The 56,752-nt window shown below is 61.5% G+C and carries 50 protein-coding genes, 1 tRNA gene, 2 rRNA genes and 3 pseudogenes (2 of these 56 running past the window's edge); 24 read left to right on the top strand and 32 right to left on the bottom strand.

From position 1 onward, the window contains the following. The 5 genes in view from PSH87_RS03775 to PSH87_RS03755 are tightly spaced (at most 14 nt apart) and all read left to right on the top strand, a layout consistent with a single transcriptional unit that may run on beyond the window. Positions 1-138: the 3' portion of a type III secretion protein gene (locus tag PSH87_RS03775; protein WP_305432617.1), read on the top strand. Its footprint begins 78 nt before the window's first position; the window shows 138 of its 216 coding nt (coding positions 79-216); its start codon lies beyond the left edge, outside the window; its stop codon occupies positions 136-138. After that, complete coding sequence (locus PSH87_RS03770; protein ID WP_305432615.1) at positions 139-531, top strand: type III secretion protein; 393 nt, start codon at positions 139-141, stop codon at positions 529-531. It begins immediately after the preceding gene. Between the two features lie 14 nt (positions 532-545). Beyond that, the gene (gene sctC, locus PSH87_RS03765; protein WP_305432614.1) at positions 546-2,687 is read left to right on the top strand and encodes a type III secretion system outer membrane ring subunit SctC; all 2,142 of its coding nucleotides are present in this window, start codon (positions 546-548) and stop codon (positions 2,685-2,687) included. Further along, complete coding sequence (gene hrpT, locus PSH87_RS03760) at positions 2,684-2,887, top strand: HrpT family type III secretion system protein (protein ID WP_305432612.1); 204 nt, start codon at positions 2,684-2,686, stop codon at positions 2,885-2,887. The genes sctC and hrpT overlap by 4 nt, the downstream gene beginning before the upstream one ends. A gap of 11 nt (positions 2,888-2,898) precedes the next feature. Beyond that, positions 2,899-3,237: a transcriptional regulator gene (locus tag PSH87_RS03755; protein WP_305432611.1), complete on the top strand. Its 339-nt coding sequence runs from the start codon at positions 2,899-2,901 to the stop codon at positions 3,235-3,237. Here PSH87_RS03755 and sctU read toward each other — a convergent pair whose 3' ends face one another. The 11 genes and pseudogenes from sctU to PSH87_RS03700 form a co-directional block, all read right to left on the bottom strand. Continuing rightward, complete coding sequence (gene sctU, locus PSH87_RS03750; RefSeq protein ID WP_305432609.1) at positions 3,238-4,335, bottom strand: type III secretion system export apparatus subunit SctU; 1,098 nt, start codon at positions 4,333-4,335, stop codon at positions 3,238-3,240. It abuts the gene before it with no gap. Beyond that, on the bottom strand, positions 4,332-5,120 hold the full coding sequence (gene sctT, locus PSH87_RS03745; RefSeq protein WP_305432608.1) for a type III secretion system export apparatus subunit SctT: 789 nt from the start codon (positions 5,118-5,120) through the stop codon (positions 4,332-4,334). The genes sctU and sctT overlap by 4 nt, the downstream gene beginning before the upstream one ends. A 10-nt stretch (positions 5,121-5,130) precedes the next feature. Next, complete coding sequence (gene sctS, locus PSH87_RS03740) at positions 5,131-5,394, bottom strand: type III secretion system export apparatus subunit SctS (RefSeq protein ID WP_014716816.1); 264 nt, start codon at positions 5,392-5,394, stop codon at positions 5,131-5,133. 7 nt (positions 5,395-5,401) lie between these two features. Continuing rightward, the gene (sctR, locus tag PSH87_RS03735) at positions 5,402-6,055 is read right to left on the bottom strand and encodes a type III secretion system export apparatus subunit SctR (RefSeq protein WP_257780757.1); all 654 of its coding nucleotides are present in this window, start codon (positions 6,053-6,055) and stop codon (positions 5,402-5,404) included. Then, a complete protein-coding gene (locus PSH87_RS03730; protein WP_305432605.1) occupies positions 6,052-7,065 on the bottom strand; it encodes a FliM/FliN family flagellar motor switch protein in 1,014 nt (337 codons plus the stop codon). Before PSH87_RS03730 ends, sctR begins: the two co-directional genes overlap by 4 nt. Continuing rightward, positions 7,062-7,520: a type III secretion system HrpP C-terminal domain-containing protein gene (locus tag PSH87_RS03725; RefSeq protein ID WP_305432604.1), complete on the bottom strand. Its 459-nt coding sequence runs from the start codon at positions 7,518-7,520 to the stop codon at positions 7,062-7,064. The genes PSH87_RS03730 and PSH87_RS03725 overlap by 4 nt, the downstream gene beginning before the upstream one ends. Continuing rightward, the gene (locus tag PSH87_RS03720) at positions 7,517-7,945 is read right to left on the bottom strand and encodes a YscO family type III secretion system apparatus protein (RefSeq protein WP_305432603.1); all 429 of its coding nucleotides are present in this window, start codon (positions 7,943-7,945) and stop codon (positions 7,517-7,519) included. Before PSH87_RS03720 ends, PSH87_RS03725 begins: the two co-directional genes overlap by 4 nt. Next, positions 7,932-9,290, bottom strand: a complete 1,359-nt coding sequence (locus PSH87_RS03715) for a FliI/YscN family ATPase (protein ID WP_305432601.1) — start codon at positions 9,288-9,290, stop codon at positions 7,932-7,934. The genes PSH87_RS03720 and PSH87_RS03715 overlap by 14 nt, the downstream gene beginning before the upstream one ends. Further along, entirely contained in the window at positions 9,287-10,189 is a 903-nt protein-coding gene (locus PSH87_RS03710; RefSeq protein WP_305434248.1) for an FHA domain-containing protein, read from the bottom strand. Before PSH87_RS03710 ends, PSH87_RS03715 begins: the two co-directional genes overlap by 4 nt. 37 nt (positions 10,190-10,226) lie before the next feature. Beyond that, complete coding sequence (gene sctV, locus PSH87_RS03705; protein WP_305432600.1) at positions 10,227-12,320, bottom strand: type III secretion system export apparatus subunit SctV; 2,094 nt, start codon at positions 12,318-12,320, stop codon at positions 10,227-10,229. Between the two features lies 1 nt (position 12,321). After that, positions 12,322-13,383, bottom strand: a pseudogene (locus tag PSH87_RS03700) (HrpJ domain-containing protein). Between the two features lie 263 nt (positions 13,384-13,646). Here PSH87_RS03700 and PSH87_RS03695 point away from each other — a divergent pair. The 5 genes from PSH87_RS03695 to pgeF all read left to right on the top strand — a co-directional run bounded on the left by PSH87_RS03695 (position 13,647) and on the right by pgeF (position 18,078). Next, on the top strand, positions 13,647-14,198 hold the full coding sequence (locus PSH87_RS03695) for an RNA polymerase sigma factor (protein ID WP_305432599.1): 552 nt from the start codon (positions 13,647-13,649) through the stop codon (positions 14,196-14,198). A 268-nt stretch (positions 14,199-14,466) separates the two neighbouring features. After that, positions 14,467-14,543 (top strand) — tRNA-Met (locus tag PSH87_RS03690). Positions 14,544-14,696: 153 nt separating this feature from the next. Continuing rightward, on the top strand, positions 14,697-15,476 hold the full coding sequence (locus PSH87_RS03685; RefSeq protein ID WP_305432598.1) for a PhzF family phenazine biosynthesis protein: 780 nt from the start codon (positions 14,697-14,699) through the stop codon (positions 15,474-15,476). 36 nt (positions 15,477-15,512) lie between these two features. Beyond that, positions 15,513-17,342 (top strand): gamma-glutamyltransferase, encoded by a 1,830-nt coding sequence (gene ggt / locus PSH87_RS03680; RefSeq protein WP_305432597.1) that lies wholly within the window; start codon positions 15,513-15,515, stop codon positions 17,340-17,342. Between the two features lie 25 nt (positions 17,343-17,367). Beyond that, positions 17,368-18,078, top strand: a complete 711-nt coding sequence (gene pgeF / locus PSH87_RS03675; RefSeq protein ID WP_305432596.1) for a peptidoglycan editing factor PgeF — start codon at positions 17,368-17,370, stop codon at positions 18,076-18,078. On the opposite strand, the gene ddlA is transcribed toward pgeF, so the two are convergent. Beyond that, a complete protein-coding gene (ddlA, locus tag PSH87_RS03670) occupies positions 18,068-19,162 on the bottom strand; it encodes a D-alanine--D-alanine ligase (RefSeq protein WP_305432594.1) in 1,095 nt (364 codons plus the stop codon). The two genes, pgeF and ddlA, sit on opposite strands and share 11 nt — an antisense overlap. A gap of 44 nt (positions 19,163-19,206) precedes the next feature. Next, on the bottom strand, positions 19,207-19,845 hold the full coding sequence (locus PSH87_RS03665) for a LysE family transporter (RefSeq protein ID WP_305432593.1): 639 nt from the start codon (positions 19,843-19,845) through the stop codon (positions 19,207-19,209). A 138-nt stretch (positions 19,846-19,983) separates the two neighbouring features. Here PSH87_RS03665 and PSH87_RS03660 point away from each other — a divergent pair, with 138 nt between their 5' ends. Continuing rightward, positions 19,984-20,793 carry an AraC family transcriptional regulator gene (locus tag PSH87_RS03660; RefSeq protein ID WP_017738100.1) on the top strand — a complete coding sequence of 270 codons (810 nt, stop codon included), beginning with the start codon at positions 19,984-19,986 and terminating at the stop codon, positions 20,791-20,793. 153 nt (positions 20,794-20,946) lie between these two features. Here the strand turns inward: PSH87_RS03660 and PSH87_RS03655 are convergent, their stop codons facing one another. After that, positions 20,947-22,290, bottom strand: a complete 1,344-nt coding sequence (locus PSH87_RS03655) for an MFS transporter (protein WP_370695311.1) — start codon at positions 22,288-22,290, stop codon at positions 20,947-20,949. 121 nt (positions 22,291-22,411) lie between these two features. Here PSH87_RS03655 and PSH87_RS03650 point away from each other — a divergent pair, with 121 nt between their 5' ends. After that, complete coding sequence (locus PSH87_RS03650) at positions 22,412-23,296, top strand: LysR family transcriptional regulator (protein ID WP_305432591.1); 885 nt, start codon at positions 22,412-22,414, stop codon at positions 23,294-23,296. Between the two features lie 3 nt (positions 23,297-23,299). Here PSH87_RS03650 and PSH87_RS03645 read toward each other — a convergent pair whose 3' ends face one another. The 4 genes and pseudogenes from PSH87_RS03645 to PSH87_RS03635 form a co-directional block, all read right to left on the bottom strand. Next, positions 23,300-23,875: a flavin reductase family protein gene (locus PSH87_RS03645; RefSeq protein WP_305432590.1), complete on the bottom strand. Its 576-nt coding sequence runs from the start codon at positions 23,873-23,875 to the stop codon at positions 23,300-23,302. A gap of 52 nt (positions 23,876-23,927) precedes the next feature. Beyond that, positions 23,928-24,359 (bottom strand): annotated as a pseudogene (locus tag PSH87_RS28760) (methyl-accepting chemotaxis protein); the annotation flags it as partial. Positions 24,360-24,515: 156 nt separating this feature from the next. Continuing rightward, a pseudogene (locus tag PSH87_RS28755) lies at positions 24,516-25,154 on the bottom strand (PAS domain-containing protein); the annotation flags it as partial. A gap of 195 nt (positions 25,155-25,349) precedes the next feature. After that, entirely contained in the window at positions 25,350-25,682 is a 333-nt protein-coding gene (locus PSH87_RS03635; RefSeq protein ID WP_017738103.1) for a DUF2790 domain-containing protein, read from the bottom strand. Positions 25,683-25,908: 226 nt separating this feature from the next. Here PSH87_RS03635 and PSH87_RS03630 point away from each other — a divergent pair, with 226 nt between their 5' ends. From PSH87_RS03630 to PSH87_RS03620, 3 genes are all read left to right on the top strand, one after another. Continuing rightward, entirely contained in the window at positions 25,909-27,228 is a 1,320-nt protein-coding gene (locus PSH87_RS03630; protein ID WP_305432586.1) for an OprD family porin, read from the top strand. A gap of 343 nt (positions 27,229-27,571) precedes the next feature. Next, positions 27,572-28,246 carry a heavy metal response regulator transcription factor gene (locus PSH87_RS03625; protein WP_305432585.1) on the top strand — a complete coding sequence of 225 codons (675 nt, stop codon included), beginning with the start codon at positions 27,572-27,574 and terminating at the stop codon, positions 28,244-28,246. Continuing rightward, positions 28,243-29,637 carry a heavy metal sensor histidine kinase gene (locus PSH87_RS03620; RefSeq protein ID WP_305432584.1) on the top strand — a complete coding sequence of 465 codons (1,395 nt, stop codon included), beginning with the start codon at positions 28,243-28,245 and terminating at the stop codon, positions 29,635-29,637. The genes PSH87_RS03625 and PSH87_RS03620 overlap by 4 nt, the downstream gene beginning before the upstream one ends. Positions 29,638-30,207: 570 nt before the next feature. Here the strand turns inward: PSH87_RS03620 and PSH87_RS03615 are convergent. From PSH87_RS03615 to PSH87_RS03605, 3 genes are read right to left on the bottom strand one after another with little or no spacing between them, the layout of a single operon-like run. Continuing rightward, entirely contained in the window at positions 30,208-33,339 is a 3,132-nt protein-coding gene (locus tag PSH87_RS03615; RefSeq protein WP_305432582.1) for a CusA/CzcA family heavy metal efflux RND transporter, read from the bottom strand. Between the two features lie 18 nt (positions 33,340-33,357). Continuing rightward, entirely contained in the window at positions 33,358-34,461 is a 1,104-nt protein-coding gene (locus tag PSH87_RS03610; RefSeq protein WP_305432580.1) for an efflux RND transporter periplasmic adaptor subunit, read from the bottom strand. Between the two features lie 18 nt (positions 34,462-34,479). Beyond that, the gene (locus tag PSH87_RS03605) at positions 34,480-35,691 is read right to left on the bottom strand and encodes a TolC family protein (protein ID WP_305432579.1); all 1,212 of its coding nucleotides are present in this window, start codon (positions 35,689-35,691) and stop codon (positions 34,480-34,482) included. Between the two features lie 242 nt (positions 35,692-35,933). Here PSH87_RS03605 and PSH87_RS03600 point away from each other — a divergent pair, with 242 nt between their 5' ends. Next, positions 35,934-37,304, top strand: coding sequence for a gluconate:H+ symporter (locus PSH87_RS03600; RefSeq protein ID WP_305432578.1), 1,371 nt, complete (start codon positions 35,934-35,936; stop codon positions 37,302-37,304). A 3-nt stretch (positions 37,305-37,307) separates the two neighbouring features. Here PSH87_RS03600 and PSH87_RS03595 read toward each other — a convergent pair whose 3' ends face one another. Beyond that, entirely contained in the window at positions 37,308-38,597 is a 1,290-nt protein-coding gene (locus PSH87_RS03595) for an MFS transporter (RefSeq protein WP_305432577.1), read from the bottom strand. Between the two features lie 185 nt (positions 38,598-38,782). Here PSH87_RS03595 and PSH87_RS03590 point away from each other — a divergent pair, with 185 nt between their 5' ends. Beyond that, positions 38,783-40,201, top strand: a complete 1,419-nt coding sequence (locus tag PSH87_RS03590; protein WP_305432576.1) for a short-chain fatty acid transporter — start codon at positions 38,783-38,785, stop codon at positions 40,199-40,201. A gap of 37 nt (positions 40,202-40,238) precedes the next feature. On the opposite strand, the gene PSH87_RS03585 is transcribed toward PSH87_RS03590, so the two are convergent. Both PSH87_RS03585 and PSH87_RS03580 read right to left on the bottom strand, forming a co-directional pair. Further along, on the bottom strand, positions 40,239-40,583 hold the full coding sequence (locus PSH87_RS03585) for a DUF86 domain-containing protein (RefSeq protein WP_017737124.1): 345 nt from the start codon (positions 40,581-40,583) through the stop codon (positions 40,239-40,241). Next, positions 40,580-40,870, bottom strand: coding sequence for a nucleotidyltransferase family protein (locus PSH87_RS03580; protein ID WP_081609250.1), 291 nt, complete (start codon positions 40,868-40,870; stop codon positions 40,580-40,582). Before PSH87_RS03580 ends, PSH87_RS03585 begins: the two co-directional genes overlap by 4 nt. 154 nt (positions 40,871-41,024) lie before the next feature. On the opposite strand from PSH87_RS03580, the gene acpA reads away from it, so the two are divergent. The 3 genes from acpA to PSH87_RS03565 all read left to right on the top strand — a co-directional run bounded on the left by acpA (position 41,025) and on the right by PSH87_RS03565 (position 44,666). After that, positions 41,025-42,728 carry an acid phosphatase gene (gene acpA, locus PSH87_RS03575; protein WP_305432571.1) on the top strand — a complete coding sequence of 568 codons (1,704 nt, stop codon included), beginning with the start codon at positions 41,025-41,027 and terminating at the stop codon, positions 42,726-42,728. Between the two features lie 101 nt (positions 42,729-42,829). Beyond that, positions 42,830-43,999 (top strand): hypothetical protein, encoded by a 1,170-nt coding sequence (locus PSH87_RS03570; RefSeq protein WP_017737121.1) that lies wholly within the window; start codon positions 42,830-42,832, stop codon positions 43,997-43,999. 145 nt (positions 44,000-44,144) lie between these two features. Beyond that, positions 44,145-44,666 carry an SET domain-containing protein-lysine N-methyltransferase gene (locus PSH87_RS03565; RefSeq protein ID WP_305432569.1) on the top strand — a complete coding sequence of 174 codons (522 nt, stop codon included), beginning with the start codon at positions 44,145-44,147 and terminating at the stop codon, positions 44,664-44,666. Here the strand turns inward: PSH87_RS03565 and can are convergent. Next, positions 44,663-45,307, bottom strand: coding sequence for a carbonate dehydratase (gene can, locus PSH87_RS03560; protein ID WP_003188288.1), 645 nt, complete (start codon positions 45,305-45,307; stop codon positions 44,663-44,665). The two genes, PSH87_RS03565 and can, sit on opposite strands and share 4 nt — an antisense overlap. A 139-nt stretch (positions 45,308-45,446) precedes the next feature. Between can and PSH87_RS03555 the strand changes: the two genes are divergently transcribed. Further along, positions 45,447-45,749 carry a hypothetical protein gene (locus PSH87_RS03555; protein ID WP_026136823.1) on the top strand — a complete coding sequence of 101 codons (303 nt, stop codon included), beginning with the start codon at positions 45,447-45,449 and terminating at the stop codon, positions 45,747-45,749. A 130-nt stretch (positions 45,750-45,879) separates the two neighbouring features. Here PSH87_RS03555 and rimI read toward each other — a convergent pair whose 3' ends face one another. Next, a complete protein-coding gene (gene rimI / locus PSH87_RS03550) occupies positions 45,880-46,332 on the bottom strand; it encodes a ribosomal protein S18-alanine N-acetyltransferase (RefSeq protein ID WP_017737118.1) in 453 nt (150 codons plus the stop codon). Beyond that, positions 46,325-47,071: an energy transducer TonB gene (locus PSH87_RS03545; protein WP_305434245.1), complete on the bottom strand. Its 747-nt coding sequence runs from the start codon at positions 47,069-47,071 to the stop codon at positions 46,325-46,327. Before PSH87_RS03545 ends, rimI begins: the two co-directional genes overlap by 8 nt. A gap of 187 nt (positions 47,072-47,258) precedes the next feature. On the opposite strand from PSH87_RS03545, the gene mksB reads away from it, so the two are divergent. The 3 genes from mksB to mksF are packed head-to-tail and all read left to right on the top strand — an operon-like array spanning position 47,259 to position 52,070. Continuing rightward, a complete protein-coding gene (gene mksB / locus PSH87_RS03540) occupies positions 47,259-48,536 on the top strand; it encodes an Mks condensin complex protein MksB (protein WP_017737116.1) in 1,278 nt (425 codons plus the stop codon). Further along, complete coding sequence (gene mksE, locus PSH87_RS03535) at positions 48,526-49,233, top strand: Mks condensin complex protein MksE (protein ID WP_017529960.1); 708 nt, start codon at positions 48,526-48,528, stop codon at positions 49,231-49,233. The genes mksB and mksE overlap by 11 nt, the downstream gene beginning before the upstream one ends. After that, a complete protein-coding gene (mksF, locus tag PSH87_RS03530; RefSeq protein ID WP_305432568.1) occupies positions 49,230-52,070 on the top strand; it encodes an Mks condensin complex protein MksF in 2,841 nt (946 codons plus the stop codon). The genes mksE and mksF overlap by 4 nt, the downstream gene beginning before the upstream one ends. Before the next feature lie 168 nt (positions 52,071-52,238). On the opposite strand, the gene PSH87_RS03525 is transcribed toward mksF, so the two are convergent. The 5 genes from PSH87_RS03525 to PSH87_RS03505 form a co-directional block, all read right to left on the bottom strand. Then, positions 52,239-54,542, bottom strand: coding sequence for a PqiB family protein (locus PSH87_RS03525; protein WP_017737114.1), 2,304 nt, complete (start codon positions 54,540-54,542; stop codon positions 52,239-52,241). After that, positions 54,535-55,158 (bottom strand): paraquat-inducible protein A, encoded by a 624-nt coding sequence (locus PSH87_RS03520; RefSeq protein ID WP_305432567.1) that lies wholly within the window; start codon positions 55,156-55,158, stop codon positions 54,535-54,537. The genes PSH87_RS03525 and PSH87_RS03520 overlap by 8 nt, the downstream gene beginning before the upstream one ends. Continuing rightward, a complete protein-coding gene (locus tag PSH87_RS03515; RefSeq protein ID WP_305432565.1) occupies positions 55,145-55,804 on the bottom strand; it encodes a paraquat-inducible protein A in 660 nt (219 codons plus the stop codon). Before PSH87_RS03515 ends, PSH87_RS03520 begins: the two co-directional genes overlap by 14 nt. A 163-nt stretch (positions 55,805-55,967) precedes the next feature. After that, positions 55,968-56,083, bottom strand: a 5S ribosomal RNA gene (gene rrf / locus PSH87_RS03510). Positions 56,084-56,239: 156 nt separating this feature from the next. Further along, positions 56,240-56,752: ribosomal RNA gene (locus tag PSH87_RS03505) — 23S ribosomal RNA — on the bottom strand (it continues 2,378 nt past the right edge of the window).

Raw genomic sequence — 56,752 nt, 5'->3', positions numbered from 1 at the left:
GAAGAAAGCCTGGCAGCCGGAGATACTGAGTTATTCCACAATCTATTAATGCGCAAAGACGTGACGTTCGCGATTTATAATGAGCACGGCAAAACGGTCAACCAAATGCTCAAAACAACTATTGAAAGCTTCCAGTAAATGAAAGCGTTCGTGGGTAACTGGTTGAGCGGCGGCGAGAAGGAAATCACCCTCTTTGAAGGCGACGACGAAGTCACCCTGCAACATCTGGGTGACAGCGTTTTACTCGGCGCCCAACTGACCTGCGCGTCACCCGATAACCCCGCCTTGCAAGGCTGGCTGCGCCTGGGCGCAGCCAGCTTGAACCATTTCCAGGGTGCACTGGCGCAAAAAGCTGACACGGGGGCGCTATGGCTGATTCAAAGCCTGCGTTCTGACCGCGGAGAAGCCTACGTACTCGACTGCCTCGAGGCATTACTCAACCAACGCGACACATGGCGCGCAATCGTCGCACGCCTTGCTCGCCCAGCCCCCAACCTCAAACCAACCCCGCTACGTTCACGCTCGTACTAATCAGAGAACTGTCTATGCCTAACAAGACCCATAAGGGTAATTGCTTGTGCCTTGGCTCGCCCAGGGTTTCAGCCAAACGAGCCCATTGGCGCAATGTGTTCCTGTTTTTCTGGCTGCTGGGTTCAGCAGAAAGCGCGTTGGCCGCCATCCCTCCCGCGTGGAAAAACACCGCCTACGCTTATGAAGCCGAGCATAAGCCAGTGCGGGATGTGCTCGAAGACTTTGCCCAGACCTTCGGTACGCAACTGCAAATCGAGGGCCTGCTGGAGGGCATCGTCAATGGCAAGATACGCGCCAATACCCCGCAGTCACTGCTCGACCGCCTGGGAGTGGAGCACCGCTTCCAATGGTACATGTACAACAACACGCTCTTCATCAGCACGCTGGACCAACAAGAGTCCGCACGCCTGGAGGTCTCCTCAGAGACCATTGCCGACCTCAAGCAGGCCCTCACCGACATTGGCCTGCTCGATAGTCGCTTCGGTTGGGGTGAGTTGCCCGAGGATGGTGTCGTACTGGTCTCCGGCCCTCGGCGCTACATCGAACAAATCAAGCAGTTCAGCAGCCAACGCCGCTCAGCGGACGAAAAACAGGCGGTGCTGAGCTTCCCACTGAAGTTCGCCAATGCCGCGGATCGCCCCTTGGAATATCGCGGTACGACGCTGATTATCCCGGGCGTTTCCAGCATTTTGCGCGGGTTGCTGGAGCCACGCCCCAATGCCATGTCCTCGGCGATGGGCCAGCGCTCCCCCTCACTCCCCACCCCTCTGATGCCGAACGGTCCGCGCTTGAGCAATCCCTTGTTGGGGCAGATGCTCGGGGCAAACAGCAATATCATGCCGTTGGACAGTGGCGCGACCCTCACCCCACGCGCGCCGACGCCCACCAACCGGGTTCGCGTCGAAGCCGATATTCGTAATAATTCGGTGTTGATCTATGACATGCCAGAACGCCAGGCCATGTACCGCGAGTTGATCGCCCAACTCGATGTGGCACGCAAACTGGTGGAAATCGATACGATCATTCTTGATATCGAGCGCACGCAATTGCGTGAATTCGGCGTGAACTGGGGGTTTCAGAACAGCCGGTTCCGTGGCGGCGCAAATGTGGCACCGGGCACATCACAGCAGTTGTCGATTGAAAATCGCGACCGTTTCTATGCCGATATACGAGCGCTGGAAGCCAAGGGGCTGGCAACCATGGTGTCCAACCCTTCCGTGCTCACCCTGGAAAACCAGCCGGCGGTAATCGACTTCAATCGAACTCAATACCTGACCCCCGGACGTGAGAACGCAACCATCCAGGCGGTCACCGTGGGTACCAGCGTCCAGGTCGTGCCCCGCGTCATTACCAGCCGTGGAAGCCATCAGATCCACTTGGCCGTGGATATCGAGGACGGCACGTTCGACGAATCCAACCCCGAACGCAGCCTCAAAGACCTTGATGTTCGCCGCGGCAACGTCAGCACCCAGGCCGTCATGGCGGAGAAGCGCTCGATGGTGGTGGGTGGCTTCCACGTCACGGAAAGTACCGACAAGCAAAACAAGGTGCCGCTGCTGGGCGATATCCCGCTGCTGGGCAAGGCATTGTTCTCCTCGAGCGAAAGGCAGAACAATCGGCGTGAACGCCTGTTCATCATCACCCCACGCGTTATCGGCGACCAAGCCGACCCATCCCGCTACCTGCCCCAGGCAGACCAGGTCGAATTGCAGGCCGCCCTGGCACCGCTGGCCCGGCGATACGCCCCTCACCAGCCCGTAATCAAGCGTAGCGACATCATCAGCACCCTGGCGCACCTGGTGACGGGGCAAGTGCCCAAGGCTTTCAAGTTGGCGCCCATGCCCCTGGGGTTGAACACACTGTGCAGTACCCGCGACTTGCTGGCGTTGAGCGCCGAGCGCAGCCAGTGGTACGCAGGCCCTGAATACAACGTCGCGGTCGTGGTGCTGCGCAACACGTTCAACCGCAATGTGCGCATCGACGAAAAAGAATGCAGCAACTCGCAGACCCTGGCCGTCACCGTCTGGCCGCGCGCCTGGCTGAAGCCTGGAGAGGAAGCCGAAGTATTTATCGCCATGCGGCCAGTGGTGAAGGATGAACACCTGAGCGTCCCCCGCCCCACCTTGATTACTCCTCTTCAGAAGGTCCGACCATGAAACACCCATTGCTATGCGTCACCCTGACCGGCCTGGTGCTGCTCATCACTGGCTGTACCCCAACGTGCAAAGGTGACTCCTGCTCACGCCCCCAGTCGACCCCAGATAAGATGGTGATCTGGTGGCCATCGCAGATGCGCGTAGAGCCCGGCCCGGCCGGAGAGCGTGCGGATTACCAGACCATATCGCTGGAACGATGAGTACCGCGTAAATGCCCTCCGATCAACGTCAGGTATTTCTGGAGAACGTGGTGAGCGGCACTGCCGCTCACCTGCCGCTCGCTCCCGGCATCAAAGTGTGCGTCGAACGCCAAGGGCTAGCGCTGCGCGTCGCGCGCGAAGCGTTGCAAGCCAAACAATTGCAGAAGGTACTAGAGCGGCGCTTTGAGCAGGCCCAGATCTTCGATGGCTGCTTTGCCTACCTCGATGCCGACAACGCACTGGTGATCTGGCATGCACTGCCGACAACGCAGAACACCGCCGACAAGATCCTCAGCCGGATACTCGCGCTGGCCAACCTTGATGCCCTGGACGCCCACACCAACAGCTAATCAGCGCCGCTCCAGCTCCGGCAGTTCCAGGGTTTCACGTTTGGCGTCGTCGTCCAGCTCACGCAACGTGCGGTAGATCAACGCCACGGCCTGCAACGTCTGGCGAGGAATGCTGGTGCCGAGCCGGTTGGTGTAGAGCGTGCGGGCCAGCCATACACACTGGACCACCGGCACATCGGCCGCCTTCGCTTGGGCAATCAATTGACGGGCCTCAGCGTCCGTCCCTTTGCCAATCAGCAATGGCAACGGCGTCTCGCCGGGGCGGTAATACAGGGCGACCGCAAAGTGTGTCGGGTTGACCACCAGCATGTCGGCTTCCTCCAGCTTGGGCAGCTTGACCTTGGGTTCCTCCTGGGCCAATTGCTGGGCCAATGCGCGGCGCTGGCCCTTCACATGGGGGTCGCCTTCCATGTCCTTGTATTCCTTCGTGACCTCAACCTGTGTCATGCGCATACGCTTGGCGAAGAAATACTTCTGCAAGGTCAGATCGATCAGCGCCAACACCAGCAACAGCCCCAGACAGGCATGCAGCAAGTGACGGAACAACGCGATCAGCGCCAGCAGGTAACTTTGCAGATCGCTGTTGGCAAGGTTTATCAACGTCCCCAAGGAGGGCCAGACCACCACATACACAATCAGGCCCAGGAGGAACGCCTTGGCGATGCTCATCAGCAGCGTCATCAGCGACTGCGCAGAGAACATCTGCTTGATCTGGCTGATCGGGTTGAGGCGATTGAAATCCGGTTTCAGCGTGTCCGGAGCGAACAGCAAGCCGAACTGCATCCAGCTGCCAATCAGCTTCGCGGCAATCGCCAGCCCGGCCATCAACAGAGAGAACGAGAAGAACATGACCAGGCCCTCCATCAGCACCTCTTCCAGCGCCCGCACAAACGGCAGGCTCAAGCGCGACATCGGCAACACCAGCAGTTGCTGAAAGCGCAGCAGGCTGGTCTCGGCCGTGAACAAGGCGACCTCACTGATCGCCGTCAGCGCCAGCAGTTTGCTCACATCCTGGCTTTGCGAGACCTGACCTTTCTTGCGTTGGTCACGCAGTTTCTTGGCGGACGCCGGGTGCTTTTTTTCCCCCGAATCACTCACGGCGTCGGGACCTTGAACAAAAGCCCCAGGTAGTGCTTGAGGTCACCCAACTGGCTCATGCGCCCGACAATCAGGTCCTGCAACAAGGCAAAGTACAGCAACAAAATACCGATCCCCGCCAGGCACTTGACCGGCGGCGCCAAGGTACTCACTTGCAATTGCTGGCTATAGACACCCAGCAACGCAATGCCGAACTCCAACAGCAACAACACGGCAATAAAGGGCGCTGCGTAGAGCATCATGTGCATGAACGTGTCACCCAGCAGCCGGACAAATACGCTCATGCCCTCAGCGGCGGGTAGCGGAAACCACACGGTGGGTGGCCAGATCAGGTAACTGTCCCAGATCACCTGAGTCAACGCGCCCAACCCCAGGATGGCTATCAACAGGTAGATCGCCAGTTGCTTGAACATGTGCCCGATCGGTGTCGCGTCCGGCCCCAGCGACGGGTTCAGCTGGCCACCGGCCAAGGCTCCACGCTGGTTGTCCAACAGCGCGCCCACCGATTCGAACATCCAGAACGGCATCGACAACAACACCCCTAGCAGCAATCCCAGGACCACTTCCTTGATCACCAGCATACCGAGCATCAGTGCTGAAATGTCCTGCCCCGCCAGAGCAGCGTGAATGCCCGGAGCGGGCAGCAGCGCCATGACCATCACGACGGTGTGCCGGGGCAGGCCACGCACGTGTTGAAAACAGAACGCCGCCACCAGGATGCCACAGGGGTAGATACGCGCCATGCCGATAATCAGGCTGGGTAGATATTCAAGATAAAGCAGCACAGGCCAGGCCTCAGTTCAGGGCCGAACGGCCGATCATTTCAAACGTCAGGTTGATCAGCTGGATCAACTCCACGCCAATCCAGCGGCCTGTCAGGATCAATGTGACACCCACTGCCACCAGTTTGATGCCGAAGGGTAATGTCTGGTCCTGGATCTGCATCAACGCCTGTACCAGGGAGGTCAGTACCCCGACCACCACCGCCACGATCAGCGGCGGCGCCGACAGCACAACCACCAGCAACATGCCTTGCTTGAATAGCACGATAGGTTCCATACGCCTCTCAGAGATAGGAAAGGAACAGGCTGTCGAGCAACCGCGACCAGCCAGACACCAGCACGAACAGCAACAGCTTGAGCGGCAGGGAAATAGTCATCGGCGAGACCATCTGCATGCCCAGCGCGAGCAGCAGGTTGGAAACAATAAGGTCGATCACGATGAAGGGGATGTAGATCAGGAAGCCGATCTCGAACCCCGCCTGCAATTGCGATAGCACAAAGGCCGGAATCAGCAGGATAAGGTCCTCTCGCTGGACCTCCTGCGCCATTTTCGCAGGCCACAGACGTGCAGTGTTTTCCAGTAGATGGGTCAGCACATCCGCGTCCACATTGCGCAGCATGAAGGCGCGCAAGGGCTTGATGGCCTCATTACCGGTATCCAGAAACGTTTGCACGTTGCTCATGTCCAGGGGCGAAGCCTTGACGCTCTCGGCGATCTCATACCCCACCGGCGCCATGATAAACAGGGTGGCCGCCAGGGCGATTCCGTTGATGGCCATGCTCGGCGGGACCTGTTGTACGCCGATGGCATTGCGGGTAATCATCAGCACAATCACGATTTTCAAGAAGGCTGTGCAGACCACCAACAGCATGGGCATCAACGACAGCGCCCCCAGAAATATCGCCAGGACTATCGGGTCCAGCCCTTGAAGTATCATCGACCGAACACCACCCGGGACAACTGCAACCCCAGGCGTCCGTCGACCTCCACCAACTGCCCCTGGCCAATGGGCCGATCGCCGTAATACAGGCCCGCCATCGTGGGGGCGAAACCGGCAATGCCCAGCACCGAACCGGGCGCGAGGTTACGCAACTCCCCCAGGGTCAGGTTCAATGTTCCGCAGCGCACGCTCAGTGTCATGCTCAACTCATCGAACGGCTCAGGGCCGAATACATCCATGACGGGTTCATCGTCTTCCGGGCCCGCGTAATGAGGTACAGCTAAGTCTTCGTCCACGGATGTGTCCTCGATAGAAGTAAGCGTGAAACGCAAGCACCCGGCGTCATCGTCAATGCTGCCATGCAGGCGCGCTCTGCCGACCGGCACATAACCGCTGCCGCGGGCCTGGAAAAAACTCTGTTCAAGCACCAGCACATCGCCGGCTCGCAGGCCGCTGGCCTGTAGGATCGGGACCCGCAACCGCCCAAGGGTCACGGCAATTGCCAGTTGAAACGACAACGGCAGCGGCGCAGCCGTGGCCCGCCAGGCCCCCGCCCCGTGCAACGCCAAAAAGCTTTCGGGGCTCAGCCACACATAGCCCTCAACCCAGGATTCACCCAGCGTCACGGTGAGGCGGCAGCCAAAGCCTGTCGGGCGCTTGGTATGGAGCAATCGCACGTAACCCAACAGCGCTCGCACATCGGGGCTCAGGTGGTACTGGAACAACGTCCAGAACCAGGAGTCCGGGTCGTCACCGGCCCCTGCAAAGGTCACCGGACACTCCCCCAGCAGGCTGAGCAACGGCCCTGCCTTAGCGAGCGCCAGCACACCGCATTGCGTGTCGAAGCACAGCGATTCGCCGCCAGATGGCGGACGCCCAGGTTCGAGCCGCAACTCACCGGCCTGCCCCGCGACCTGAAACGGCAGGTGCAGGCCGCGGCCCAGTCGGTGGCGTGCGGCAACCACGTCACCCTTGATCGAAGGCAATGTCACTATCGGTACGATCATGGTTTACCGACGTTTGGCAGAACCAGGTTGACCGGCAGCCCCAGCGTTTGCGCAAAGCGGTCCTCACATTGTTGCCGTACGCCGCTGAGCCAGCGCGCAGTGGCGTCGTGTTCCGCCTCCAGCTCAATGGCCCAGGCGCCTTGTTCCCGGCGCACGCTGGCGTTGATCCGGCCCAGGCGTGGCAAGTACAGCACCGCCTGCAACGGCCACTGCGAACCGGCCAACACACGCGGCCCCAGCTGTTCGGCGAGCGCTTCGATCTGGGCGACACCCGCTGCTGATTTTTTCGCCGATAAGGAGGCTCCCGCTCCGCCGCCCTCCCGCTCATCAGCAAACAACCGTGCGAACAGTCGCCCTTGCTCCCAGGGCACTACGCCCGCCGCGCCCGGTTCACGCTCATCCCGTGGTTCACGCAGGCGTGGACGCTCAGTGGGTTTATTTGCTACCTGGGTCATGTCGACTCCTGTGCCAGTAAAAGAGAGAGCTCCTGAAGCTTTTCCACCTGCCGCAGGCATTCGGTGGCCTGTTTCTGGGCACTGCCAACCCGGTTTTCCTTTTCTGTCCGTTGGTTGCGCAACGCCTCGAGTTGCCCTTCTTCACGCTGGGTACTGGCGGATAAAGAGCGTTCCTGTGCGCTCCAGGATTTGAGGCCCTTCAAGGTCAGCGTCTGGCCCTGGTGCTGGCTGAGCAACTGAGCGCTTTGCCGGGCCTCCTCCTGCCGCGTGTGTTCAAGTGCATCCTGGGCCTGCCGGATGTGAACAAGCAGGGCCTGCTGCTCTCGTTTCGCCTCACGCAGGGCACGCTCGGCCCGATCGGCCCTGTGCCTGCGCAGACGCCGTAGCGTCTCCACTTCACCGAGCAGCACATCAGAATGGGACATAGGCCGTCAGCTCCTTGAGTTGCTCCAGCGTGGCCGCCATCGGCGTGGGCTCACGCAAATCCTGGCGAAGGAAACCGTCCACCGCCTGGCGGCTGTTCACTGCCAGGTCAGTCAGGGCATCGCTGCCAGGCTGGTACTCCCCCAGCTTGAGCATCAGCTCGATCTGCTGGTAGGCCGACAACAAACGTCGCAACGCCGTACCCGCGCGGATATCTTCAGGCTCGGCGACGTTGGTCAATATTCGTGAAAGGCTGGCCAGCACATCCACCGCCGGATAGTGCCCACGCTCGGCCAATTTGCGTGACAGCACGATATGGCCATCGAGCAGCGAACGTACTTCATCGGCCACCGGGTCACTCATCGAGTCCTGCTCGATCAGCACGGTGTAGATGGCCGTGATCACACCCTCGCGGGTCAACCCGGCGCGCTCAACCAGGCGTGGCAGCAAGCTGTATACCGAAGGTGGCAGGCCACCGCGTCCCAGGGGTTCGCCGGCAGCCAGGCCGATTTCGCGTTGGGCCCTGGCGAAACGGGTCAGGGAGTCGATCAGCAGCAACACCCGTTGCCCCTTGCGCCGAAAACCTTCGGCCAATGCCGTGGCGGTGAACGCGGCGCGGGCGCGCTCCATGCTGGAGCGATCAGAGGTGGCACACACCAGTACCGCTTTGGCGCGCAGTTGGTCATCCAGCTCATGGTCGAGAAACTCGCGCAATTCCCGACCCCGCTCGCCGATCAGGCCGAACACGATGACATCACACTCGACGTTACGGGCGATCTCGGCCAACAGGGTCGTCTTGCCGCAGCCGGCCCCGGCGAACAGACCGACGCGCTGGCCTTCACCGAGCGTCATCAATCCATCGATGGAACGTACTCCGGTAGCCAGCGCACGGTTGATCCGCGGCCGCTCGGTGGGCAACGGCGCTTCGCACAACACCGCACTGGTATCCGGCAGCTCGGCGTCGACAAACGCACTGGCCCCCAGCCCCGTGATCGGCCGTCCGAAACCATCCAGCACCTGGCCCAACAGCGCTGCGCTGACCTGCACCCGATGCGATACACCCAGGCGCTCGACACTGGCCCCCACACGCACGCCTTCCAGATTCCCCAGGGCACTGAGCACCGCATCCTGCTGATCGAAGCCGATGATTTCGGCGAGCATGCAGTCACCCGGCGTTTTTTCGACCCGGCACAAGTCGCCGATGCGCGCTTGAGGTAGCCGGCACTGCAACAGCATGCCGTTGACGCGCTGGATTCGACCGCGCATCGCCACCGGCGCAAAGCTGCTCAGCGCCTGGGCCTGACGCTGTTGCCAGGCGTCGAGGCGCACGTGCAATGGCGTACTCACCAGTGCACCTCGTAACGCTGCGTGCCATCAAACACCACCTTGCTGTTGTCGATCAGTACCAGGCGCAGCCCTTCCACCTGATCGCCAACAAAGAGTCGGCTGCCCTCCTCCAGAACCACGTGACCGTTTGGCCCGCCGACGATCTGCACAATCCTGAACGGCAATGCATCATCGCGCACACGCACACGGCTTATTACCGGTACCGCGCTGTCAAATTGCTCACCAAAACGACTGAGCATCCGCGCCACCAACTCCACATCGTCCTGGGACACGCCCCCACTGAGCACAACTTGGCCATTGATTACTTGCAAGCTGATCCGCTGGCTCAACTCACGCTCGCCGAGCATCTTCAGCAACTGCTGGCGCACGTCAAACGGTGAAGCCAATTCGTGTTTGTTCACCACCGCGGGCATCAGGGAAGCCTGCGCCTCGTGCTCCCCTGTGGAGGCCATGCCCACCACCGCGATGATTACCGCCATCACCAGCACCAGGCTAATCAAGCGCTTTTGCTGGATGGGTGAGATGGACGATAACTTCAGCGCCCGCGCCGGTTCATCCGGCGATGACGACGACGCTACGGATACCGGGGCCGGTGGCTGAGGCCACGGCTGCTCCGCCAAGGTCACACACAGACGTACGCCGCCCACCAGGAAGGGAACGTTCAACGCCAGGTGCGGGATCTGCGCCATGGCTTGGCCATCCGCTGCGTACACCAACTGCGCCTGGGCCTGCACCGACCAGTTGGCGTCGAAAAACCGCAGCAGAGCATGATGCTCGGCAACCTCTGGATCGCTCAGCACCAAGTCAGCGTCTGCCTGGGCACCGATGCTCCACTGTTCGCCGAACAACGGTAACGCGGCGCCCTGCCGCAGCCCATCAAGCACCCGCAACTCAAACATCATCAAGCCCTCCTTCCAACCGACCATGGCCGCGGGGTCATGCCGCTGCACCCCGCATCAACGCTTCCTGACCAAGGTCAATGCGCCCCAACACCTTGACCTTGGAGCTGCTCCCCAACTCAGCGAAAGACAGCACCGGCACATGGTTGAACTCTTCCAGCAACAAGGTGCGCAAGGGGCTGCGCAAGTCTTGCGCCACCAACATCACGCTTTTGGTCTTGGCCCTTAAGACAAAGGCCTGATTGAGCAGGCTGATAAGCGCCGCGCTGTGGTCCTCGCCCAACGCAAAGAACACCCCGGTCTGGGTCTGGCGCAGGGCTTCGCGCAGGATGTTTTCGCTCTGTGGCGACAACAGCCACGCATGCAGGCCGTCGTCCTCGCTGTACTGGTGGTAGATCTGCGCCTTGAGGGCAATGCGCGCATAGTCGGCCAGGGCTTCCGGCTCACGTTCATGCTGCCCGTATTCGATCAACGACTCGACGATCAGCCGCACCGCCCGCAGGGGTACACCTTCACTGGCCAGGCGTTGCAACACGGCTGAAAAACGCGACAGCGGCATAATGCGCTGCAGTTCCTGCACCAGCTCCGGTTGGTTTTGCTCCAGCCAACTCAGGATCGACTTGCTCTCCTGAATCCCCAGGAACTGTGGCCCGCTGAGCATCATTGCCTGCTTCATACGCTCGATAATCAGGCTCGTGGCGGTGAAGCGCTCCAGTTGCGGATCATCAAGCAGCGGATCATCAGGAGGCAGCCAGAGCCAATCCTGTTCATCCCGCTCGACCAGCCCCGGTATGGCGTGCTCAGGCTCAACCGTCAGCGCGTTTCGCGCAACGGCCACACGGGCAACCACCGACGCCCTGACCATGGGCACTTCATGCACGCAAAAACGCATTTCATCGTCGGCCAGGGCGTCATCGAGTTCGACTTCGAACGGCGGCAATGTCAGGCCAATGTTGGCGACCAGCGAGTTTCGGGCCTGGCGAATCCCATGAATCAGATCCGTCACTTCGGGTGTCCCGCGCAGGACGGGGGAAAACTGCAACAGGTAGGGGCGCGACGGATCAAATCCGCGCAAGTCCTCTTTACCGTTCTCTTCGGGGCGCACGGCGGTGGCGGCTTCATTGGGGGGCTTTTCCTGTCGAGCACGCTGGCGCACCAGGAAGTAACCCAGGCTGCCGGTTATCAGCGCAATCAGGATAAACACCAGGGTCGGCATGCCAGGTACTGCAGCAAACGCAAGCATCCCCACCGACGCAATCACCCAGCTTTTCGGCTCGCTGGTCATTTGCCGGGCAATTTCGGCGCCCATGTTAGTGATGCCTTTGCGCCCGTCCGGCGCCACGCGGGTAATAATCATGCCGGCAGTCAGGGAGATCAGCAGCGCGGGAATCTGTGCAATCAGGCCATCACCGATGGTCAGTACCGAGTACAACGCCATGGAGTCGGCAGCGCTCAAGCCGTGCTGGAACATGCCCGTGGAAAAGCCTCCCAACAGGTTCACCACGACGATAATCAACCCGGCGATGGCATCGCCCTTGACGAATTTCATGGCGCCATCCATGGCCCCGAACAGTTGGCTTTCACGCGACAGCTGATCGCGCTTGTCACGCGCCTGAATGCCGTCAATCAGCCCGGCACGCAAATCGCTGTCGATCGACATTTGCTTGCCCGGCATGGCATCCAGGCTGAACCGCGCCGCGACCTCGGCGACCCGCTCCGAACCCTTGGTAATCACCAGGAAGTTGACCAGGGTCAGGATCAGGAAGATCACCATCCCTACTGCCAGGTTCCCCCCCACCACGAAATTACCGAACGCCTCGACGATATCACCGGCGTCCTGCTCCAACAGGATCAGGCGTGTGGTCGCGATCGACAGGGCCAGCCGAAACATGGTGGTCAACAACAGAATCGACGGGAACGACGAGAATGCCAGAGGGCCAGGCAGATAAAGCGCCAGCACGATCAGCAGGCAAGATATGCAGATATTGAGCGCAATCAGAATATCTACCAGCCAGGTCGGCAGTGGCACGATAAAGATAAAGACAATGGCCATGACGACTACGGCGCCCAGCACTTCGGCGCGCTGTGCGACTTTGAGCAACATGCCGTTGATGGTTGACAGCAGGGTCACCTCAGATCCCCGCCATCGCAGGAAAACGCTGGGTTCCACCGTCGAGCCGGTTCAGCTCGTCCATCACCACTATAAAGCTGAACAAGGCTTCCTCACGGACCCTACCGTCAGGCCATAAGGCCAAAGGCAGCTGCCGGAGCAGAGGGTAAAGCGCATTGAGAGCTGGCAGTTTCCTCGAGGGCGCCCCCCCCCCCCCAGCTCGTCCCCCAACCTCAGGATTTCCTCGGCGGCGATACCGCTGCCGGCGTAGCCAAGCAGGCGCTGCAGCAGGGGAACGGCGTCCTGCTCGATACCCAGTCGCAGGTTCAACGCCAGGCAACCGGCCAACACGCCACCCAACTGCCCACAGCTTCGCAGGCCCAGCAGCAAGGAGCGCAACAATGATGTGGGCATCGATGAGACCTTGGCGGCGATATCGTCCGCCAAGGCTTTACGCATCACATTGATCCCCTCATGGAAACGTTCGCCGCCATACACACCCCAGCAGGGCTTGCATCATCGTCGCCAGGGATTGGCGCGTGACCACACTGGCGTAGTAGAGCGACCGTAGCGCTTGGCACTCCTGTGGATCAACACAGGCCGCCTGCAATGAGAGGGCAATGTTCAGGCCAGCCTGAATCTCGCCTCTGAAGCGGGCTGCCAGCTTGGCAAGCGCTGCGCGTGCCAGGGCGGCCTCATACTTACGTACCTCAGTGTCCGCCTGAGCCGCCATATGCTTGAGCACCACGAACGCACGAGCCGGATCCCCGCCTGCGTTTTCGAGCAACTTGCCGACATTCGCGTTTTTCAGCAACTGCATCCTGAGTCGACGCGAAACCGCGGCCATGCTCGCCTGGGCCGGATGACCCAGCTGGTCGTACAGCTGCACCATCTGTTCAGCCGGAGGCACGCGCACCCCCATATGCCGCTGGTCCAGAGGGAGCTTATTGAGTTGTACTTCCTGATTGAACAGATGGGCCAGCTCATCCACCCCCCTTACCGGCGCGGGCACGGAGGCATTGCTGACAACGCGTTGATCCAGGTGCTGGACTGTTTGCACATCGCTAGGGGATTCGACTTTCATGGGCAGGCCAGAGCAGAAAGAGTGTTTCCCTGTGTGGCGAAGCCTAGCCATCTGGTTCCATCGAGATTCAACGCCACTGCAAGTTTGAAAATACTTGCAAACGCCCCGCCTCCTCACGTGCCAGAGACTGCACAAAAACGCTTCAATTCAAGATATTTATTTATATAAATCAATTGGTTACATGACTTTCCCCCTTTGGCACAAGCAGTGCAATCAGGCTCTCGTCGATACATTTCGACTGCGTCTACATTGAGGAAAAAATCATGAATATCCCAATTGAAGCTTTAGTTCACCTCGGTGGCCGTTCGCCTCACTTCATGCTCCACCTGACAGACGATCAACAGAAAAAACTCCGGCGCTTCATTCACAAACGGGTGCTCAACCCAGAAGATGCGGATGACCTTCTGCAACTGACTTACCTGGAAGCCTGGCGCAATCGCGAGCGCTTCAATGGCAGCGCGACGCTCAGCACTTGGATGTGCGGCATCGCGCAGAACCTGATCCGAAATCACTTCCGGCGCCTGTATGCCAAGCCCGCCCATTGTGAATTCGACGAGTCCCTGTGGCATGGCCAGGAAGAAAACAACAGCCTGGACTGGGAGTTTGAAATCAACCGCCGCCTGGAAAATACCCTGAGCGCTATCAATCACTTGCCCATAGAAATGCGCAAAACGTTATACGCCTCGCTGGAAACCGACGGCAGCTACCAGGACACCGCCGACGTGCTGGACATCCCGATCGGCACCGTTCGCTCACGCCTATCGCGAGCGCGCGAACAACTCAAGCGCGTCACCCATAACTCGCGACACCCCTAAGTAAGGCTACGCGTTGGGCGACAGGGATATCTGCCCAACCGGGTCACACGCCAACGGCACCAAGGGGCCATCACCGCGCCCCTCGTCGATCGCCCCCCACCGAAAAACCGCGCCCTCCACCTGAATTCTTCAGCGCAGAAACATCAACGCCCACCGCGCCACTCGTCGCGGATTCAGCCTATTTCGCTTAAACAGTTGAAAGCGTAGATAAAAATTAAAAATAAACGCTTGACGCATTCCCGTTCTCCGCGAATAATGCGCGCCACTTGGCTACATAGCTCAGTTGGTTAGAGCATAGCATTCATAATGCTGGGGTCCGGGGTTCAAGTCCCTGTGTAGCCACCAAGTACTAAAAACGGCTTACCGAAAGGTAGGCCGTTTTTTTATGCCTGCGGAAAAGTACCGCACACATGCGTTCAAAAAAATCCGCCATCTGTACGTCGACGCCCCCACTGACCCACTGTTAGTGTCCTGCCTCCCCCACACGGAGCGCCCCCGATGAAATTGGACATCTACCAAGTCGACGCTTTCAGCCAACACACCTTCGGCGGCAACCCGGCGGCCGTCTGCCCGCTGACCGAATGGCTGCCCAACGAACAACTGCACAACATCGCCGCCGAGAACAACCTCTCGGAGACCGCGTTTTTCGTGCCGCGTGGCGATATCTATGAGCTGCGCTGGTTTACCCCGGAAGTCGAAGTGGACCTGTGCGGCCATGCCACGCTGGCAGCGGCCTGGGTATTGATCCACCAGTTGGCGGACGCCCCCGAAGTGCTGCGCTTTGCCACCCGCAGCGGCGAGCTGCGGGTGACACGCAATGGCGACGAGCTGGCGATGGACTTCCCGGCCAAGCGCCCGGAGCGTTGCGAGCCGCCGGCGGGGATGTTGAGCGCGCTGGGCATCGAGCGCGCCGAAGTCTTCGGCACCGATGACTACATCGTGCTGGTGGACAATGAAGCCCAGGTCGCCGCGCTGACCCCGGACTTCGCCCGCCTCAAGGGCCTGCCCAAACGCGGGATCGCCGTGACAGCCAAAAGCGCGCGGTTCGATTTTGTCTCGCGCTGGTTCGGGCCGAACGTGGGCGTCAATGAAGACCCGGTCACCGGTTCCGCCCACACCTCGCTGGCACCGTTCTGGGCCGAGCGCCTGGGCAAGCAGCAAATGACCGCCGAACAAGGCGGCAAGCGCCGTGGCCAGTTGCGCTGCGAGCTCCAGGGCGACCGCGTAATCATCTCGGGCAACGCCGTGCTCTACCTGCAAGGCACGATTTACCTGTAAAACACCAAGCCCCAAGGACAACAGATCATTCTCAAAATGAACGGAGTTCAGCGCGTGTTTTCGATTTATCGCCGGCCGTTGTCGGTCTTGGCTGCGACCCTCACCCTGGCCGCCTGCCACAGCCCAGTCACCGAACAACCACCGGCACCGGAGCTGGGCTCGGGCTACCGCAGCGACCTCACGCTGCGGCATGCCGAACGCCACATGGCCGCCGCCGCCAACCCACTGGCCGCCGCAGCCGGGCGCGAGATGCTGCGCCAAGGCGGTTCGGCGATTGACGCGGCGATTGCGATGCAGGCCGTGTTGACCCTGGTGGAGCCACAGTCGTCGGGCATTGGCGGCGGTGCATTCATCATGCTGTGGGACGGCCAGAACGTGCACGCTTATGACGGCCGCGAAACCGCACCGGCCGGGGCGACCGAGCGCTTGTTCCTGAGGGCCGACGGCACGCCGATGGGGTTTGCCGAGGCGCAGATCGGCGGGCGTTCCGTCGGCACGCCGGGGGTTTTGCGCGCGCTGGAAATGGCCCACGAAAAGAGCGGGCGCCTGCCCTGGGCTACGCTGTTCGAGCCGGCGATTCGTTTGTCGCAGCAGGGCTTTGCGATTTCCCCGCGCCTGCACGCGCTGATTGCCGCTGACCGCTACATCCCGCAGTCGCCGGACATGGCGGCGTATTTCTTGAATGCCGATGGCACGCCCAAGGCCACCGGCACGCTATTGAAAAACCCGGCGCTGGCCGCCGTGTTCCAACGCATCGCCAAGGAAGGGCCAAACGCGCTGTACCACGGGCCGATTGCCGCTGAAATCGCACGCAAGGTGCAGGGCCACGGCAACGCCGGGAGCCTGTCCCAGGCGGACCTCCAAGGCTACAGCGCCAAAGAGCGTGCGCCGCTGTGCACCGACTACAAGCAATGGAAAGTCTGCGGCATGCCGCCGCCGTCGTCGGGCGGGATTGCCATCGCGCAGATCCTCGGCACCCTGCAGGCGCTGCAAGCGCGCAACCCGCAACAGGCCATCGCGCCGATGACACCGCGCAAGAGCGCCTCACCGGCCGGCCTGGAACCGACGCCCGAGGCCGTGCACCTGCTCTCCGAAGCCGGCCGCCTGGCGTTCGCCGACCGCGCGCTGTACGTGGCCGATGCCGACTTCGTTCCCGTGCCGCTCGCCGGTCTCGTCGCCCCTGAATACCTGGCCAAACGCGCCGCCTTGATCGGCGAACGCAGCATGGGCATCGCCAAGCCCGGCACACCAGCGGGCATCGCAGTGGCGTACGCCCCAGACCGCTCGCCGCTGCGCATCTCCACCTCGCAAGTGGTGGCGGTGGACGACCAGGGCGGTGCCGTGTCGATGACCACCACGGTCGAAGCGGCATTCGGCGCCCATGTGATGGTCCAGGGCTTTTTGCTCAACAACCAGATGACCGACTTCTCGTTCATCCCCGAGGAAAACGGCCAGCCCGTAGCCAACCGCGTCGAGCCCGGCAAACGCCCGCGCTCGGCCATGGCGCCGACGCTGGTATTCGACCGCCACAGCGGCGAGTTGCTGGCCACCGTCGGCTCGCCGGGCGGCTCGCAGATCATCGAGTACGTGAGCAAGTCGCTCGTGGCGATGCTCGACTGGCAACTCGACCCGCAAGCGGCCATCAGCCTGCCCAACTTTGGCAGCCGCAATGGCGCTACCGAACTGGAAGCGGGCCTGTTCAGCCCAGGGTTGAAACAGGCCCTGAAAGACAAGGGCCATGCCCTCAGCGAGATCGATATGACCAGTGGCGTGCAGGCCATCGTGCGCACCCGCGATGCCCAGGGCAAAGTGTCACTCAGTGGCGGCGCGGACCCTCGACGTGAAGGCGAAGCCCTCGGCGACTGAAACTTTTAGCGATGGAGACAACCCCGTGCAACAGGCAGACAACCTCGGCGCCCTCGTTGGCGTCGATCATGGTTTTTGTACGATCAATGACCCGCAGTGCCCGGATGACGTGTTTATCTGCAAGCAGGTGCACAGCGCCGCCGTGATCGACTGGCAAGCGGATCAGCCGAGCAATACAGTGCCGGCCGACGGTGTGTTCACCGGCTCGCAGCAGCCGATCGCGGTGATTACGGCCGACTGTCTGCCCATCCTTATCGCCGCCCACAACGGCGAGAAAGTGGCGGCGGTGCATGGCGGTTGGAAAGGCCTGCAAGCCGGGATCATCGCCAATGCCGTGCAGCGTTTTGCCGAGGACGGGATTGGCGCCGAGCAGTTGCAAGTGGCTATCGGCCCGTCGATCAAGCCCTGCTGTTATGAGGTGAGCGCCGACTTTATCGCGCAGTTCCAGGCCGATCAGGGTCACTTGTGGCGTTTTGCCCAACCGGCGCCGTTGCTGCCACCGAAGATCGCACCGCCCCATGCGCGCCAAACCGGCAGCGCGTGGTTCGACCTGAGCGCCTACGCGCTGATGCTGTTGCACGCGGCCGGCGTTCGGCGCGAGCAGGTAGAGGTCAGCGCGGTCTGCACTTACTGCACGTCGCCGGCGTTTGCCAGCTACCGCAGAAGGACCCATCACCCGGAGGAGGTGAGGACGTTGTTGTATTCGTGGATTGCTCGTAGAGCCATCACCGACTGATCTTCAACCCCTTGCGCCCCGCATGCCGCTCCAACGCCAGCTCGATCAACCGGCTCACCAGTTCGCTGTAGCTCATCCCCGCCGCCTGCCACAGCTTGGGGTACATGCTGATGCGGGTGAAGCCGGGCAGTGAGTTGATTTCATTGATAAGCACTTCGCCGTCGTCGGTCAAAAACACATCGACACGCGCCAGCCCCGCGCAACCCAACACTTCAAACGCCTCGATGGCCAAGCGGCGGATACGTTCGCTGGCGTCGACGCTGATCGCCGCCGGCACCACCACCTGGGCGGCCTGGTCGTCGATGTATTTGCTGTCGTAGGAATAGAAACCGTTGCTCACCACAATCTCGCCGCAACCGCTGGCGATGGGGTTGTCATTGCCCAGCACGGCGCATTCGATTTCACGGCCGCTGACAGCGGATTCCACCAGCACTTTTTCATCAAAGCCCAGGGCCAGTTCGACGGCGGCGTGGTACTCGGCTTCGTTGCCGACTTTGCTCACCCCCACCGACGAACCCTGGTTGGCCGGCTTGACGAACAGCGGCAGACCGAGCGTGTTCACCGCCGTATCAAAGCTTGTCTGTGCCGCATTGCGACGGGTCAGGGTGATGAACGGCGTGACTGCAATCCCGGCATCGCGCAGCAGGCGCTTGCTGATGTCCTTGTCCATGCACACCGCCGAGCCGAGCACATCGGAGCCGACAAATGGCAGGTCGGCCATGCGCAGCAGGCCTTGCAGGCAACCGTCCTCGCCCAGGGAGCCGTGGACGATGGGGAAGATTACATCGACATGGGCCAGCAGGTCGCCGCCGGAGGTTTCCACCAGTTGCTGGCTGGCCTTGCCCGGCACCACCGCCAGTTCGCGGTTGGATTGGTTGAGGCCGATCAAGGCCGGGTTTTCCTGGTTAATCAGGAAGTTCGAGGTGTCGTTGAGGTGCCAGTGGCCGGCCTTGTCAATGCCGATCAGCACCGGCTCGAAGCGCGTGCGATCAAGGGCGTCGACGATATTGCGCGCCGATTGCAACGACACTTCGTGCTCGGCCGAACGACCACCAAAAATAATCCCTACGCGCACCTTGCTCATGACCCAGCCTCACTGTTGAAAGTATGGCTTCTTACCACGGGCCGTCAGCGATTCGCTACCAGATGTGCGCCGAACAACAGGTAGCAACTGCCAGCAAAGCGGTCGAGCCATTTGCGCGAACGGCTGTAGAGGTTGGCCATGCGCTCGCTGGAAAACACCAGGGCCACGCAGGAATACCAGCTGAAGGACAAGGTGGCCATGGTGAGCACCGCCAGGGTCAGCAACATCGGCGATGGCGAAGGCGGCATGGTGGACGCGAAGATGGTCGCGACAAACAGCGCCGCCTTGGGATTGGACAGGTTGCCCAGCAACCCCAGGCGCCACGCGGAGAACAGCGAGCGCCGAGGCGCGTCCGGCAGCAGGTTCTGGCCCATGGCCGGGGCAGAGCGCTTGAACAGTTTCAAGCCGAGGTAGATCAGGTAGCAGCCACCAATAATCTTGAATGCCAGGTACAGCATAGGGGCGGCGGTAAACAGCGACTTGATGCCCAGGCCACCCGCCAGCCCCCACAGGATCGTACCGGTGGCCACACCCGCCGAGGCCACCACGCCATGACGGCGCGAACAACTGGCGGCCAGCTGCGCCGTGTTGAAAAAGTTGGGACCGGGTGTCACCACTGCCACGGTCCACAGCAGCGCCAGCGAGACCAGGGGCGCCACATAGGCGGGGTTGAGAACATCCATGGGGGCGACTCCATCAGCGCAAGGCACGAACGGCGATCATAGGCCTCGCCCCTGCCTTGCACAATCGTACAAGACCCCGGCAGACTGGCAGCGCAGACTCGGTTAACGTGTTTCCACCTCACTGTGTGACAAGCCACCATGGGCAATCCCATCTCCCCCCTCGACTGGATGCACCGCGCCCCGCATGCCAGCGGTATGGACCGTATCGAGGCGTACTTTGCCGGCTTCGCGTTCGACCCCCATCGCCATGACACCTACGCCATCGGCCGAACGTTGTTCGGCGTGCAGAGCTTTCACTATCGCGGCTGCATGACCCACAGCCTGCCCGGCACGACCATGGTGATTCATCCCGACGAAACCCACGACGGCCGCGCCAGCAGCGAAGAAGGCTTCCGCTACCGCATGATCTACGTGGAGCCGGCGCTGATCCAACAGATCCTCGGCGGCAAGCCATTGCCGTTCATCCCCTGCGGCCATACCACCGACCCGCGCCTGTTCCGCGCCAGCGAAGTGCTGCTGCAAAGCCTGGATTGCCCGATTGATCCGCTGCAAGAGCAGGACGCGATGTATGACGTGGCGCAAGCCCTGAGCGAGGCCTCCGGCGTGATCACCAGCCGCAAGAGCTTCGACTACATCGCCGCCGAACGCGCGCGGGAATTTATCCACAGCGCCCTGGGCCGCAGCATCACCCTGGACGAAATGGCCGAACACGCCGGCCGCGACCGCTGGGCGTTGTCGCGGGATTTTCGTTTGTTGTTCGGCACCAGCCCCTACCGCTACCTGACCATGCGTCGGCTGGACCTGGTGCGCAGCCTGCTGGCCCAGGGCCAATCGTTGGTGAATGCGGCGATGACGGCCGGGTTTACTGACCAGAGCCATATGACCCGGCAGTTTCGCAGCACCTACGGCATGCCGCCGTCGCGTTGGGTGAAGATGCTGGGGCGCTGACAGTACAAGACTTGGAATGCATTCAATGTGAGAGCTGGCTTGTGTGGGAGCTGGCTTGCCTGCGATAGCATCACCCCCGTATCACTGATACACCGAGGTGCCTGCATCGCGGGCAAGCCCGGCTCCCACACAAGCCAGCTCCCACATTGATATCTAGATTGCCTCAAAAGTTGAGTTCGACTTGATACTGCTTTCCCTAAGCCCAACCGCCACCACCGCCCCCACCAGCGCAATCCCCGCACTCCACCACAACGCCCATTCAATCCCACCAGCATTCGCCACCGACACCAACACCGCCAACCCCAGCGCCCCGCCAATCTGCTGGCTGGTGGACGCCATCCCCGCCGCCACGCCCTGCTCGCCCGGGCGGATACCCAAGCCGGCCGCCACCCACATCGCCGTCCACGTCATGCCCTGGCCGACGCTCAAGATAAAAATCCCCGGCAGCAGCGACCAGAATCCCACGCCCGTCGGTAATGCCCAGCACACCAGCGCGATGCCCACGGCCCCCGCCAATTGCCCGCTGACCAGCGTGTTGCGAAGTCCAATCCTGACCAGCGAGCGCTCCGCCAGCCAGATGCCGAACGTGCACACCAGGGTCGCCGGCAAAAACGCCAGGCCCGCCTGCAATACGCTGTAGCCGTAGACCTGCTGGTAATACAGCGCGAGAAAGTAGTACTGCACGCCAAAGCTGCTCATGAATACCGCCGTCAGCACCATGGCCATGCGCAGTTCGCGGTAGGCCAACAATCGCAGCGGCATCAGCGGGTCGCGGCCGCGGTGTTCGATCCAGGCGAACAGCCCCAGCAGCGCCACCGCGAGGGCAATGCAGCCGAGGGTCGACGGCGCCGTCCAGCCCCAATCCGGGCCTTGCACCAGGGCAAACACCAGCAAGGTGCCGCCGACGGTCACCGTCAGCGCGCCACTGATATCAAAGTTGCGCCCAGCAGCCCGCGCGCCGTCGGCAGGAATCCAGTAACGCGCCGCCCAGGCGCAGCCACCCGCCAACGGCACATTCACCAGGAACACCGCCTCCCAGCCCCACACTTGGGTCAACACGCCACCCAGCAAGGCGCCGAGCGCGAGCCCCGCCGCCGACGCCGCGCTCCACACCGCAAACGCACGGTTGCGCTCAGGCCCTTCGGCGTAATGGGTGTTGATCAACGCCAGCGTCGCCGGAAACAACAGCGCCCCGCCCACGCCCTGCACCGCCCGCGCCAGCACCAGCAACATCGCGCTGCCACCCAGCACGGCAGCCAGGGACGCCAACGCATACAGCGCCTGCCCGGTCCGGTACAAGCGGCGCTTGCCGAGCAGATCCGTGGCCCGCCCACCCAGCAGCAGGAAGCCGCCGAACGCCACGCTGTAGGCGCTCACCACCCACTGCAATTGCTGCGCGGAAAAGTCCAGGTGCGTGCCGATCTGCGGTAAGGCGACAAACACGATGGTGGCATCGAGGGCGATGATCAGTTGGGCGGTGGCCAACAGCGCCAGCATCCAGCCAGAGGGTCGAGAGGAAGACATCACAGCGTCCTGTCCAAAATGAAGTACGGCGAGTGTGTTTTATGCGCGATAGATGATAAATAGCGCTATCACTCTTTCAGTAATGACTTTAATCATGGATCTGAACGCTGTTCGCCTGTTGGTCCGCGTGGCCGAAACCCGCAGCTTCACCCGCGCCGCCGGCGACTTGGGGCTGACGCAATCCGGGCTCTCACGGGCCATCTCACGCCTGGAAAACGAGCTGGGCGTGCGCCTGCTGCAACGCAACACCCGCAGCGTCAGCCTCACGCCCGACGGGCAGATGCTGTACGAGCGCTGCGCGCCGTTGCTGGCGGAATTGGCCGAGGCCGAGAAGCTGATGCTCGACCGCCGTGGCAGCCCGTCGGGCCTGTTGAAGATCAGCACGCCGTCGCTGTTCGGGCGCAAGGTGGTGATGCCGGTGATCGGCGAACTGACCCTGCGTTACCCCGAGCTGCGCATCGAAGCCGTGATGACCGACCGCCTGGTGGACATCGTCGACGAAGGCTTCGATGCCTTGCTGCGTACCGGCGAGATCCAGGACCAACGCCTGATCGCCCGCACCCTGGCGCCGTTGCGCTGGGTCACCGTCGCCGCCCCCGCCTACCTCGCCCGTTTCGGCACACCGCAAAGCGTCGATGAGCTCAAGGACCACCACTGCCTCACCGTGCGCAATCTGCGCAGCGGACGCATGGTGGACTGGCAGTTCATGCTCGATGGCAAGGTGCAGGACGTGAGCGTCGAAGGGCGGCTGATCTTTGATATCGGCGACGCGCTGGTGGATGGCGCCGTGGGCGGTTTTGGCATCGCCCAGGTAATGGATTTTGCGGTGCGCGACGACCTGGCCGCCGGGCGCCTGGTGCCGGTGCTGGAGGACTTCGCCGGGCGCAGCCGGGCTATTTCGTTGGTGTATCCGCCGTCTCGCCAGTATTCGCCGAAGTTGGTGGCGTTTGCCGAGGCGTTGGCAAACGCGCGCTGGTAGGGCTTAGAGTTGGCGCCCGGTAATCGGCTCGCCGATCGTCAGGAAGTTACCGCCCGCGATGTGATGCAAGGTGCGCAGTGAATCATGCCCTTCGAAGTGCCAATGGCCTTCGCTGAACACGCGCTCGTCGGCATACGCCGCGACCACTTCGCCGAGAAACAAATCATAGGTTTCCTGATTGTGCGGCTCGGGCAGCAAGCGGCATTCCAGCCAGGCCACACAGCCTTCCAGCAGTGGCGCGTCGGAGTGTTCGCCGTTGAACACCTGTAGGCCGTAAGTGGCGAATTTGTCAGTCTCGCTGCCGGAGGTATTGCCGACGGTCTGTACGAGATCGGCCTGGGCCACGCACGGCACTTGCAGCACAAAGGTGCCACTGCCTTCCAGCAACTGGCGGGTCCAGGTGGACTTGTCCAGCACCACGGCGACTTTCGGCGGTTCGAAGTCCAGCGGCATCGCCCAGGCGGCGGCCATGATATTGCGCTGGCCGTTATGCGCCGCGCTGACCAGCACGGTCGGACCGTGATTGAGCAAGCGGTAGGCTTTGGACAGCGGAACGGGGCGACGGTGGATAGGGCTCATGGACAGTCGGCTCTTCAAGCAGGAAAGCGCCTACGATACCTGAGCCCTAGCCTCAGCTCGACAGTTGGTTGGCGAACTGTCCTACAGCGCTGACCACCTTCTGCGCACCGTCCTGAATCTCGACGATCACCGAGCCCGCTTCCGCCGCCAACGCCAGGCCTTGCTCGGCTTGCAGGCGACCATCGGTCATCAGCGCCACTGCCTCGCGGGCCATGTCCTGGTTCTGACGCACCACGCCGACAATTTCCTCGGTGGCCTTGCTGGTACGCGAGGCCAATTGCCGCACTTCGTCGGCCACCACCGCAAAACCACGGCCTTGCTCGCCGGCGCGTGCCGCTTCGATGGCCGCGTTGAGCGCCAGCAAGTTGGTCTGCTCGGCGATGCCGCTGATGGTCTTGACGATGCTGCCAATCACCTGGGACTGGGCATTCAGCGCCTCGATGCCTTCGCCGGCCTGCTGCATGTGCTGGGCCAGGTCGCGCATCACGTCCACCGCCTGGGTCACCACCGTGGTGCCGCGCTGGGCGCTGTTGTCGGTTTGCAGCGAGGTGCTGTAGGCGATGTTGGCGGCGTCGGACACCGCTTGTTCCTGATTGACCTGATCGGTAATCACCGTGGCGAACTTCACCACTTTGTACAGGCGGTCGGTGGCATCCAGCACCGGGTTGTAGGTTGCTTCCAGCCACACCGTGCGGCCATGGCTGTCGACGCGTTTGAAACGCGCCGCGACAAACTCGCCGTTGTTCAGGCGTTTCCAGAAGTTCTGGTACTCGGCGCTGTTGTATTCCTCCGGTTCGCAGAACATGCGGTGATGCTTGCCCTTGATCTGCGCCAGGCTGTAACCCATGCCGCCAAGGAAACGATCGTTCGCGGTGAGCACGTGCCCGCCCAGGTCGAACTCGATCACGGCGGTGGAGCGCACCAGCGCGGTGATCAGGTTTTCATGCTCGCGCGACGCCTCGATGGTGCGGGTCAGGTCGCTGGAGAAGATGGAAAAATGCTTGATCCGCCCATCGGAGCTGCGCACCGGCTGCACGATCGAGCGCAGCCACGCTTCCTCGCCATTGCCACGCAGCAGGCGCACCGTACCGGCGAAGTGCTCACCCCGCGTCAGTGCATTGTTGAAGCGCTGCTGGAACTCGTCATGCTTTACATGTGCTGGCGCCAGGTCGCCAATGGCGCGGCCTTGCAGCTGGCCGCTCGGGTAGGCCATTTCCTTGAGGAAGTTGCCGTTGGCCCAGTCGATACGGCCCTGGGGGTCCAGCGTCAGGCACAACATCTCGCTTTCCAGGCTCTCCTTGACCTGCTGCAAGCTGGACAGTTCTTCGCGAAGAGCGGACAGCTCCTGCTTCAAGCGGGTGTTGAACATGGGGCACCGATGGTCAATTGGAGAGAAGGATCTGACCTGCATCGGCCCTGCCGAGCTTTTCTGAAGAGCCCTTTAGCCCAAGGCCCAACTATATTTTTGGATCCATCAGCCGCCATTGTTTCGGCACATCCCCATTACTTGATATTCGATGGTGTTGAGCTTGCCGGTGGAGTCTTCATAGGTCATGCGCGAAGGCACGGCATTGCAGCTGCGAATCGGCGGCGTCACGCTGACCACCTTGGCGATATCCAGCGGCATGCCATAGCGATACGCCTGCACCTCGGGCGCGGGCTTGCCGTTGCGGGCGGCGTAATCGGCCATGACCTTTTCATTGCGCTCCATCATCAAGGCAAAGGTACGGTCGCCGCCGCCTTCGGCCAAGGCACCGAACGACAAGACGGCCGCCAATACACCCAGGCCAAGTTTATAAAAGTTCATCACACGTTCCTCGTCTCAAAGTTGAGTGCCCAGCGTAACGAGCGAACCCTGACGCGATGTTCACCAGAACATTACTTATTTGTTAGGTGAGCGTGAGATTCCAGAATTGTAATCTGCGTGCCACTTCGCGGTTATCTGTCATTTGCAACTATCAGCCCGGGCCACATCAATAAGAACGCCCACCTCATATAAGAAGCTGATCACTGCCAACACCGAGGAGCGCAACATGCACAGTACTTATTACATCCTTCCTTTTTCATTGCTCGCCGCGCTGCCCCTGGCCGCCGTGGCCGTGGAAGACCAGCCCGAAGGTTTTATCGAAGGCAGCAGCGTGAATGTGCTGGCACGCAACTTCTACTTCAACCGCGATGACCGCAAGGGCCAGTCCAGCCCCACCGGCAATGGCTATTCCGAAGCCTGGGCGCAGGGGTTCATTGGCAAATTCGAATCCGGCTTTACCCAGGGCACGGTCGGTTTTGGCCTGGACGCGTTTGCCATGTATGGCCTCAAGCTCGACTCGGGCACCGGCCGCAGCGGCGGCAAGGGCTCGTTCGGCGTGCTGCCGGTGGACAGCGACAACCATCCGGAATCCGGCTACAGCAAATTCGGCGGCGCCGCAAAACTGCGCGTGCTGGACACCGTGATCAAGGCCGGTGACGTGTTCCCGCTCACACCAGTAGTGGCGTACGGCGACTCGCGGCTGTTGCCGGAAAGCTTTCGTGGCGTGACCGCGCAAAACACCAGCCTGGAGGGCCTGAGCCTGCAAGGCGGACGCTTGAGCGGCATGAGCCAGCCCACCGAAAGCGGCATGAACAAAGGCTTTGCGACGTTCTATGCGGGAGAGGTTGATTCACCGTGGATCGGCTATTTCGGCGGTGATTACCAACTCAACAAACACCTGAGCCTGAGTGTGTACAGCAGCCGCTTGAAGGACGCGTGGGACCAGTACTACTTCGGCAGTGCGGCCAATTACCCGCTGAACGATGAGGTTTCGCTGTTCGGCGACTTCAACTATTACAAGGCGGTGGATGAGGGCAAGAAGCTGCTGGGTGAGTTCGACAACAACATCTGGAGCGCCAGGCTCGGCGTAAAGATCGGCGCCCACAGCCTGGCCGTGTCGCACCAGCGCAACAACGGCGATGACGATTTCGATTACCTGCGCCAGTCGGACTCGATCTTCCTCAACAACTCGATCCAGTACAGCGACTTCAACTCACCCAAGGAGCGTTCGTGGATGGTGCGCTACGACCTGGACATGCAGCCATTCGGCATTCCCGGCCTGTCGTTCATGGCCCGCTACGGCAAAGGCACCGGTGCCGACTACAGCAACGCCAACGCGGTCTACATGCGCCGCGATGCAGCAGGCGACCCGCTGACCGATCAACGCCGCTGGGAGCGCGACATCGAGGCCAAGTACGTGGTGCAAAGTGGCCACTTGAAAGACCTGTCGCTGCGCCTGCGCCAGGCCACGGTGCGGTCCAGTGCATTCGAGTCGGACCTGGAAGAAGTGCGCCTGATTGCCGAATACCCGCTGGCGATTCTCTAAGGCGTTACATTCGTTCGCGCTTGACTTACATCTGTTCACAACTAGCCAGTTATCAAAACTGTAATATTGGCCTCACCTTCTCGTTAGGTTGAACTTTATAGACTGGCTTCAACTTGCAACACCGAGCACATTCATCTCTGAAGCTTTTGTGTAGCTCCTTTGGAAAGAGATGGATTTTTTAACGCCCCATTGGGGCGTTTTTTTTGCGCACTTTCTTAGTTGCGACAGAACGTCGCAGTTGACCCTGAAGCCACTTCACGCTTCAGAATTTTCCTACTCCCCCAGCAACACCCTCCATAAGGAAATGGACCCCCTTCTCTGTTCGGAAAAAAGGTAAACCCCCATGCGTATCCTTGTGGTTGAGGACGAGCAAAAAACCGCCGCCTATTTGCAGCAAGGCCTGACTGAAAGTGGCTACGTGGTCGACTGCGCCAGCAACGGTATCGACGGCCTGCACCTGGCCGCGCAACACGCCTATGAACTGGTGATTCTCGACGTCAACCTGCCGGGCAAGGACGGCTGGGAAGTGCTCGGGCAACTGCGCCGCAACGGCAGCCAGCGCGTAATGATGCTCACCGCCCGTGGGCGCCTGGACGACAAGATCAAGGGCCTGGACATGGGCGCCGATGATTACCTGGTCAAGCCCTTCGAGTTTCCCGAATTGCTCGCGCGGGTACGCACGTTATTGCGGCGCAGTGAACATATCCCACAGCCGGAAGTGTTCTGCGTGTCGGACCTGGAACTCGACCCGCGCCGCCATCGTGCCTATCGCGGCACCCGGCGCATCGATCTGACCACCAAGGAGTTCGCCCTGCTCCAGGTGCTCATGCGCCAGACCGGCGAGGTGATGACCCGTACGCAGATCATTTCCCTGGTGTGGGACATGAATTTCGACTGCGACACCAACGTGGTGGAAGTCTCCATCAGCCGCCTGCGGGCCAAGGTGGATGACCAGAGCGAGATCAAGTTGATCCACACCATTCGCGGCGTCGGCTACGTGCTGGAAGCGCGGCCATGAAAACCGGCAGCCTGTCGATGCGCCTCGGCCTGACGGTCAGCCTGATGGGCGCCGGCCTGGTGCTGCTGCTGGCCAGCCTGGCTTACCTGGCCCTGACCCATGAGCTGGAAAAACTGGCGCGCAAGGGCCTGGAGAGCAAGATGGAACAGATCCAGCACAGCCTGGCCCAGGGCCTGGACGCCCGCGATATCCGCGCGCGCCCGCACTCGCTGCTGGACCTGGTGATCGGCCACGACAACTTTTACCTGACCATCGTCGGCACCGCGCCCGACGAGCGTGTGCTGCTGAGCGTCGGCGCCAAGCCCCAGGTGCCGCTGCTCACCGACTACCCGCACCGGGAAACCCTCGGCTACCTCAACTGGGAGGACAGCGACGGCAACCAGGTGCTCAGCGCGTCCAGCCTGATGCGCCTGGCCAGTGGCGAGCGCGTGCGCGTCGTGCTGTCCCTGGACCGCATGGACGACCAGGCCCTGCTCAGCGCCTACCTGCGCGCCACAGTAGTGGCATTGCCGTTGCTGCTGCTGTTGATCGGCATGGGCGCCTGGTGGCTGGTGCAGCGTGGGTTGGCGCCGTTGCAACAGTTCAGCCACGTCGCCGCCCAAGTCACCACCCAGGACCTGACCCATCGTCTGGCCCTGGACAACCTGCCCCAGGAACTGCGGGAACTGGCCCAGGGTTTCAACGTGATGCTTAATCGGCTGGACGCGGGGGTGCAGCAGTTGTCGCAGTTTTCCGACGACTTGGCCCACGAACTGCGCGCGCCGCTGACCAACCTGATGGGCAAGGCCCAGGTCACGTTGTCGCGCCAGCGTCCGCTGGAGGAATACAAGGTCGCGCTGGAGTCCAGCACCGAAGAGCTGGAGCGGTTGTCGCGCATCGTGTCCGACATGCTGTTTCTGGCTCAAGTCAGCCACCCGGCAGCCCGCGCGTCGTTTGTGGCGGTGTCGTTGACCGATGAAGCCCGGCGGGTGATGGAATTGTTTGCCTTGAGTGCCGAAGACAAACACCTGAGCCTGACGTTGATCGGCGATGCACAGGTCCAGGGTGATCGCCTGATGATCCAGCGCGCGCTGTCCAACCTGCTGTCCAACGCGATCCGCCACAGCCCCCAAGGTGGGCATATTTCGCTGCGGGTGGAGACGTATGCGCAGCAGGTATCGATCTCCGTCAGCAACCCCGGCGTGGGCATTGACGCCCGACACCAGCCCCACCTGTTCGAACGCTTCTACCGCGCCGACAACAGCCGCGCCCGCACCGAAGGCGGCACCGGCCTGGGGCTGGCCATCGTGAAGTCGATCATGACCCTGCACCAGGGCCAGGCCGAAGTGCGCAGCCCGCCGGGTGGCATTACCTCGTTTCGGTTGGTGTTTCCCTTGGTGGCGATTGGTTAAGTTTCCTGTGGGAGCTGTCGACCTTTAGCGAGGCTGCGAAAGCGGTGGGTCTGGCAACGGCGGTGTCGCCTGTGCCGCCGCTATCGCAGGCAAGCCAGCTCCCACACTTTGAACGGTGTACACCTGAACCAACCTGCAAACCCAATCCCCTGTGGGAGCTGTCGAGCTTTAGCGAGGCTGCGAAAGCGGGGGGTCAGGCAACGGCGGTGTCGCCTGTGCCGCCGCTATCGCAGGCAAGCCAGCTCCCACACTTTGAACGGTGTACACCTGAACCAACCTGCAAACCCAATCCCCTGTGGGAGCTGTCGAGCTTTAGCGAGGCTGCGAAAGCGGGGGGTCAGGCAACGGCGGTGTCGCCTGTGCCGCCGCTATCGCAGGCAAGCCAGCTCCCACACTTTGAACGGTGTACACCTGAACCAACCTGCAAACCCAATCCCCTGTGGGAGCTGTCGAGCTTTAGCGAGGCTGCGAAAGCGGTGGGTCTGGCAACAGGGATGTTGTCTGTTCCGCCGTCTTCGCAGGCAAGCCAGCTCCCACATTTGATTGCATTTCAAAGAGGCTGTGCGGTGTTCATTCAGCTTCCTCCTTGCGATGCGCCCACTGATACAGCGCTGGCAGCACCAGCAGGGTCAGTAACGTCGACGAGATAATCCCGCCGATCACCACCGTTGCCAGCGGCCGCTGGACCTCGGCGCCGGTGCCGGTGGCGAGCGCCATGGGGATAAAGCCGAGGGAGGCCACCAGCGCGGTCATCAACACCGGGCGCAAGCGGGTCAGCGCGCCTTCGTTGATTGCCACTGACAATAAGCGCCCTTCTTCGCGCAGGTTGCGGATAAACGCAATCATCACCAGCCCGTTGAGTACCGCCACGCCAGACAGGGCGATAAATCCCACACCCGCCGAGATCGACAGCGGAATATCCCGCAGCCACAGCGCCATGATCCCACCGGTCAACGCGAACGGAATCCCGGTAAACACCAGCAGCCCATCCTTGAGGTTGTTGAACATCATGAACAACAGCCCGAACACCAGCAGCAGCGCCACCGGCACCACGATGCGCAAGCGCTCGGAGGCTTCCTTCAGCTGTTCGAACTGGCCGCCCCAGGTGGTCCAGTAACCGGCCGGCACCTTCACCTTCTCGAGGATTGCCGTCTCGGCTTCGTCCACAAACGAGCCAATATCCCGCCCACGTACGTTGGCACTGACGATCACCAAACGCTTGCCGTTTTCACGACTGATCTGGTTGGGGCCAAGCACCAGGTCCAGGCTGGCCACCTGGGACAATGCGATAAAACCCAACTGCCCCGCCGCATTGCCTGGCACCGGGATCAATAGCCGCGACAACCCGTCGATATCGGTGCGCAGCGCGTCGGACAAACGCACAACCATGTCAAAACGCCGGTCACCTTCGTACAGCGTTCCGGCCTGGCGCCCACCGACCGCGACGGCAATGGTGTCCTGCACATCACCCACATTCAGGCCAAAACGCGCGGCCTTGTCGCGGTCGATATTGATGGTCAGCACCGGCAGGCCGGAGGTCTGTTCCACTTTGACTTCCGAGGCGCCCTCGAGGCCCTTGAGCGTTTCGGCGATTTCTTCAGCGGTCTTGTTGAGCACCGCCATGTCATCCCCGAACACCTTCACCGCCACATCACTGCGCACTCCGGAAATCAGCTCGTTGAAGCGCAGCTGGATCGGTTGCGACAGTTCGTACGCACTGCCCGGCACAATCGCACTGGCCCGTTGGATATCGGCGATCAGGCTTTCCCGGGACTTGTTTGGATCCGGCCATTGCTCCTTCGGTTTAAGCATCACGTAGCTGTCGGAAATATTCGGCGGCATCGGGTCGGAAGCAATCTCCGCGGTGCCGGTACGGGCAAACACCCGCAGGATTTCCGGGACCTGGGCCATCAGGGTGGTTTCCAACTGTTGTTGCATCTGCACCGACTGCGTCAGGCTGGTGCCGGGCACCCGCAGGGCTTGCTGGGCGAAATCACCTTCGCTGAGGCTGGGAATAAACTCGCTGCCCATGCGGCTGGCGACCACGCCCGAGGCGATGATGGCCAGCAGCGCCAGGCCGAACACCAGCGGCCGGCGCGCCATGACCCCGTCCAGCACCGGCGCATAGACACGGCGCGCGGTGCGCATCACCAGGTTTTCTTCTTCCTTGACCTTGCCGGTGACAAACAACGCAATCGCCGCCGGCACAAAGGTGACCGACAGAATCATCGCACCCAACAAGGCGATCACCACCGTAAAGGCCATGGGATGGAACATCTTCCCGGCCACGCCGGTGAGGGCGAAGATCGGCAGGTACACCACCATGATGATCAGTTGCCCGAAGATCAGCGCGCGCCGCGCTTCCTTGGCGGCGGCAAACACCTCGTGCAGGCGCTCGCTGCGGGTCAACAGACGCCCATGGCGTTGCTGTGCGTGGGCCAGGCGGCGGATGGCGTTCTCGACAATCACCACCGCGCCGTCGACGATGATGCCGAAATCCAGCGCGCCAAGGCTCATCAGGTTGGCGCTGACCTTGTTGGTAAACATGCCGGTAAAGGTGAACAGCATCGCCAGGGGAATCACCATCGCGGTGATCAACGCCGCGCGGATATTGCCGAGAAACAGGAACAGCACCGCCACCACCAGCAACGCGCCCTCGAAGAGGTTTTTCTTCACGGTGGCGATGGCTTTTTCGACGAGGTTGGTGCGGTCATAAACTGTAATCGCGACCACGCCTGCGGGCAGCGAACGGTTGATCTCTTCAAGTTTTTTCGCCACTGCCTGGGACACGCTGCGGCTGTTTTCACCGATCAGCATGAAGACGGTGCCCAGTACCACCTCACGGCCGTTTTCGGTGGCCGCGCCGGTACGCATCTCACGGCCAATGTCGACTTGGGCGACATTGCGCACGCGAATCGGCGTGCCATCCGCCGTGGTGATGACGATATTGGCGATGTCGTCGATGGACGCCACCTGCCCCGGTGCGCGGATCAACAATTGTTCGCCGCTGCGCTCGATGTAACCGGCGCCGACGTTGGCGTTGTTGCGCTCCAGCGCGGTGACCAGGTCGTTCAAGGTCAGGTTGTAGGCCGCCAGCCGCTTGGGGTCCGGGGCAATCTGGTATTCCTTGGCGAAGCCGCCGATGGTATTGATCTCGGCCACGCCGGGGACGTTGCGCAGTTGCGGCTTGATGATCCAGTCCTGGATCACCCGCAGGTCGGTCGGCGTGTAAGGCGTGCCGTCGTCCTTGAGTGCGCCGTCTTCGGCCTCGACGGTCCATAGGAATATTTCCCCAAGCCCGGTGGAAATCGGCCCCATCGCCGTTTCAATGCCGCTGGGCAATTGTTCCCGCGCCACTTGCAGGCGCTCGTTGACCAGTTGGCGGGCGAAGAACAGGTCGGTACCGTCCTTGAAGATCACCGTCACCTGGGACAACCCCGAGCGCGACAGCGAACGGGTCTGCTGCAAGCCCGGCAAACCGGCCATGGCGGTTTCGATGGGAAAGGTCACGCGCTGTTCGGTTTCCAGCGGTGAAAAGCCCGCCGCCGCCGAGTTGATCTGCACCTGCACGTTGGTGATGTCGGGCACCGCGTCGATCGGCAGTTTCTGATAGCTGGCGAGGCCGACACCGGCCATCAACAGCACTGCCAGCAGCACGATGATGCGCTGCTCGATGGCGAATTGGATAAGGCGCTCAAACATGGGGAATCACTCGCAGGATCAATGGGCGTGCTCGGCCGAGCCTTTGCCCAGTTCGGACTTGAGGATGAAGCTGCCAACCGTCGCCACTTGCGCGCCGGCTTCCAGGCCTTTTCGCACTTCGACGTAGCCGTTTTCGCTCACGCCTAACTCAAGGTGACGGGTGACAAAACCATGCTCGGTGCGCTCGAACACCGAGGGTTTGTCCTCGACGGTCTGGATCGCTTCCTGGGGCACGCTGACCTTGGCCTGGAAGGTCTCGGTGGCCAGTTGCACGCTGACAAACAAGCCGGGGCGCCAGGCATCGTCGGGGTTGGGTACGCTGACGCGAACGGTGGCGGTGCGCGTCTGTTCGCCGAGCAGGTTGCCGACGTAGGCCACGGTGCCGCTGACTTCAGTGCCCATTTCGGTGGAGCTGACTTTCACCGGCTTGCCGACGCGTACCTTGTTCAAGTCCTTGGGAAACACGCCAAAGGTGACCCACACCTGGGACAGGTCCGAGAGGGTAAAGGCGTTGCTGGTTTCGCTGACCACTTCGCCGACGCCGAGGTGCTTTTCCACCACCACACCGGCAAACGGCGCACGCAGTTCGTAGCGATTTCCACCGGCCAGCACGGCACTGCCGCTCAAGGCTTTCATCTTTTGCCGGGCGTTGTTCAGGGCGATTTCGGCTTCTTGCAGGGTTTGCCGCGCCAGCAGGTAATCCTGCTCGGCGGAGATCTTGTCCTGCCACAACTGGCGCTCGCGCTGGAAGGTGGTGCGGGCCAGCTCGACCCGGCGTTCGCTGGCGGCCAGTTCACTGCGCTGGTCGGAGATCTGCTGGCTGGCGATTACCGCCAGCAACTCCCCTTTTTTCACCGCCTGGCCGAGGTTGACCCGCACCGCCTCTACCACGCCCGCCGCACGCGGGACGATGTGCGAGGTGCGGTCTTCGTCAAAGCGCACCTCGGCCGGCAGCGTCAGCAGCGTGCTGAGGGAACGCGGTTGTGCCTGGGCCAATTGAATCCCGGCGGCCTGGATCTGCTGCTCGCTGAGTTCAAGTTCGCCTTCTTCATCGGCGCTGGCAAAACCCGCCAGCATCAGGCTCAAGGCGACGGCGAGCGCCACGCCATATGTGTTGTGCATAGAGGACTCCAGGAAAAATCAAAAGCGGGCGAGGTCGCCGTAAATCCGTTCGATGCGCACCCAGGCGTCGGTGGCCTGGGCGGTGGCAACGAGGTATTGGGTGCGGGCGGCGATCAGGGTGCGCTGGGCGTCGAGCACGTCGAGGAAGTTGAACTTGCCCATCTCGAAACCACGGGTGGCGCTGTCCACCGCGCTTTGGGCGGCGGGCAGGATCTGTTGGTTGAAGGCGCGCACTTCGCTGTTCGCGGTTTGCCACAGGTCCAGGGCCTGGCGGGTTTCGGTGCGCAGGCGCAGTTCGGTGGCGTTGCGCAGGTCGCGGGCCTGGTCGGCGCGGCGGCTGGCGGCGAGCACGTTGCCCTGGTTGCGGTTGAACAGCGGCAGCGGCATCGACACGCCCACCAGGTTCACCCGCTCGCGCGCGCCGGCGTCGTATTGGCTGCCGATGGACACGTCGAGGTCAGGAATACGCTGGGCTTTTTCCAGGCCGACGCTGGCTTCGCCTTGCAGGATTTGCAGCTCAGCCAGGCGCAATTCGGCGGTTTGTTCGAGGCGCGCCAGCAACTGGGCAGCGGGAAGCTGAGGCAGGCCTTGCGTGGCGACAGCCTGAAACTCGACTGTGGCGCTACCGGTGCTGGCGGCCAGGCGGCGATAGGCGTCGGTGAGGCCCATTTGTGCGCGGTTGAGTTCCAGGCGAATTTCCGACAATTGCACCTGGGCGCGGGTGGCTTCCACGGGAGAGGTTTTGCCCGCTGTCACGCGAGCGTTGGCAACCACCAGTCCGCGCTCGGCCAAGGCCAGAGAACGTTGGGCCAGGTCAAGGCGTTCCTGAGCCCGCAGGGCGCTGTAGTAGCTGTCGATCACATCAGCACGCAGGGTGTTGCGGCGCTGCTCCAGGGTCAGCGCGGCGGCGTCCTGGGCGCGAGTGGCCACATCGATGCGCGCACCACGCTTGCCGCCCAGTTCCAGGGTCTGGCTCAGTTTGACGCCTGTGGTGCGCGTGTCGCGGCGGGTGTCTTCAGCATCCACGGACAGCACCGGGTTGGGGATCAGCCCGGCTTGCTGACGGCCGCCCTGGGCAATATCGATTTCCCACTGCGCAGCGGCCAGGTCGGGGTTATTGGCGAAGGCGCTCTGCAACGCTGAATCAAGCGTAAGGGATTGCGCCTGGGCAGCGCTGGTGGCCACCCACAACAGCGTCGCCCCCACAAGGTTTCTAACGGAAATTGGCATATCAAGAGTTCCACGCCCATGAAGTACAAGCGGGTGGAATGTAGCGTTCGCGACTTATCAGGGCCGTGGAGCAAAGATTACAAATCCGACAGCAATGGCTCTGGACCGGGCATTGAAGGCAAGCGCCGCTGATCGCACCAAAACGGCACACCCGCACTGGGCCAGCGCGGTATCAGGTATGCTTTTCGAGCAGGAAACAAAAAGAAACAATTTTCCCAACCTGTTCGATAAGGAGTCCCGTCTTGGAGTTATCGACTGCCGCGTGGATGGTTCACGACACCCGCCTCATGCTCTGCGTCCTGCTGGCCATTGCCAGCATCATCGTGCTGATCAGCGCGACCAAGTTGCCGCCGTTTCTGTCGATCCTGATCGGCACCTTTATTGCCGGCGTCGGCGCCGGGCTGCCGCCGGAAGACGTGGCCAAGGCGTTCAGCAAGGGCGCCGGGGCGATCCTCGGTGAAGCCGGGATCATCATTGCCCTGGGCTCGATGCTCGGCGCGCTGATGGCCGAATCCGGCGCGGCCGACCGTATCGCCACTACCCTGCTCGGGCTGGGCAAGGGCAAGGCGTTGCCGTGGGTGATGGCATTGGTGGCCATGGTGATCGGCTTGCCGCTGTTCTTTGAAGTGGGCCTGGTGATGATGGTGCCGATCATCTTTGTGATGGCCAAGCGTTCGAACCAGCCACTGTTGAAGATCGCCATCCCGGCACTGGCGGGCATGACCACCCTGCACGCCCTGATGCCACCGCACCCGGGGCCGCTGATTGCGGTGGGTGCGCTGCACGCCGACCTGGGCCTGACCATGTTGCTGGGCTTTTGCCTGGCGGTGCCGGCGGTCATTCTGGCCGGGCCGATCTACGGCAACTGGCTGTCCAAACGCCTGCACGTGGATGAACCGGCCGACATCGGCGCGCTGTTCAGCGCCCCGCCCAAGGCGCCGCGCCAACCGAGCTTTGGGGCGTCGTTGCTGATCATCTTGTTGCCGGTGATCCTGATGCTCGGCAGCACCTTGGCCAAAGTCGCCATGGCGCCGGAAAACCCAGTGGCGCTGACGCTGAAATTTCTCGGCGAACCGCTGATCGCCCTCGGCCTGGCCGTGATCGCCGCCGTCATCTGCCTGGGCTGGGCCGCTGGCATGCCGCGTGCGGACGTCGGCAACACCCTGCGCAAAGCCCTCGCCCCCATCGCCGTACTGCTGCTGACCATCGGCGCCGGCGGCGGCCTCAAGCAAACGCTGCTGGATGCGGGCGTCAGCCAGACCATCAGCAAGGTCGCCGAAGGCGCCCACATGCCGTACCTGTTGCTGGCCTGGCTGATCGCCGTGGCCCTGCGCCAGGCCACCGGCTCGGCGACGGTTGCCACCACCACAACGGCGGGCATCCTTGCACCGATGATGGCGGGGTTGGCGGCGACGCAGAGTTCACTGGTGGCACTGGCGATTGGCGCGGGGTCGGTGTTCTTTTGCCACGTGAACGATGCTGGGTTCTGGATGGTGCGGGAGTATTTTGGGTTGCAGTTGAAGCAGACGATTTGGGTGTGGTCGGTGTTGCAGACCATCGTTTCAGTCGTCGGGCTGATAGGTACGTTGCTGCTCTGGCACTTCCTGACTTAATCCCTAGGAAGCCAATGTGTGGCGCTTGCCAAACAACGCCACACACCCTGCCCCCACTGCCCCCATCACCACGCAATACCCCACGCAAATCCACGGGCTCGTCGGCATCAACGCAATCAACAACAGTGGCGTGGTACTCGCCCACAGCGCGTAGGCAATGTTGTAGGTAAAGGAAATCCCCGACACCCGCACCGGTGCCGGGAACAGCCCGACCATCACCGACGGCACCGCGCCCACTACGCCACAGCTCAGGCCCGCCAAGGCATACGCCGCGCCGAGCCAGAGGCCGCCGTTGATCAGGCTGGCGTACAGCAGCGCAATTCCCACCGGCAACAGCAGGCTGTAGACCAGTACCGCGCGCCAGGCGCCGATGCGGTCCACCAACAGGCCGGCAAGGACGCAGCCGATGTTGAGGAAGACGATGCCCAGGGCGCTCAAGGCGAAGGTGTGGCTGGGGCTCATGCCGAAGGTTTTTTGCATCATGGTCGGGGTGATGACCACCAGCACTACGACGGCGGAGGTGAGTACGCAGGTGAGGATCATCGCCGGCAGCAGCACGGCGCGGTGGTCGCGCAGCACGGTGCGCAGCGGCAGTTCGGCGGCGGCCTGGCGGCGGGCCTGCATTTCGAGGAACACCGGGGTTTCGCTGAGCCAGCGGCGCAGCCATACGCCGATTACGCCGAACACACCGCCGAGCAGGAAGGGGAAACGCCAGGCGTAGTCGAGGATCTCGGCAGCCGTGAAGATTTGCGCCAGCAGCGTGGCGGTGAGCGCACCCAGCAGGTAGCCGAAGGTCAGGCCGGCTTGTAGGAAACCCAACGCGTAGCCACGGTGATGAACCGGTGCGTGTTCGGCGACGAAGGTCCAGGCGCTGGGCACTTCTCCGCCGACGGCGGCGCCTTGCAGCACGCGCAGAAACAGCAAGATCAGCGGTGCGAAATAACCGATTTGCGCGTAGGTCGGCATGATGCCAATCAGCAAGCACGGCAGCGCCATCATCAGGATGCTCAGGCTGAAAACGCGCTTGCGTCCCAGGTGGTCGGCGAAGTGCGCCATCAGGATGCCGCCCAACGGGCGCGCCAGGTAGCCGGTGACGAAGATGCCGAAGCTTTGCAGCAGGCGCAGCCACTCGGGCATTTCCGGGGGGAAAAACAGTTGGCTCAAGGTCAGCGCAAAGAACACGAAGATGATGAAGTCGTAGATTTCCAAGGCCCCGCCCAGGGCGGCCAGGCCCAGGGTTTTGTAGTCGGAGCGGGAAAAGCGCTGCGCCTGGGGGGCAAGGGTGGCAGTCATGTGAAGGCTCGGCAGACAGACAAAATGGCGTGCAGGTTATGAGCTGGACCGGATGATGGCAATCGCCGCAGATATATTTGTTTTCCTCATGGATCGATGAAGATAACTGCATTCCCATATCAATGGCCGTAGCGGAACATGCCGAAAAATTGCCTGCCCCATAATAAATACAAGAGGAATGACTCGTGGCCGATGCTATCGAAGAAAGCCGCTATGCCCGCTTTGCCCTGCGCTGCTCCAACTTCGCCGAACGCTGGTTTCCCGATTCTTGGGTGTTTGCCGCCCTCGCCGTGATCATTGTCGCGGTAGCGACCCTGGGCATGGGCGCTGCCCCGACCGAGGCGGCCAAGGCCTTTGGCGATGGGTTCTGGAGCCTGATCCCGTTCACCATGCAGATGGCGTTTGTGGTGATCGGTGGGTATGTGGTGGCCAGCTCGCCGCCGGCGGTGAAGCTGATTGACCGGCTGGCGCGTATCCCGAAGAACGGCCGCTCGGCCGTGGCCTGGGTGGCGTTGATCTCCATGGTGGCGTCCCTGCTCAACTGGGGTTTGTCCCTGGTGTTCGGCGGCTTGCTGGTGCGCGCATTGGCGCGGCGCACGGGTTTGCGCATGGATTACCGCGCGGCCGGCGCCGCGGCTTACTTGGGCCTGGGTGCCGTGTGGGCGTTGGGGCTGTCGTCATCGGCGGCGCAGCTGCAAGCCAACCCGGCGAGTTTGCCGCCGTCGATCCTGTCGATCACCGGGGTGATCCCGTTCACCGACACGATCTTCCTGTGGCAATCCGGCGTGCTGTTGCTGGCGCTGATCGTGGTGTCGCTGATTATCGCCTACGCCACCGCGCCAGGCCCGAACAGCGCGCGGGATGCCAAGGCCTGTGGCGTTGACCCGGCGTTCAACCTGCCCAAGCTGCAAGCGCCGACACGCCCTGGCGAATGGCTGGAACACAGCCCGCTGCTGACCATCCTGCTGGCGCTGCTGGCGGCGGGTTGGCTGTTCCATGAGTTCTCGACCAAACCGGCGATCAGCGCGATTTCGGGACTGAACACCTATAACTTTCTGTTCATCATGGTCGGTGCCCTGCTGCACTGGCGCCCGCGCAGTTTCCTCGATGCAGTGGCGCGGGCAGTGCCGACCACCACCGGCGTGCTGATCCAGTTCCCGCTGTACGGCTCGATTGCGGCGCTGATGACCGTGGTCAAGGGCGGCGATGGCCAGACCCTGGCGCACCACATCTCCACGTTCTTTACGTCGATCGCCTCCCATGACACCTACGCGCTGCTGATGGGCGTTTATTCGGCGGTGCTGGGCTTCTTTATTCCATCGGGCGGTGGCAAGTGGATCATCGAAGCGCCGTATGTGATGCAGGTGGCCAATGACCTGCAATATCACCGGGGCTGGGCGGTGCAGATCTACAACGCGGCCGAAGCGCTGCCGAACCTGATCAACCCGTTCTATATGCTGCCGCTATTGGGCGTGCTGGGGTTGAAGGCGCGGGATCTGATCGGGTTTTCGTTTGTGCAGTTGCTGGTGCATACGCCGTTGGTGTTGTTTCTGCTGTGGGCGTTGGGGACGACGTTGAAGTATTTGCCGCCGGTGATGCCTTAATCGCAGCTGACCGCACCTGTTGTTGCAACAGGTGCAGTCACTCAGAAACCATAGGAAGAAGCTTCAGTAAATCGGGTAATGCGCTCTGAATGGTGTCCCAAACCACATCAAGGTTGATATCGAAGTAGCCGTGGGCAATTCGGTTGCGCATTCCTCGCATGCTACGCCAAGGGATCTGAGCATGAGCCGCAGTGAAATCCGGGTTCTGGTCCATGATCTTGGTTGATGCCTCGCCAATGATGATCAGGCTCATGACTACCGCTTGTTGAGTACGCCTATCTTCCTGAAACTCTTCTTTGCTCAAGCCTTCAACAAAGCTGATCGCATCACTGGCCGCCTGCCTGATGTGATCCAGATAATCTCCAAGGCGACTCGCTGTCATACCGGTTGTGCCTCAGCCAACACTTTCGCGCGAAATTTCGAAGGCAAGTCGGCAGGCGTCAATAAGTCCACATTGACCCCCAACAGATCTTCAAGCTCGACCTGAAGTCCACCAAGGTCAAAAAGAGTCGTTCCCGGCGGGGCGTCGACCAATAGGTCAAGATCGCTACCCTCTTCGTCTGTACCCAGCAGAACAGACCCAAATACTCTTGGATTTGAAATACGAAAACGGCCAACCACCTCTCTGACGGCTGCTCGTTGTAGATCAAGGGCAATTGACGGTTTCACGGTTCACCTCAGTGACATCCATTATCGGGCCAGTCTAGCAGCGCAGGTTGCAGGGTGACACGTTCCGCTCATCACCCCCTGTCTTCGTTCCGTCACATTGCATTGCTACCGTCCTGCGAAATATCTTGCAACATCTCGCCAGGGACTCCCCGCAATGACCGATGAGCACGCAGACCGCCCTTCCGCCGATTCCGCCGCCCAACCGCCAGTAGACAGCAGCCGCCGGCGCTTCCTGGGAGGCGCTGCGGTGCTGGGGGTCGGGGCGACCTTGAGTGCTTGCGGCAACACGAATGAAGCACCGGGCAGCAAACCGGTGGCGCGCCCGCTTACGCCCCAGGAGCTGGACAAGGCCCTGCACGACCAGGTGAAAACCGTGGTGGTGATCTATGCCGAGAACCGCAGCTTCAACAACCTGTTTGCGGACTTCCCCGGCGTGGAGAAACCGCTGTCGGCCCTCAGCCCAGCCGACGCCCAGCAGCGCGACCGCGACGGCAGCCTGCTGACCACCCTGCCCCCGGCCTGGGGCGGTGTGTTGCAAGTCGGCCCGCAGAGCGTGGACGGGGTGACGTATCCCAGCGAAGTGCAATACCAGCAAAACCTGCCCAACGCGCCGTTCGCCCTCAAGGGCCCGAACGCCGAGGACCTGCCTCTGAGCCTGGTCACCCGCGACCTGTGGCACGTGTTCTATCAGAACCAGATGCAGATCAACGGCGGCAAGAACGATAACTTTGTCGCGTGGGGCGATTCCGGTGGCCTGGTGATGGGTTATTACGCCCAGAGCCGTTATTCCCTGCGCCTGTGGGACGTGGCCAAGGAGTTTGTGCTCTGCGACAACTTCTTCCAGGGCGCCTTTGGTGGCTCGTTCCTTAACCACCAGTACCTGATCAGCGCCACCGCGCCGTTTTATCCGAATGCCGCGCAGTCCGTGGCCAAGGCGCAGATTGCCACGCTGCAAAGCGATGACCCGAGCGACACGCGCCTGAAACCCCTGGACAAGTCCCCGGCCAGCGCGATGACCGGCGCGCCGCAGTTCGGCCCCAGCGCGCTGACCCCGGACGGTTTTGGTGTGAACACCCTGGCGCCGCCCTACTGGCCGACCTGGATCCGCGACCCGGAAAACCCGGATTACTCCAAACCCGACCTGCCCAACGTACTGGTGCCACAAACCCACGAGCATATCGGCGACAAGCTGTCGAAGAAGAACATCGACTGGGCCTGGTACGCCGGCGCCTGGCAAGCGACGCTGGACCAGTTCAAGGACTCGGGCGGTATCCCGAAGATTCCGAACTTCCAGTATCACCATCAGCCGTTCAACTATTTCAAAAAGCAGGGGCCGCAGAACCGTGCCGAGCGGGACAAGCGCCTGCGTGATGGCGGTTTGGGCGATGAGTCGAGCACCAATAAGTTCTTCGCCGATGCCCAGGCCGGCAAGTTGCCTGCGGTCACCTTCTACAAGCCCCAGGGCAACCTGAACATGCACGCCGGTTACGCCGACGTGGCCTCGGGTGACCGCCATATCGCCCGCGCCTTGAAGGTGCTGCAGGAAAGCCCGCAGTGGAAAAACATGGTGGTGGTGGTCACCGTCGATGAAAACGGCGGCTGGTGGGACCACGTCGCGCCGCCCAAGGGCGACCGCTGGGGCCCTGGTACGCGGATTCCGGCGCTGGTGGTGTCGCCGTTTGCGCGCAAGGGCACGGTGGACCACACGGTGTACGACACGGCGTCGATCCTGCGCTTGATCACCCGCGTGTTCCAACTGGAAACCCTCGACGGCCTCAAGCAGCGCGATGACGCGATGATCGCCCGTGGCCAGAAGCCCATGGGTGACCTGAGCAATGCCTTGCAGTTCGAGGGGTAGGTTTTCTTATCCAATAGCGACACGCCCGGCGATTTGACACGCGTGATGCCTGGTCAGCCGCTACTGTGTGGAGGTGGGCTTTCGCTGACTAGGAATCAACTATGTATAAACCGACCGGGTTGTCCTTCACCCTGGCCGCACTGATGGCCAGTGCGCTCGTGCAGGCTGACGTCGAAGTACCACTGGGCAGCACGCAACGTGTCACCCAGTTGTTCGCCTTCCCCAATAACTGCAACGTGATCTGCTTTCGGCCCTGGTCGCTGGAGCAGACGGCCGAGCATTATCTGACCCAGAGCCTGCAACGGGATGGCTACAGCCGCGCCAAAGTCAGCGTGAAGACCCACGACGGGCAGGTTGCCGCGACCTTCACCGGCGTGCCCGACAGTTACGGCCAGCCCCTGACGGCCTTGCTCGCCACCGCCGACCTGGCTTACCAAGGCGCCAGCCGGCTCAACCGTGACGGCAAGTGGGCCTACAACTGGTACTTGTTCCTGCCACTGGGGATGGCTCTGGAAAACCGCAAGAGCGTCGAGTTGCTGCACTTCCCGCCGGATTATTCGCTGACCCAGGCCCAGGATTACCTGGAATCGAAAACCACCGACCGCTGGGCCGCGCTGCTCACCGACAACGGTATCCCGGCCACCGAAACCCCGGCCTACCAGACCATCATCGATATTGCGCCCATCGCCGCACCCGCCAGCGCGGGCGCGGACCTGCAGAATGTCTACAGCTACTTCACCGACTATCAGACACGCATGGTCGAAGAACTGAGCCTTCACCCCAAAGGCTCGCTGCCGATGGTGGCGTTCGGCGCGCCGGTGCGCAATTGGGTCAAGCAGCAGTACGGGCAGACCGTGGGCGTACTGGGCCTGGCGCAAATCAGCCCGGTTGCCGGCAAGACCGTGTCAGTACTGGGCGCCAACCACCCGAGTTACATCTGGTATGCCGCCGATCCCGCAACTTATGAGGGCAACGAACAGAAGGCCGACGAGGTCGGATTGAAGGTCATGGGCCAGGATTTAAGCGCCGCCTGCTGGCAGGCCGGGATGGGGCAGAAGCCGGCGAGCGACCCGAATGTGCTGCTAAAAGCCTGCATGAACACCTGGCAGGTCACGCGCAAGGAGCAGACGTGTGAATTGTTCTACACCTCGGTGCGCGAGTTTTCCGCAGAAAAAGCCAACGCCCTGTGCGCCACGCCGGCGATCAAGGCTCAACTCAAGCAGCTCAAGGTCCCCGCCCCAGCGCCCTCTGCCAGTGCTCCAGCGCTGTAGTCCGCACCAAAAAACCGATTGCTACTGTCAGAGTTGACAGTAGCAATCGGATCCAACTTCAGTGAGTCTTGAGCCGCGCCCATCCGCTGCAAGACTGGTAGTCAGCCACCACCCGCAGGTCCATGCAGCCAAACCAAGGAGAGTTATGAAAACTCAGGCCATGGATAAGGCTAAAACGGCTGCAAGTGACTGCCTTTACCCATTCAAGCCCCAACTCGGCAAGGGCTACCCTTCCACACAACATTTTGAAGTGGTGCACGCCGCTGATGGCGTGAGCAGCGCGATCAAGACGCGGGTCACGTTTGACAGCCGCGTGTGCATCGCCAATATCTCCGGGTATGCCCTGAGTGAGCGACGCCTTCACACGCTGCAACTGTCGCCCCGCATCCACCTGTACGACTGTTGGTTTTGCGGGCTGTTCGCCCATTCATGCAAGCCGAATGTATTTCTCGACCTGCATTACCTGGAAGTCTGGACCCTGCATGAAATCCACGCTGGCGCCCCGTTGACCATTGATTACGCCAACACTGAAGAGATGCTGTACCGACAATTTGCCTGCCAATGCGGCGAGCTCAATTGCCGCGGCTGGATTACCGGCCGCAACGAGCCGCTGAACGCCGAAGGCCAGGCGTTCATGGCCAAGTGGCGCGAGCGCAAACAGCCTTAGGCTTCGCCCAGCGGACGCAGACGGTATTGCGGCGGCAACTGCTCAAAGCCACTGATCGTGGTGTTCAAGCTCTTCCAGCGGCCATCCTTGATGCCATAGATGCAGCCATGGATCGACAGGCTCTGCCCACGGTGCCAGGCGTTTTGCACAATGCTGGTGTGACCGACGTTCGCCACCTGTTGAATCACGTTCAACTCGCACATACGGTCGACGCGCTCTTCTTCGGTCGGCAACTGCGCCAGCACGTCACGGTTTTCGTAGTAGAGGTCACGGATGGTACGCAGCCAGCCGTCGATCAGGCCGAACTGGCGATCCTGCATCGAGGCGCGCACACCGCCGCAGCCATAGTGGCCGGTGACGAGGATGTGTTTGACCTTGAGCACGTCCACCGCGTACTGGATGACCGACAGGCAGTTCAAGTCGGTGTGCAGCACCACGTTGGCCACGTTGCGGTGCACGAACAGGTCGCCCGGCAGCATGCCGACGATCTCGTTGGCCGGTACGCGGGCGTCGGAACAGCCGATCCACAGGTACTCGGGGGTTTGCTGGCGGGCCAGCTTGGCGAAGAATTCGGGATCTTCCTGTTTGATCGCATCCGCCCAGCGTTCGTTGTTATCAAGCAGGTCTTGTAGTTCGTTCATCAGGGAAAGCCTCAGGAATGATGCGCAGGTTTGTGACTGACATCCCTTCGTCCAGGTCACGCTTGGCGCGAATTAGCTTGAATCTTTGGGGCGCGATGCGTGTCCACACACTATAAGCCCCACAGTATGAGGATTGGCCATGACTGAATCACGACGTCCCTACGGCGCTACACAGCCGGAACCCATTGATGACAATGAAGACCGCATGGGCTCGATGCGCGAGCTGGATTTTGACAAGGAGACACCGAGTGCGCAGCGCGGTGATGAATTGACCCCGGAAGCGCTGACCCCAGAGAGCGGGGCGCGGGATGCGCTGGAGGAAGGGGACGATGACGCGGCGGATTATGACCTGAGCATTGTCGATGAAGATGAGATTGGCGGCGGGAATGGGTTGGATGAGGCCGAATTGGCTGATCTTGATCCAGTGGACGGCAACCGCTGACACACTGCACAACTTATTGTGAAGCTGGCTTGTGTGGGAGCTGGCTTGCCTGCGATGCAGGCGACTCGGTTTTTCTGTCACACCGAGTTGATGCTATCGCAGGCAAGCCAGCTCCCACAGGGGTCATCGTTTAGTCGACCAGGGTGCAGGCCATCACGACCGCGTCTTCACGGCCACCCACGGCGGGGTAGTAATCGCGGCGGCGGCCAATCTCGTTGAAGCCATAGCGCTCATACAAGCGGAACGCGCCAGTATTGCTGTCACGCACTTCCAGAAAGCACTCCCGCGCACTGGCCGCATACGCCCTGGACATCAGGTGCTCCAACAACGCCAACCCGAGCCCACGCCCCTGGTTTTCCGGCTTGACGGTGATGTTCAGCAAATGCGCCTCATCGAGGATGATCTGCACCACACCATGCCCCACCTGCTGCTCACCTTCGAACATCAGCCAGATCTGGTACTTGCCCAGCCCGTCGAGAAAAATCCCACGGGTCCAGGGGTGGCTGAACGCCGCGTATTCGATTTTCAGCACGGCGTCGAGGTCGGCCTCGGTCATCGGGCGGAAGGTTAAAGCCTCACTCATCGGTTGTTTTCCAGCGCGCCATCAGCCGGCGCATGGCTTGCCAGACATCAGCCTTACGCTGTGGCTCTTCCATTAATAATTCCAGGCCCGGCAGGGCCCATACCAAGCCCAGGCCTTCGACCTGCAGCTCGCGGTACCAGGCTTCGGCATTGGCTTCGCCGGCAAAACGCACGGCGGGCAGGCCGATCAGCCACAGGCACACGCAGGGTTCATCTTCCAAACGCGCAGACACAAAACCTTGCACAAAATCCCGCGCGGCGTCCGGGCCCTGGTCCATGTTGCCGCGCACCAGCAACGGCCAGCGCACCGGGTCGCCGACGATCTGCGGGCTGTCGGGCAGGCCGGCGGCGCGCAGCATGTCCTTGAGCAACATGTAGGCCGGGTCGCGGGTCTGGAAACGTTCGCCGGTGGGCAACTCCACCAGCAGCAGGCAGCGCCCGGCCCGCAGCAATTGCAGGGCAAAACGCGGTGGCGGCACCACCGGCGCCTTGGCCACCGGGGCAACCTCTTCGGCGATCTTGGCCGCCTTGGTCACCGGCGACGGGCGCGGCACTTCGACCTTGGCGCGCTCTACAACAGGGCGTACCGGCGCGTCAGGCTTGATCACGGCCACCGGCGCGGCGGCTTCCTCGCCCGACGACTCGAACGCCTCATAAGGCTCAGGCACCTGCAACAACTCGGGCCGCGAGGGTGCGGCAAACGGCAGTTCGGTGCGGGGCAGCCAGTTGACCACCTGCATGGCGGTCAAGTAAGCGCGACGTCGGGACTCGATAAGCACAGCTCGGCCACTTGTGGATAAGTAAAGAGCGGGGATTCTACCGTTGTTCGGCAACAATCGCCCACTGCGTACTGACCGGCTGTGGATAAATCCCCCGTCTGATGCAGTACAATCGCGACTTTTCATCGCCAACCAGCCGGCCATTCCCATGATCGAACCCAAGCGCGTCCTACGCGCCCTCGCCGAACACTGGGCACTGCTTGAGCCACTGTGCGAACACTTCGACCAAGGCACCCTGAGCCTTGCCGAGCTGCGCGCACAACTGGCCGCCCAACAACTGGACAGCACGCCACAGGACATCACCAGCCTGTTGGACGTGTGGATTCGCCTGGACATCCTGGTGCCTGTCGCCAAGAGCCCGAACCGTTTCGAGCTCAACGCACAGATCCATGACTTCCTGGCCTATCTTCGCAAGGAGCACCGGCTTGGCCTGTGCCTGGAAATCGAAGCCTACCTGCGCCACCTTGAGCGCCTGGCGGGTTACATCCAGGACGCCTTCGACATCCGTGATGGCCACGACCTGGCCCGCCAACTGCGCTTGCTGGATATGCGCGTGCGGGACGTGCTGAAAAAACTCGCCAACGATGAACAGGCCCTCGCTGCCGTGGCCGACCGCGCCAAGACCAGCGACCGGCAGATTCCGTTGCGCCAGCGTTATGCCGAGGTCCTGGCGACCTGGGACGAATACGTCGAACCGATGATCCAACTGGTGAACGCCGACGGCGCCTTCGAACAAGGCGTGCGCAAGGTGGAGAACGTGCTGCTGCGCCTGCTCACCGAGCAACAGCGCCTCGGCCACCTGGTGGACGACGACATGCTGCTGCGCACCCACGCGCGCATCCTCGAAATGCAGACCAGCGCCCAGCTGACCTTGCGCCACGCCCGCGAACTGCTGTTGCCGCTGCGCGAAGAAGCGCGCCGGCACAACGCCGTAACCCGTGGCGCGGCGCTGGCCCTGTCGGCGATCCGCCGCAAAGGCCTGGACGCGGTGCCACAGGCCGCGATGCCGATGTTTACCCGTCCGCAAAGCACCTTTCTCGGCAGTGCCAGCCAGGTGGAAGCCTATGTGTACGCCCTGGCGAACTTCGAGCCGAAACCGGCAAAATTCCCCAAGGCCCACAAATCCCACAAGGGCGAAGCCCAGCGTGCACCGCGCACCGTCAAGGAAATGCTCGAACGCTGCGAAGACGCGCTGCCGATGCCGGACCTGATGACCTGGCTGCTGGAGCAGGAACCGGACGGCGCCACCGACGAATTGCTGTACTGGTTCTCCCGGCTGTCCCGCGAAAAACGCTTCAAGCGCGAACGCCTGGAACGCCGCGACTATCACACCACCGAGCACCAGGTCAGCCTGCGCTCCTTCGCCCTGCTCCCGGTGACGCCTGACGCGCCCGAGAATTCTGCGAGCATCCCTCATGCATCTTGATCTATCCGAACTGTCCCAGCTGGCGCCGATCTTTCGCGAGCTGTTCAAGGGTTACCACGTCAGCCGTCGCGACCCGGAGCTGTACGCGCAACTGTCGAACTTCCAGGATCAGTACCGCACGCTGTTCAAGGCCCTGGGCTTTGAACTGGTGTGCGACACACGCGGTTTCTATTACTTCGTGCCGGACACCGCCGTGGCCGCCGCGCAGGTGAACAAGACCGCGCAGCGCCTGGCGCTGTTCACCTTCATCATCGTCGAGCACCTGGCCGACCAGGGCCGCGACCCGATCGCCGTGCTCGACGGTGGCAGCCTCGGCCGCGATGAGCTGCCGTCGCTGCTGGAGAAGTACCGCGACCTGTTTATCCAGGCCGAAGTGCAGACCCAGGAAGAGCTCGAAGAAAAAATCATGCGCCGCATGACCCAGCTGGGTTTTGCCAGCGAAGACAACGGTATCTATCGCTTCCTGCCGCCGATGCACCGCTTCCTCGACGTGTGCCTGTCGGTGCAGCAGGACCGTGACCTCGCGGCCAGCGTCCATAGCGTGTTGCCACTGCCGGCGCCGGTGATCATCGATGAAGACAGCGATGAAAAATTGCTGAAGACCGATGACCCGCTGGACCTCAGCGACTTCGCCGAAGAAAGCGAAGAAGACGCCCTGGCCCGCGCCATTGCCGAAGAACAGGAGACCGACGCATGAGCAAGGAACGCTACGGCATCCGCCGCTTCGCCCTATTGAACACCGCCGGTTACAGCCTGGGTTTGTTCCCGCTGGAAGAACCGCTGTCGGTGTATGGCGCGAACAACCTGGGTAAATCCGCGTCGATCAACGCCTTGCAGTTCCCGATCCTGGCGCGCATGTCGGACATGAGTTTCGGCAAGTACACCCTGGAACAATCGCGGCGTTTCTACTTTGCCACCGACACCAGCTACATCCTCGTCGAAGTGTCCCTGCCCCACGGCCCGCACGTAATCGGCGTGGTCGGGCGCGGCCCGGGCGGTGGTTTCGGCCACCAGTTCTTTGCCTACGCCGGCAAGCTGGACCTGGCGCACTACCAGAAGAACGACACCTGCCTGCGGCAGAAAGAGCTGTTCACCAACCTGGAGCGCGAAGGCCTGAAAGCCTACGAGCTCAAGCCCGATGAACTACGCCGCTTGCTGGTGGGCGGCCACACGTCGATCCCGCTGGACCTGACGCTGATCCCGCTGCGCTCCACCAGCGAGCAGAGCCTGAAGACCTTCCGCGCACTGTTTATCAACCTGCTGCACATGCGCGAAATCACCGCGGCCAAGCTCAAGCAACTGTTCCTCGATGCCTTCGAACACAGCCTGCGTTCCGGCAGCGTGGATTACATCGCGGCGTGCGAAGAAGCCTTCCGCGACGTGCGACGCATGGAGCAAGACTACAACTCGCTGGTCGCCGCCGGCCCGCTGGTTGAAGCACTGGCCAATGGCGTGCGCCTGCGCGACGTATTGCGCGGCAAGCTGCATCGCCTGTCGCCACTGCTGGATTCGTTGCTCGGCACCTGGTCGGACTACGCCAGTGCACGCAAGGAAGAGCTGACTATCCAGGCCGAGCACTATCGCAACGAGCAGGACGCGCTGCAGAACGACCAGCGCGGCGGCACCCAGGAGCTGATGCGTCTGGAGCGGGAAATCAGTGGCATCCAGCGTTGGCTGGGCGAGCTGTCGGTGCTCAAGCATCGCTTTGCGCTGGTGGATGACGTCAAGGTGCTGGAGCAGCAACTGCTGGCGGCCAAGGATGCTCACGATGAACTGGCCGGCGCCCTGGCGCAGTCGCGGCAGTTCAGCGCCGAGGACTTGGACGAGCGCTTGCGCGAGCTGGAAAAACGCTTGAAGTCGGTCAAGCAGCAGCTCGACCACGCGGACAACAACAGCTACGCCAAACTGCGCGAAGAATTTTCACAGCAGGATGTCGAACGTCTGATGCGCCTGTTCAACAGTTCGTTGTTCAGCCTGCCGTTGGGCGAGCATGGCATCACGCTGGACGAGGAAGGCCAGTGGGTCAAATCCCTGGAGCAGATCCTCGATGGCTTCAAGGGCGAGCGTTTTGAAGTGCCGGGGCTGTCTATCGACATCTCCCACATCGAACCGCCGGCGTTGCAGGCCTTGGCGGACCGCGCCGCGTTGCGCGACCAGAAAGAGCGCCTGGAAAAAGAACTCAAGCAACTGAAAACCCAGCAGGCCGTAGCGTCTGACCGCGCGGCGAGCAAAACCCAGACCGAAACGCTGTATCAGCAGGTGCTGGACGCGCAAAAGGCGCTGGAAGATTTCCGTCGGGCTCAAACCTTGAGCGCGGAAGAAGGCGAGAAGCTGGAAAACCTCGCGCAGATGGAAGCGGCGCAGGACGAGTTGAAGCGCTCCAGCGATGCGTTTACCGAGCGCGTCCAGCAGCTGTCGGCCAAGCTGCAACTGGTGGGTCGCCAGATCGGCGATATGGAAGCCAAGCAACGCACACTGGATGACGCGCTGCGCCGTCGCCAGTTGTTGCCGGCCGACTTGCCGTTCGGCACGCCGTTCATGGACCCGGTCGACGATTCCATGGATAACCTGCTGCCGCTGCTCAATGACTATCAGGACAGCTGGCAAGGCTTGCTGCGCGCCGATGGGCAGATCGAGGCGCTGTATGCCCAGGTGCGCCTCAAGGGCGTGGCCAAGTTCGACAGCGAGGATGACGTTGAGCGGCGCCTGCAACTGCTGATCAACGCGTACGCGCACCGTACCGATGAAGCGCTGACGCTGGGCAAGGCGCGACGCGCGGCGGTCACCGATATTGCGCGGACCTTGCGCAATATCCGCAGCGACTACGACAGCCTTGAGCATCAACTGGCGTTGTTCAACCGCGAGATCAACAAACGCCAGGTCTCCAACCTGCAAAGCTTCCGCATCGTGCTGGCGCCGAACAAGGAAGCCCTCAAGCATATCGACCAGATCATCCACAGTGCCGGTCAGTATGAGGAAGGCGAAACCCTGTCGGTGTTCGACCTGAGCCAGAGCGCCGAGCAGGACAACAAGAACGAAGAGGCCAAGGAATACCTGGCGCGCCTGGTGGCCGCCAACCATAACCAGTTGGGCCTCAAGGATCTGTTCGAATTGGCGTTCGAGATCACCAAGGTGCACGGCCAGCCAGTGATTCACACCGACATCGACGGTGCGGCGTCCAACGGCACTACCATGACGATCAAGGCGCTGACCAACATGTATTTGTTGCTGCACCTGATGGACCGCGACCAGGCCGGGCGTGTGCGTTTGCCGTACTACCTCGATGAGGCGGCGGACATCGATGAGAAGAACCAGGCGGCGTTGCTGGAAACCAGTCTGCAACTGGGCTTTGTGCCGATTCTGGCCAGTGTGAAGCCGCAGGTTTCCGCCCAAGTGGCGATTGACCTGGAAGGCGGCAGCGGGCCGAATGGGATCTATATCGATGAGGCGGATTGGAAGTACATCCGTCGTCACGATGGGGTGAAGGCGACGGTGAATGTGCAGGCGGATGAGCCGGAGTTGGATGAGGTCTGAGTGTTTGGACTGAAATGAAAAAGGCCCCTGGGTGTGAGTCCAGGGGCCTTTTTTGTTGGCTTTGAGGGCCTCTTCGCGGGCAAGCCCGCTCCCACATTTGGAATGCAGTGTTGCTGAAAATGCATTCCCCTGTGGGAGCCGGGCTTGCCCGCGATGGCGCGCCTCGGTCTATTTGCCGAGTGGAATTTTAGGCGCCCAGGTCAGCCACTCATCTTCAAACTTGTCGAACAGCGGGAAGGTTTGCTTCGCCAGTGCGGCGTTGCCCATGCGCTCGCCGTCTGGCGTAGCGAAGGCGATACCACCGGCGACCAGGGTTTCCAGGGACTCGGTACGCACCGTCGCCCCTTTGAACAGGCCGAAGTCGAGACCAAAGCCGCTGGTGTTCCAGAAACGGCTGCCGCTGCGTACCAGCGGTGCGTACTTGGGCTCGATGAGGATGTGGATCAGCACGCGGTCGGCGGTCTGGCCCAGTTCATAGCCGGTGACTTTGCCCACGGTGACTTCGCGGTAGGTCACGGGGACGCCTTCCTTCAGCGAGCCACGGCGTGCGGCGCTGAGGGTCAGGCTCAGGCCTTCCTCCTGGTGAACGGCCTTCGGCGGCTCATCCAGTGCGACGAAGCTCTTTTGCGGGCCGGCGTTTTTCACCGCTGGCTGCACTTCGATGTATTGGCCGGTGACCAGGGTTTCCAGGTTCGAGGTTTTCATCAGGCCCAGCTCAGGCTTGACCACCCAGAACTGGCTGCCTACGCGGGCGATACGGTCCGCGACTTGGGTAATGCGTGCGCTGAGCAACACCGACTGCATGTCGGCGCTGAGATCGACACTTTCGATCTTGCCCACATCCAGGCCTTTGAAGCGTACCGGTGTGCCCGGGCGCATGCCATCGGCGCGGTCGACCTTGATGGTCACCAGGGTACCGTGTTGATTGGCCGCCTCGCGGTCGGTGAACAGACGGAAGCGTGGGATGCGTTTCTTCAGCGGTACGTTCGGCTCTGGGGTTTCGAAGGCGATACCGCCGGCCATCAGGCTGGCCAGGGATTCACTCTTGACCTGGATGCCGCCGGTGAGGCCGCCGGTCAGGGTCACGCCGCTGGCATTCCAGAACCGTGTGGAGCCATTGACCAGGTTTTCGTATTCCTTCTCGATGTGGACGCCGATCACCAGTTGCTTGTTCTTGCGCGAGAACTGGTAGCTCTGCACCGAACCGACCTTGACCTGTTTATAGAGGATCGGGCTGCCGACATCCAGCGAGCCGAGGTTGTCGGTGAACAACACCATGTGCAGGCCCGGGGAGCGCAGGTCCAGCGGTGGCGCCTTGGCGCGGGCGACGAATTCGCGCTGGGGGGCGCTGCCTTTGTCGCCGGGGCGGATGGCGATGTAGTTGCCTTTGACCAAGGCCTCAAGCCCGGTGATACCGGCCAGGGAGATCGAGGGCTTGACCACCCAGAACTGGGTGTCCTGCACCAGGTAGTCTTCGGCCAGCGGGTCGAGGGTCAGCTCGGCGTTGGCGCTGGACAGCGATGGGTCGATCTTCAGGGTTTTCAGGCTGCCAACCTGGATGCCTTTGTACATCACCGGCGTGCGGCCAGCCTGCAGGCCTTCGAAATCGGTGAGCTTGACCTTGACCTTGATGCCGGCTGCGGCGGCGTCGAAATCTTCGTACAGGCGGAAGGGCAGGCTTGGGTCCGTCGGCGGGCTGTCCTTGCGGTTCTCTGGCGTGGCGAAGGCGATGCCGCCAGCGACGATGCTGGAGAGGGATTCGCTGCGCACCTTCACGCCGGAGAGGTTGGCGTCGATGCTGATGCCGCTGGCGTTCCAGAAACGCGTGTGTTTACGCACCAGGTTGGCGTAGGTCGGTTCGATGTAGACCTTGATTTCAACGGTGCTCTGGTCTTCGGAGAGCAGGTAGCTTTTGACCTGGCCGACCTGGATCTGCTTGTAGAACACCGGGCTGCCACGGTTGAGCGAGCCGAGGCGGTCAGCCTTGACGGTCAGGTGCAGGCCGGGTTTGGCGTCGGACAAGGGCGGCTCTTCGGAGAGCGCCTTGAACTTGCGCGTGGGTTCGCCATCGCCGGGGCTGGCGGCGATGTAGTTGCCTGAGACCAGGGTTTCCAGGCCGGTGATGCCGGCCAGGCTGACGCTGGGTTTGACCAGCCAGAAACGCGTGTTGGTCTTGAGGTACTGGTCGACGTCCTTGTTCATCTCGATGGTGGCGATCACCCCGCGATTACTGCCTTCGTCGTCCAGGGCCAAGGCCTTGACCTTGCCCACGGTCATGCCTTTGTAGACCACTTCGGTCTTGTTGACCTGGATACCTTCGCCGCTTTCGAAGCGCACCTGGATATCGATGCCCTGCTGGGTATAGGCGCGCCATCCCAGCCAGCCGCCGATGATCAGGGCAATCAGGGGTAGCACCCAAATGGCCGACCAGTTGGAGGCCGGGCGGGTTTTAGCTTTTGGCAAATCACTCATGGTCGTCGTCCGACTCCGTGTTATCCCAAATCAGTCGGGGATCAAAAGTTACTGCGGCAAGCATCGTCAAGATCACCACACTGGCGAACGCCGCAGCGCCGAGATTGGCCTCGACACTGGCAAGTCGCCCGAAGTTTACAACCGCCACCAGGATGGCGATCACGAAAATATCCAACATGGACCAGCGGCCAATGAATTCGATAAAACGGTACATCACAATGCGTTGCCGCGCGGACAGCGGTTGGTGACGCTGCACCGAGAACAGTAGCAGACCAATGCCCACCAACTTGAACGTCGGCACCAGAATACTGGCGATGAACACCACGGCGGCGATGGGAAACATGCCGTGCTGCACCAATTCAATCACGCCGGCCATGATGGTGCTGGGGGCACCCTGACCGAGAGAGTTGATCGTCATGATGGGCAAAAGGTTGGCCGGGATATACAGAATGGCCGCCGTGATCAGCAATGCCCAGGTCCGCGTGAGGCTGTTGGGACGTCGGGCATGGACCTGCGCGCCGCAACGGGTGCAGGTTTGCTCGTCGGTATCCGGCTCTTGCTTGTTCAACTCATGGCATTCGGTACAAATCAGAATGCCAGCATCAATCGCCCGCATGTTCATCCTCTCCTGACAGTGCTTGCCAGATCTGGTGCGGCGACATCACCACCTCAAGCAGGACCTGAACCATTAATAGGCTGACGAAACAGACCAGGCCCAGGCCGATGGTGATGGAGGCCATGTCGGCGAGTTTTACGATCGCCACCAGGACGCCCATCAGGTAGACCTCCAACATGCCCCAGTCTTTCATGTAGTGGTAGATACGGTAGAGCAGCAGCCCGTAGCTGCGGCCGATGTTCCAGCGAATGCTGAGCAGGACCGCCAATTGGCAAAGCAGCTTGAGCAGGGGAATGCCCATGCTGCACAGGAAGACCACGACGGCAACGCCTTGCATACCCGTATTGAACAGGGCGACGACGCCACTCCACACGGTGTCCTCCGAGGACTGCCCCAGTAGATTGAGCTGCATGATGGACAAAAAGTTCGCGGGGATATACAGCAGCAATGCCGCGATAACCAAGGCAAGGCTTCGCTCAACGACATTGTGGCGGTGAGCGTACAGCTCGTAACCGCAACGCGGGCATTGGGCTTTTTCGCCGAGGGCGAGCGCTGGTTTGCGCATCAGCAAGTCGCACTCATGGCATGCCACCAGGTCGTCCAGTGGTAAATCCGATACCTCGGGGGTATCAACCGGATCGGGCATAAATAGGGCTCGGGCTCTAAAAAGGTTAGGTGCCTATTCTAGTGGTCTGGTTCAGAAATAACTGTGCAAATTTGTCGGGGCTTGTTTGTCGAGGCTCGGCCTGCTTTTCCCGCGCCCAAAACAAAACCCCATTTGCTTTCGCAAATGGGGTTTCGGAATTTAATCTTGACGATGACCTACTCTCACATGGGGAAACCCCACACTACCATCGGCGATGCATCGTTTCACTGCTGAGTTCGGGATGGGATCAGGTGGTTCCAATGCTCTATGGTCGTCAAGAAATTCGGGTACTGAGTCGTGACCAGATGGCCTCGCTTCAGCAAATTGGGTATGTGACAGCTTTCGGTGTTTTGTGAGAATCGAACTTTCGGTTCTATCGTCTTCACACACCGCAATCTGATGCTCTTTCGAGTAGTCAAATTGCTTGGGTGTTATATGGTCAAGCCTCACGGGCAATTAGTATTGGTTAGCTCAACGCCTCACAGCGCTTACACACCCAACCTATCAACGTCGTAGTCTTCGACGGCCCTTCAGGGAACTCAAGGTTCCAGTGAGATCTCATCTTGAGGCTAGTTTCCCGCTTAGATGCTTTCAGCGGTTATCTATTCCGAACATAGCTACCCGGCAATGCCACTGGCGTGACAACCGGAACACCAGAGGTTCGTCCACTCCGGTCCTCTCGTACTAGGAGCAGCCCCTCTCAAATCTCAAACGTCCACGGCAGATAGGGACCGAACTGTCTCACGACGTTCTAAACCCAGCTCGCGTACCACTTTAAATGGCGAACAGCCATACCCTTGGGACCGGCTTCAGCCCCAGGATGTGATGAGCCGACATCGAGGTGCCAAACACCGCCGTCGATATGAACTCTTGGGCGGTATCAGCCTGTTATCCCCGGAGTACCTTTTATCCGTTGAGCGATGGCCCTTCCATACAGAACCACCGGAT

Origin of the sequence: Pseudomonas sp. FP453 (assembly GCF_030687495.1) — a bacterium.
GTDB lineage: Bacteria > Pseudomonadota > Gammaproteobacteria > Pseudomonadales > Pseudomonadaceae > Aquipseudomonas.
The sequence above is the reverse complement of the archived record's forward strand: the minus strand, read 5'-3'. Positions and strand labels throughout refer to the sequence as shown.

What these genes read in the sequence shown, in the direction of transcription:
- PSH87_RS03770 (WP_305432615.1), top strand. Translation starts at nt 139, where the DNA reads ATGAAAGCGTTCGTGGGTAACTGGTTGAGCGGCGGCGAGAAGGAAATC.
- sctC (WP_305432614.1), top strand. Translation starts at nt 546, where the DNA reads ATGCCTAACAAGACCCATAAGGGTAATTGCTTGTGCCTTGGCTCGCCC.
- hrpT (WP_305432612.1), top strand. Translation starts at nt 2,684, where the DNA reads ATGAAACACCCATTGCTATGCGTCACCCTGACCGGCCTGGTGCTGCTC.
- PSH87_RS03755 (WP_305432611.1), top strand. Translation starts at nt 2,899, where the DNA reads ATGCCCTCCGATCAACGTCAGGTATTTCTGGAGAACGTGGTGAGCGGC.
- sctS (WP_014716816.1), bottom strand. Translation starts at nt 5,394, where the DNA reads ATGGAACCTATCGTGCTATTCAAGCAAGGCATGTTGCTGGTGGTTGTG.
- sctR (WP_257780757.1), bottom strand. Translation starts at nt 6,055, where the DNA reads ATGATACTTCAAGGGCTGGACCCGATAGTCCTGGCGATATTTCTGGGG.
- PSH87_RS03730 (WP_305432605.1), bottom strand. Translation starts at nt 7,065, where the DNA reads ATGATCGTACCGATAGTGACATTGCCTTCGATCAAGGGTGACGTGGTT.
- PSH87_RS03725 (WP_305432604.1), bottom strand. Translation starts at nt 7,520, where the DNA reads ATGACCCAGGTAGCAAATAAACCCACTGAGCGTCCACGCCTGCGTGAA.
- PSH87_RS03720 (WP_305432603.1), bottom strand. Translation starts at nt 7,945, where the DNA reads ATGTCCCATTCTGATGTGCTGCTCGGTGAAGTGGAGACGCTACGGCGT.
- PSH87_RS03710 (WP_305434248.1), bottom strand. Translation starts at nt 10,189, where the DNA reads ATGTTTGAGTTGCGGGTGCTTGATGGGCTGCGGCAGGGCGCCGCGTTA.
- PSH87_RS03695 (WP_305432599.1), top strand. Translation starts at nt 13,647, where the DNA reads ATGAATATCCCAATTGAAGCTTTAGTTCACCTCGGTGGCCGTTCGCCT.
- PSH87_RS03685 (WP_305432598.1), top strand. Translation starts at nt 14,697, where the DNA reads ATGAAATTGGACATCTACCAAGTCGACGCTTTCAGCCAACACACCTTC.
- ggt (WP_305432597.1), top strand. Translation starts at nt 15,513, where the DNA reads ATGAACGGAGTTCAGCGCGTGTTTTCGATTTATCGCCGGCCGTTGTCG.
- ddlA (WP_305432594.1), bottom strand. Translation starts at nt 19,162, where the DNA reads ATGAGCAAGGTGCGCGTAGGGATTATTTTTGGTGGTCGTTCGGCCGAG.
- PSH87_RS03665 (WP_305432593.1), bottom strand. Translation starts at nt 19,845, where the DNA reads ATGGATGTTCTCAACCCCGCCTATGTGGCGCCCCTGGTCTCGCTGGCG.
- PSH87_RS03660 (WP_017738100.1), top strand. Translation starts at nt 19,984, where the DNA reads ATGGGCAATCCCATCTCCCCCCTCGACTGGATGCACCGCGCCCCGCAT.
- PSH87_RS03655 (WP_370695311.1), bottom strand. Translation starts at nt 22,290, where the DNA reads ATGCTGGCGCTGTTGGCCACCGCCCAACTGATCATCGCCCTCGATGCC.
- PSH87_RS03650 (WP_305432591.1), top strand. Translation starts at nt 22,412, where the DNA reads ATGGATCTGAACGCTGTTCGCCTGTTGGTCCGCGTGGCCGAAACCCGC.
- PSH87_RS03645 (WP_305432590.1), bottom strand. Translation starts at nt 23,875, where the DNA reads ATGAGCCCTATCCACCGTCGCCCCGTTCCGCTGTCCAAAGCCTACCGC.
- PSH87_RS03635 (WP_017738103.1), bottom strand. Translation starts at nt 25,682, where the DNA reads ATGAACTTTTATAAACTTGGCCTGGGTGTATTGGCGGCCGTCTTGTCG.
- PSH87_RS03630 (WP_305432586.1), top strand. Translation starts at nt 25,909, where the DNA reads ATGCACAGTACTTATTACATCCTTCCTTTTTCATTGCTCGCCGCGCTG.
- PSH87_RS03625 (WP_305432585.1), top strand. Translation starts at nt 27,572, where the DNA reads ATGCGTATCCTTGTGGTTGAGGACGAGCAAAAAACCGCCGCCTATTTG.
- PSH87_RS03620 (WP_305432584.1), top strand. Translation starts at nt 28,243, where the DNA reads ATGAAAACCGGCAGCCTGTCGATGCGCCTCGGCCTGACGGTCAGCCTG.
- PSH87_RS03615 (WP_305432582.1), bottom strand. Translation starts at nt 33,339, where the DNA reads ATGTTTGAGCGCCTTATCCAATTCGCCATCGAGCAGCGCATCATCGTG.
- PSH87_RS03610 (WP_305432580.1), bottom strand. Translation starts at nt 34,461, where the DNA reads ATGCACAACACATATGGCGTGGCGCTCGCCGTCGCCTTGAGCCTGATG.
- PSH87_RS03605 (WP_305432579.1), bottom strand. Translation starts at nt 35,691, where the DNA reads ATGCCAATTTCCGTTAGAAACCTTGTGGGGGCGACGCTGTTGTGGGTG.
- PSH87_RS03595 (WP_305432577.1), bottom strand. Translation starts at nt 38,597, where the DNA reads ATGACTGCCACCCTTGCCCCCCAGGCGCAGCGCTTTTCCCGCTCCGAC.
- PSH87_RS03585 (WP_017737124.1), bottom strand. Translation starts at nt 40,583, where the DNA reads ATGACAGCGAGTCGCCTTGGAGATTATCTGGATCACATCAGGCAGGCG.
- acpA (WP_305432571.1), top strand. Translation starts at nt 41,025, where the DNA reads ATGACCGATGAGCACGCAGACCGCCCTTCCGCCGATTCCGCCGCCCAA.
- PSH87_RS03570 (WP_017737121.1), top strand. Translation starts at nt 42,830, where the DNA reads ATGTATAAACCGACCGGGTTGTCCTTCACCCTGGCCGCACTGATGGCC.
- PSH87_RS03565 (WP_305432569.1), top strand. Translation starts at nt 44,145, where the DNA reads ATGAAAACTCAGGCCATGGATAAGGCTAAAACGGCTGCAAGTGACTGC.
- can (WP_003188288.1), bottom strand. Translation starts at nt 45,307, where the DNA reads ATGAACGAACTACAAGACCTGCTTGATAACAACGAACGCTGGGCGGAT.
- PSH87_RS03555 (WP_026136823.1), top strand. Translation starts at nt 45,447, where the DNA reads ATGACTGAATCACGACGTCCCTACGGCGCTACACAGCCGGAACCCATT.
- rimI (WP_017737118.1), bottom strand. Translation starts at nt 46,332, where the DNA reads ATGAGTGAGGCTTTAACCTTCCGCCCGATGACCGAGGCCGACCTCGAC.
- PSH87_RS03545 (WP_305434245.1), bottom strand. Translation starts at nt 47,071, where the DNA reads ATGCAGGTGGTCAACTGGCTGCCCCGCACCGAACTGCCGTTTGCCGCA.
- mksB (WP_017737116.1), top strand. Translation starts at nt 47,259, where the DNA reads ATGATCGAACCCAAGCGCGTCCTACGCGCCCTCGCCGAACACTGGGCA.
- mksE (WP_017529960.1), top strand. Translation starts at nt 48,526, where the DNA reads ATGCATCTTGATCTATCCGAACTGTCCCAGCTGGCGCCGATCTTTCGC.
- mksF (WP_305432568.1), top strand. Translation starts at nt 49,230, where the DNA reads ATGAGCAAGGAACGCTACGGCATCCGCCGCTTCGCCCTATTGAACACC.
- PSH87_RS03525 (WP_017737114.1), bottom strand. Translation starts at nt 54,542, where the DNA reads ATGAGTGATTTGCCAAAAGCTAAAACCCGCCCGGCCTCCAACTGGTCG.
- PSH87_RS03520 (WP_305432567.1), bottom strand. Translation starts at nt 55,158, where the DNA reads ATGCGGGCGATTGATGCTGGCATTCTGATTTGTACCGAATGCCATGAG.
- PSH87_RS03515 (WP_305432565.1), bottom strand. Translation starts at nt 55,804, where the DNA reads ATGCCCGATCCGGTTGATACCCCCGAGGTATCGGATTTACCACTGGAC.